The 57,671-nt window shown below is 46.0% G+C and carries 52 protein-coding genes (2 of these 52 cut by a window edge); 25 read left to right on the top strand and 27 right to left on the bottom strand.

Features of this window, described 5'->3' with window-relative positions; genetic code table 11:
- The 3 genes from ACQEXP_RS12755 to lamB all read right to left on the bottom strand — a co-directional run.
- Nucleotides 1-603, bottom strand: partial view of a porin gene (locus ACQEXP_RS12755; protein WP_426970289.1) — the 5' portion only. The gene continues 414 nt to the left of window position 1, outside the view; the window shows 603 of its 1,017 coding nt (coding positions 1-603); it begins with the start codon at nt 601-603; the stop codon falls past the left edge of the window.
- Between the two features lie 429 nt (nt 604-1,032).
- Nucleotides 1,033-1,929 (bottom strand): MalM family protein, encoded by an 897-nt coding sequence (locus ACQEXP_RS12750; RefSeq protein ID WP_426970287.1) that lies wholly within the window; start codon nt 1,927-1,929, stop codon nt 1,033-1,035.
- An 80-nt stretch (nt 1,930-2,009) separates the two neighbouring features.
- Nucleotides 2,010-3,338, bottom strand: a complete 1,329-nt coding sequence (lamB, locus tag ACQEXP_RS12745) for a maltoporin LamB (protein ID WP_426970286.1) — start codon at nt 3,336-3,338, stop codon at nt 2,010-2,012.
- A gap of 443 nt (nt 3,339-3,781) precedes the next feature.
- Between lamB and glgX the strand changes: the two genes are divergently transcribed.
- Entirely contained in the window at nt 3,782-5,734 is a 1,953-nt protein-coding gene (glgX, locus tag ACQEXP_RS12740; RefSeq protein WP_426970322.1) for a glycogen debranching protein GlgX, read from the top strand.
- A 143-nt stretch (nt 5,735-5,877) separates the two neighbouring features.
- Nucleotides 5,878-7,641: a diguanylate cyclase domain-containing protein gene (locus ACQEXP_RS12735; protein WP_426970284.1), complete on the top strand. Its 1,764-nt coding sequence runs from the start codon at nt 5,878-5,880 to the stop codon at nt 7,639-7,641.
- A 42-nt stretch (nt 7,642-7,683) separates the two neighbouring features.
- Here the strand turns inward: ACQEXP_RS12735 and ACQEXP_RS12730 are convergent, their stop codons facing one another.
- Nucleotides 7,684-8,223 carry a helix-turn-helix domain-containing protein gene (locus ACQEXP_RS12730; protein WP_269375791.1) on the bottom strand — a complete coding sequence of 180 codons (540 nt, stop codon included), beginning with the start codon at nt 8,221-8,223 and terminating at the stop codon, nt 7,684-7,686.
- Between the two features lie 78 nt (nt 8,224-8,301).
- Here ACQEXP_RS12730 and ACQEXP_RS12725 point away from each other — a divergent pair, with 78 nt between their 5' ends.
- Complete coding sequence (locus ACQEXP_RS12725; RefSeq protein ID WP_426970320.1) at nt 8,302-9,486, top strand: benzoate/H(+) symporter BenE family transporter; 1,185 nt, start codon at nt 8,302-8,304, stop codon at nt 9,484-9,486.
- Nucleotides 9,487-9,601: 115 nt separating this feature from the next.
- Here ACQEXP_RS12725 and ACQEXP_RS12720 read toward each other — a convergent pair whose 3' ends face one another.
- The 7 genes from ACQEXP_RS12720 to ACQEXP_RS12690 all read right to left on the bottom strand — a co-directional run bounded on the left by ACQEXP_RS12720 (nt 9,602) and on the right by ACQEXP_RS12690 (nt 16,871).
- Nucleotides 9,602-10,669 (bottom strand): YjhT family mutarotase, encoded by a 1,068-nt coding sequence (locus ACQEXP_RS12720; RefSeq protein WP_426970281.1) that lies wholly within the window; start codon nt 10,667-10,669, stop codon nt 9,602-9,604.
- Between the two features lie 15 nt (nt 10,670-10,684).
- Nucleotides 10,685-11,842 carry an N-acetylneuraminate epimerase gene (locus ACQEXP_RS12715; protein WP_426970279.1) on the bottom strand — a complete coding sequence of 386 codons (1,158 nt, stop codon included), beginning with the start codon at nt 11,840-11,842 and terminating at the stop codon, nt 10,685-10,687.
- Between the two features lie 222 nt (nt 11,843-12,064).
- Nucleotides 12,065-12,901 (bottom strand): MurR/RpiR family transcriptional regulator, encoded by an 837-nt coding sequence (locus tag ACQEXP_RS12710; protein ID WP_269375795.1) that lies wholly within the window; start codon nt 12,899-12,901, stop codon nt 12,065-12,067.
- Nucleotides 12,902-13,119: 218 nt separating this feature from the next.
- Nucleotides 13,120-14,010 carry a dihydrodipicolinate synthase family protein gene (locus ACQEXP_RS12705; RefSeq protein ID WP_426970277.1) on the bottom strand — a complete coding sequence of 297 codons (891 nt, stop codon included), beginning with the start codon at nt 14,008-14,010 and terminating at the stop codon, nt 13,120-13,122.
- A gap of 28 nt (nt 14,011-14,038) precedes the next feature.
- Nucleotides 14,039-15,322 (bottom strand): sialic acid TRAP transporter large permease SiaM, encoded by a 1,284-nt coding sequence (gene siaM / locus ACQEXP_RS12700; protein WP_426970275.1) that lies wholly within the window; start codon nt 15,320-15,322, stop codon nt 14,039-14,041.
- A 9-nt stretch (nt 15,323-15,331) separates the two neighbouring features.
- A complete protein-coding gene (locus ACQEXP_RS12695; protein ID WP_419723636.1) occupies nt 15,332-15,841 on the bottom strand; it encodes a TRAP transporter small permease in 510 nt (169 codons plus the stop codon).
- 64 nt (nt 15,842-15,905) lie between these two features.
- The gene (locus ACQEXP_RS12690; RefSeq protein WP_269375799.1) at nt 15,906-16,871 is read right to left on the bottom strand and encodes a sialic acid TRAP transporter substrate-binding protein SiaP; all 966 of its coding nucleotides are present in this window, start codon (nt 16,869-16,871) and stop codon (nt 15,906-15,908) included.
- A gap of 248 nt (nt 16,872-17,119) precedes the next feature.
- Here ACQEXP_RS12690 and ACQEXP_RS12685 point away from each other — a divergent pair, with 248 nt between their 5' ends.
- The 4 genes from ACQEXP_RS12685 (at nt 17,120) to ACQEXP_RS12670 (ending at nt 20,854) form a co-directional block, all read left to right on the top strand.
- The gene (locus ACQEXP_RS12685) at nt 17,120-17,830 is read left to right on the top strand and encodes a putative N-acetylmannosamine-6-phosphate 2-epimerase (protein WP_426970273.1); all 711 of its coding nucleotides are present in this window, start codon (nt 17,120-17,122) and stop codon (nt 17,828-17,830) included.
- Nucleotides 17,818-18,681: an N-acetylmannosamine kinase gene (locus tag ACQEXP_RS12680; protein ID WP_426970271.1), complete on the top strand. Its 864-nt coding sequence runs from the start codon at nt 17,818-17,820 to the stop codon at nt 18,679-18,681. Before ACQEXP_RS12685 ends, ACQEXP_RS12680 begins: the two co-directional genes overlap by 13 nt.
- Before the next feature lie 3 nt (nt 18,682-18,684).
- The gene (gene nagA, locus ACQEXP_RS12675; RefSeq protein ID WP_426970269.1) at nt 18,685-19,821 is read left to right on the top strand and encodes an N-acetylglucosamine-6-phosphate deacetylase; all 1,137 of its coding nucleotides are present in this window, start codon (nt 18,685-18,687) and stop codon (nt 19,819-19,821) included.
- Between the two features lie 166 nt (nt 19,822-19,987).
- Nucleotides 19,988-20,854, top strand: coding sequence for a glycerol kinase (locus tag ACQEXP_RS12670; protein ID WP_426970267.1), 867 nt, complete (start codon nt 19,988-19,990; stop codon nt 20,852-20,854).
- Nucleotides 20,855-20,861: 7 nt separating this feature from the next.
- Here the strand turns inward: ACQEXP_RS12670 and ACQEXP_RS12665 are convergent, their stop codons facing one another.
- Nucleotides 20,862-21,749: a LysR substrate-binding domain-containing protein gene (locus ACQEXP_RS12665; RefSeq protein ID WP_269375804.1), complete on the bottom strand. Its 888-nt coding sequence runs from the start codon at nt 21,747-21,749 to the stop codon at nt 20,862-20,864.
- 149 nt (nt 21,750-21,898) lie between these two features.
- Between ACQEXP_RS12665 and hisC the strand changes: the two genes are divergently transcribed.
- Together hisC and ACQEXP_RS12655 are read left to right on the top strand one after the other, a co-directional pair.
- Nucleotides 21,899-22,990 carry a histidinol-phosphate transaminase gene (hisC, locus tag ACQEXP_RS12660; RefSeq protein ID WP_426970265.1) on the top strand — a complete coding sequence of 364 codons (1,092 nt, stop codon included), beginning with the start codon at nt 21,899-21,901 and terminating at the stop codon, nt 22,988-22,990.
- 14 nt (nt 22,991-23,004) lie between these two features.
- A complete protein-coding gene (locus ACQEXP_RS12655) occupies nt 23,005-23,778 on the top strand; it encodes an ABC transporter substrate-binding protein (protein ID WP_426970264.1) in 774 nt (257 codons plus the stop codon).
- 35 nt (nt 23,779-23,813) lie between these two features.
- Here ACQEXP_RS12655 and ACQEXP_RS12650 read toward each other — a convergent pair whose 3' ends face one another.
- The 6 genes from ACQEXP_RS12650 to ACQEXP_RS12625 form a co-directional block, all read right to left on the bottom strand.
- Complete coding sequence (locus ACQEXP_RS12650; RefSeq protein ID WP_426970262.1) at nt 23,814-24,617, bottom strand: substrate-binding periplasmic protein; 804 nt, start codon at nt 24,615-24,617, stop codon at nt 23,814-23,816.
- Nucleotides 24,618-24,917: 300 nt separating this feature from the next.
- Nucleotides 24,918-25,346 (bottom strand): YccF domain-containing protein, encoded by a 429-nt coding sequence (locus ACQEXP_RS12645; RefSeq protein ID WP_138972674.1) that lies wholly within the window; start codon nt 25,344-25,346, stop codon nt 24,918-24,920.
- Between the two features lie 142 nt (nt 25,347-25,488).
- A complete protein-coding gene (locus tag ACQEXP_RS12640; protein ID WP_269375809.1) occupies nt 25,489-26,217 on the bottom strand; it encodes a sulfite exporter TauE/SafE family protein in 729 nt (242 codons plus the stop codon).
- A gap of 78 nt (nt 26,218-26,295) precedes the next feature.
- Complete coding sequence (locus tag ACQEXP_RS12635) at nt 26,296-27,504, bottom strand: MFS transporter (protein WP_426970260.1); 1,209 nt, start codon at nt 27,502-27,504, stop codon at nt 26,296-26,298.
- Between the two features lie 9 nt (nt 27,505-27,513).
- Nucleotides 27,514-27,693 carry a hypothetical protein gene (locus ACQEXP_RS12630; RefSeq protein ID WP_426970258.1) on the bottom strand — a complete coding sequence of 60 codons (180 nt, stop codon included), beginning with the start codon at nt 27,691-27,693 and terminating at the stop codon, nt 27,514-27,516.
- A 106-nt stretch (nt 27,694-27,799) separates the two neighbouring features.
- Entirely contained in the window at nt 27,800-28,210 is a 411-nt protein-coding gene (locus tag ACQEXP_RS12625; protein ID WP_269375811.1) for a rhodanese-like domain-containing protein, read from the bottom strand.
- A 123-nt stretch (nt 28,211-28,333) separates the two neighbouring features.
- On the opposite strand from ACQEXP_RS12625, the gene ACQEXP_RS12620 reads away from it, so the two are divergent.
- The 4 genes from ACQEXP_RS12620 (at nt 28,334) to ACQEXP_RS12605 (ending at nt 34,084) form a co-directional block, all read left to right on the top strand.
- Nucleotides 28,334-29,272 carry a helix-turn-helix domain-containing protein gene (locus ACQEXP_RS12620; protein ID WP_426970256.1) on the top strand — a complete coding sequence of 313 codons (939 nt, stop codon included), beginning with the start codon at nt 28,334-28,336 and terminating at the stop codon, nt 29,270-29,272.
- A gap of 131 nt (nt 29,273-29,403) precedes the next feature.
- Nucleotides 29,404-30,933, top strand: coding sequence for a nitric oxide reductase transcriptional regulator NorR (norR, locus tag ACQEXP_RS12615; protein WP_426970318.1), 1,530 nt, complete (start codon nt 29,404-29,406; stop codon nt 30,931-30,933).
- 386 nt (nt 30,934-31,319) lie between these two features.
- A complete protein-coding gene (hcp, locus tag ACQEXP_RS12610) occupies nt 31,320-32,981 on the top strand; it encodes a hydroxylamine reductase (protein WP_426970254.1) in 1,662 nt (553 codons plus the stop codon).
- A gap of 68 nt (nt 32,982-33,049) precedes the next feature.
- A complete protein-coding gene (locus tag ACQEXP_RS12605) occupies nt 33,050-34,084 on the top strand; it encodes a 2Fe-2S iron-sulfur cluster-binding protein (RefSeq protein ID WP_426970252.1) in 1,035 nt (344 codons plus the stop codon).
- A 47-nt stretch (nt 34,085-34,131) separates the two neighbouring features.
- Here the strand turns inward: ACQEXP_RS12605 and ACQEXP_RS12600 are convergent, their stop codons facing one another.
- The gene (locus tag ACQEXP_RS12600; protein WP_426970250.1) at nt 34,132-35,043 is read right to left on the bottom strand and encodes an EamA family transporter; all 912 of its coding nucleotides are present in this window, start codon (nt 35,041-35,043) and stop codon (nt 34,132-34,134) included.
- 114 nt (nt 35,044-35,157) lie between these two features.
- On the opposite strand from ACQEXP_RS12600, the gene ACQEXP_RS12595 reads away from it, so the two are divergent.
- The gene (locus ACQEXP_RS12595; protein ID WP_426970248.1) at nt 35,158-36,543 is read left to right on the top strand and encodes a PLP-dependent aminotransferase family protein; all 1,386 of its coding nucleotides are present in this window, start codon (nt 35,158-35,160) and stop codon (nt 36,541-36,543) included.
- Here the strand turns inward: ACQEXP_RS12595 and ACQEXP_RS12590 are convergent.
- The 4 genes from ACQEXP_RS12590 to ACQEXP_RS12575 form a co-directional block, all read right to left on the bottom strand.
- Nucleotides 36,540-37,538, bottom strand: a complete 999-nt coding sequence (locus tag ACQEXP_RS12590; RefSeq protein ID WP_426970246.1) for a succinylglutamate desuccinylase/aspartoacylase family protein — start codon at nt 37,536-37,538, stop codon at nt 36,540-36,542. The two genes, ACQEXP_RS12595 and ACQEXP_RS12590, sit on opposite strands and share 4 nt — an antisense overlap.
- Before the next feature lie 130 nt (nt 37,539-37,668).
- Nucleotides 37,669-38,574: a DMT family transporter gene (locus tag ACQEXP_RS12585; protein WP_426970244.1), complete on the bottom strand. Its 906-nt coding sequence runs from the start codon at nt 38,572-38,574 to the stop codon at nt 37,669-37,671.
- Nucleotides 38,519-39,313 carry a 2OG-Fe dioxygenase family protein gene (locus ACQEXP_RS12580; RefSeq protein WP_426970242.1) on the bottom strand — a complete coding sequence of 265 codons (795 nt, stop codon included), beginning with the start codon at nt 39,311-39,313 and terminating at the stop codon, nt 38,519-38,521. Before ACQEXP_RS12580 ends, ACQEXP_RS12585 begins: the two co-directional genes overlap by 56 nt.
- A gap of 1 nt (nt 39,314) precedes the next feature.
- Complete coding sequence (locus tag ACQEXP_RS12575; RefSeq protein ID WP_426970240.1) at nt 39,315-39,437, bottom strand: hypothetical protein; 123 nt, start codon at nt 39,435-39,437, stop codon at nt 39,315-39,317.
- Nucleotides 39,438-39,536: 99 nt separating this feature from the next.
- Between ACQEXP_RS12575 and ACQEXP_RS12570 the strand changes: the two genes are divergently transcribed.
- A complete protein-coding gene (locus ACQEXP_RS12570) occupies nt 39,537-40,448 on the top strand; it encodes a LysR substrate-binding domain-containing protein (protein WP_426970238.1) in 912 nt (303 codons plus the stop codon).
- Nucleotides 40,449-40,456: 8 nt separating this feature from the next.
- On the opposite strand, the gene ACQEXP_RS12565 is transcribed toward ACQEXP_RS12570, so the two are convergent.
- Together ACQEXP_RS12565 and ACQEXP_RS12560 are read right to left on the bottom strand one after the other, a co-directional pair.
- Entirely contained in the window at nt 40,457-41,386 is a 930-nt protein-coding gene (locus tag ACQEXP_RS12565; protein ID WP_426970236.1) for a Gfo/Idh/MocA family protein, read from the bottom strand.
- An 8-nt stretch (nt 41,387-41,394) separates the two neighbouring features.
- Entirely contained in the window at nt 41,395-42,573 is a 1,179-nt protein-coding gene (locus ACQEXP_RS12560) for an MFS transporter (protein ID WP_426970234.1), read from the bottom strand.
- A gap of 214 nt (nt 42,574-42,787) precedes the next feature.
- Here ACQEXP_RS12560 and ACQEXP_RS12555 point away from each other — a divergent pair, with 214 nt between their 5' ends.
- Complete coding sequence (locus ACQEXP_RS12555) at nt 42,788-43,279, top strand: GNAT family N-acetyltransferase (protein ID WP_426970232.1); 492 nt, start codon at nt 42,788-42,790, stop codon at nt 43,277-43,279.
- Nucleotides 43,280-43,559: 280 nt separating this feature from the next.
- Entirely contained in the window at nt 43,560-44,294 is a 735-nt protein-coding gene (locus ACQEXP_RS12550; protein ID WP_269375824.1) for a flagellar brake protein, read from the top strand.
- A gap of 60 nt (nt 44,295-44,354) precedes the next feature.
- Here the strand turns inward: ACQEXP_RS12550 and gltS are convergent, their stop codons facing one another.
- Nucleotides 44,355-45,581: a sodium/glutamate symporter gene (gene gltS / locus ACQEXP_RS12545; protein WP_269375825.1), complete on the bottom strand. Its 1,227-nt coding sequence runs from the start codon at nt 45,579-45,581 to the stop codon at nt 44,355-44,357.
- Between the two features lie 658 nt (nt 45,582-46,239).
- Here gltS and ACQEXP_RS12540 point away from each other — a divergent pair.
- Together ACQEXP_RS12540 and ACQEXP_RS12535 are read left to right on the top strand one after the other, a co-directional pair.
- Complete coding sequence (locus ACQEXP_RS12540; RefSeq protein ID WP_269375826.1) at nt 46,240-47,160, top strand: DUF368 domain-containing protein; 921 nt, start codon at nt 46,240-46,242, stop codon at nt 47,158-47,160.
- 128 nt (nt 47,161-47,288) lie between these two features.
- Nucleotides 47,289-48,014, top strand: coding sequence for a siderophore ferric iron reductase (locus ACQEXP_RS12535; RefSeq protein WP_426970229.1), 726 nt, complete (start codon nt 47,289-47,291; stop codon nt 48,012-48,014).
- Here the strand turns inward: ACQEXP_RS12535 and ACQEXP_RS12530 are convergent.
- The gene (locus ACQEXP_RS12530; RefSeq protein ID WP_426970227.1) at nt 48,011-49,225 is read right to left on the bottom strand and encodes an MFS transporter; all 1,215 of its coding nucleotides are present in this window, start codon (nt 49,223-49,225) and stop codon (nt 48,011-48,013) included. The genes ACQEXP_RS12535 and ACQEXP_RS12530 overlap by 4 nt on opposite strands.
- Nucleotides 49,226-49,370: 145 nt before the next feature.
- Here ACQEXP_RS12530 and ACQEXP_RS12525 point away from each other — a divergent pair, with 145 nt between their 5' ends.
- The 6 genes from ACQEXP_RS12525 to ACQEXP_RS12500 all read left to right on the top strand — a co-directional run.
- Nucleotides 49,371-50,138, top strand: coding sequence for an ABC transporter ATP-binding protein (locus tag ACQEXP_RS12525; RefSeq protein ID WP_426970225.1), 768 nt, complete (start codon nt 49,371-49,373; stop codon nt 50,136-50,138).
- Between the two features lie 18 nt (nt 50,139-50,156).
- On the top strand, nt 50,157-51,053 hold the full coding sequence (locus ACQEXP_RS12520; RefSeq protein WP_426970223.1) for an ABC transporter substrate-binding protein: 897 nt from the start codon (nt 50,157-50,159) through the stop codon (nt 51,051-51,053).
- Entirely contained in the window at nt 51,053-53,047 is a 1,995-nt protein-coding gene (gene fhuB / locus ACQEXP_RS12515) for a Fe(3+)-hydroxamate ABC transporter permease FhuB (protein ID WP_426970221.1), read from the top strand. Before ACQEXP_RS12520 ends, fhuB begins: the two co-directional genes overlap by 1 nt.
- A 191-nt stretch (nt 53,048-53,238) precedes the next feature.
- The gene (locus ACQEXP_RS12510; RefSeq protein WP_426970219.1) at nt 53,239-55,029 is read left to right on the top strand and encodes an IucA/IucC family protein; all 1,791 of its coding nucleotides are present in this window, start codon (nt 53,239-53,241) and stop codon (nt 55,027-55,029) included.
- The gene (locus tag ACQEXP_RS12505) at nt 55,022-55,939 is read left to right on the top strand and encodes a GNAT family N-acetyltransferase (protein WP_426970217.1); all 918 of its coding nucleotides are present in this window, start codon (nt 55,022-55,024) and stop codon (nt 55,937-55,939) included. Before ACQEXP_RS12510 ends, ACQEXP_RS12505 begins: the two co-directional genes overlap by 8 nt.
- Nucleotides 55,939-57,671 carry the 5' portion of an IucA/IucC family protein gene (locus tag ACQEXP_RS12500; RefSeq protein ID WP_426970215.1) on the top strand. It continues 31 nt past the right edge of the window, so 1,733 of the gene's 1,764 nt are visible here — the first part of the coding sequence; its start codon is at nt 55,939-55,941; its stop codon lies beyond the right edge, outside the window. The genes ACQEXP_RS12505 and ACQEXP_RS12500 overlap by 1 nt, the downstream gene beginning before the upstream one ends.

The raw sequence follows: 57,671 nt of genomic DNA, 5'->3' as shown, positions 1-57,671 counted from the left end.
CATCAGATTGGCCTTAAGAGCCACTTGCACCCTTGCATCCGCATCTGACTCAGTTTCTTTACCCTGCCAGCCTAAACCGAAATCAACGCCACCATCTTCACTGAACATAAGCGATTTTCTGTAGCTGACCATTCGCTCACCACGTCCAGTACCCAGTAGGTTATGGTTTTCATAGAGATAATCATTAGCGAAGGCAATAGGTAAATCAGCAACTCCTGCCACATCATAATAGGGAGCCCACTGAGTCCCGACCACAACGCGACCCGCTTGTTCATGTGTGGCGCCTAGGTAACCGAGGCGTGTTGTAAACGAGTTTTCACCGCCATCGAGATAGTTTAACGCCCACTCTCCTTTTGCATCCACCACGAACCCGTTTCCAAGATCCTGCGTACCGGAAATGTTAATTCGAGGGGAGACTTGATTGACGTCGACGTCCTGATTCGCTGGACGGGTTGAAGTGCCTTTATCGTACTCGCCGATACCGACATCGACATAACCACCGATTGAAATTGTTGAACCTTCGCTGCTGTAAATTTCCGCTGCAAAGACGTGAGTACCACATGCTGTTGCCACGATTGACGCGGCTAATAATTTAATCTTCATCGTTAATGTCCGTATTTGGTTTAACCAGTGTCCGTAATTAGTACTTATCGACTAATAACTTCACGAACATCTAAACCCTAGTACGGAAAATAAAAAATTTAACTGCAACCAAGTACCTAATAACGAATTTATTTTGTCACAACGTCACTTCAAAAAAAGTTAATCACCAGTAAGCATATAAATTATTTAAACTTTCTACTTAGCAATCATCACCCACATTAAATGACGATCAAGATCACATTTTTATAAATTAATGGGAACTTTTCATAAAACCGCCAACTAACACGGCATCGAAAAATGCCCATGAATAGGCAAACGGAAAGCATTTAAGAGAGAAAAGGATAAGAGAAATGAAGTGAGGGGCTGAAACAAAACACCCCGCCAATCATTATTTAACGGGGTGTATAGAATGTGAGAGATTATTCGCTGCTATCTTGCATTAACGGCTTTAATAAAGATTTGCTGAGCACCTTCAACATTGAGAGCCTTTGCTTCTTCGAGTAGCGCAAGTGCTTTATCTAGCATGCCAACTTTAACCGCGTTTTCGATACTAGTCAGATAGAACTGCTGCTGTTCAACCGAAAGCGATAATGAGGCATCACTTGAAGCAACAACCGAGTGAGTCACCGTGCTCTGTTTCTCTTGAGCGGCTAACTCGCCTTTGAACTTCTGTTGGGCAGTATCCGTGCTGGAAACCGTCAGCGGTTCTTCAACAACAACTGCACTGTCAACTTTCGCGACAATACTCAATAGCCCATGCTGAGCATGAGGAATGATAGGGTTTGGAACGTCTGGTGGGTAATTACCACGTGCAATCGCATCAAGCTTAACGGGATGAAGGATTTCCGACTTTCCTTTGGTCAACTCAGGAGTAGTGTAAATTAGTAACTTAACGCGTTGCTGCCCTACTGGCTGGATAGTGATCTCTGTGGTCAGTCTATCGCCTTCTAAACCGTAGGCATGTTTATACTCGAAATCTTCTGTGCTGAATGCTTTTAATACTTGGTTATTTTCATTCAAAAGCAGAGCATTTGGATAGAAAACACTCTTTTTGAAATGGCTAATAATTTCGAGTTCAAGTTCTTTTCCTTGAGTATTAATATCGAAAGCCGCTATTGGACTAACACCCGTAGGAAATTGATAATTCTGGTTCTTTTCATCAATTGAGAAGTTAATTCGCTTGGTTGGCTCAACTTTAACCCATTCAATCTCTGAATAAGATTCAGCGACTTGAGATACATTTTGAGTATCAAATACAACCGTTTCTGTTGCCGTACAGCCTAACAGGGCCATACTAATTGCGCAGCCTAGAACTAAATGCTTCATCTAAACCTCTCCACTGAACGAAAAAAGCCGACTTAAGTAAGCCGGCTATTACTTAGGACTTATAGGACTCGGAAACTATATTACCACCAAGCTTCCATTTGAATACCAACGCTGAACTCAGAATCGTCAGTACCTTTTGCAAAGCTGTCTGCTTCATGATCCATGAAGTAAGAACCGTAAACACGGATTTCAGGACGAGCCCAGAAGCTAGAGCCTGCAGACCATGCTTGAGCAACAGTCAGCTTAGAACCTGATGCATCTTTGGTTGTTCCGCTTTTCTTAGTTTCATCAGCGAAGTAACCTGCTTCAAATACAGTTTTCATGTTTTCATCCCATTTGTACACTGGACGAACAACCGCATTGTAAGCTGTGATATCACCATCGTTAGTATCAGATGCTTGAGCGTACATTACTACGTGACCTAGTTCCCATGACTCACCTAGACCTGTTACACCCCAGTTGATGATACGGAAACCATCAGCATCGTTGTTACCACCTGTGCGGTCATACCAACCACCGCCACCGTAAGTAGCCATTTGCTTACCGTATGATGCTGTACCGTACTGAAGAACCGTTTGGTTGAAACCGTTAGATAAACCTTGACCAATCACCGCAGTTAAAAGAACGCCATCATCAGCTTGAACATTTTGGTTCTTCGCTTCAGAAGCAAAATCGTAAGCAACCGCTAGCTCTAGGTTAGCATTTTCCCACAAGTTGATACCTGCGTAACGAAGGTCCAATGTGTAGCCAGAAACGGTTTCATCTTTCGTCTTAGCAACTGTTTTGTAGTTGTTAGCATCACCCTCAATTGCAAGCTCACAAGCTTTGTCACCTTTACAGTTTGCAAATGCTTTTGAGCCAGCATCAGTAAGTACGCTTTCAAAACCATCATCAACCTTTTGGCTACCATCATCATGCATTAAAGCTACAGATAGTTTACCGCCGCCAACTGACAGATTTTCGATACCGCCACCTGCACCACCAGACGTGTCTAGGAAATAGAAGTCTGTGATATGGATATCTTTACGTTGGTAGTAACGTTGACCAGCCCAAAGCACAGCTTCTTTATCTGACTCGAAAAGACCTTTAGCTTGAACATTCATAACACGTAGAGCGTTAGAATTGCCTTCCCAGTTATTGTTACCAGCCTGACCGTATGCAACCAATGTTTCTAGGTTGAACGTTACGTCGTCTTTGTTGTACAACTCAGCGTTAAGACCAATTTCTGCATATAGGTCGTCTTCATTGCCTAGACGGCCTACTTTATTCTTTTCATAAGTGACATGAGAACCTTCACCGCTCAGACCTACACCACCACGCGCATAACCATGGAAGTCCACGTCGGCTGCGAATGCGCCAGCAGATAAAGTCGTCGCCACTGCAGCAGCAATTAAACTTACTTTTTTCATTATTAACTCCATTTAGGGATTATTATTCTTTGGCTCTCTTCTTGGCTCACTCTGTAAAGGCAGAAACAGATTGTTAGTAAAAGAGAGGTAAGATGGGAGTCAGGCTAGAGCCCTTGTCCCCATTTGTTTCAACTGCGGACAGATTAACTGGGGAGTAGAAATGGCAACTCATCCAGATGAAAAATAGTTAGGGGGGATGAGAAAGGATGAGAAATCATACCGGACAATGTTTTTTAGGCTTCAATCACAAAACTTAGGGTGAGAAATAACTTTCTGACAAAAATATCTCGCGCCAAATGTTAGATAGCTCACTTAACCACGCAAGAACGTCATAAATATGAAATAAAATTACAATTATTATTTTTGTCAGAGGCGCTTGACCAATTCATTGCAAAACTATTTACTAAAGATCAAACAATAAAATATTTTAATAAGTCATGATGATGCAGTGCTCCCGTCCCTATCCTCTAGGTGCCACCCTTAGCACCGAAGGATGTAATTTCTCTATCTTTGCTCCCGATGCGAAATCTATTCAGCTTGCGCTGTTTGACGACAACGGTCAGTTAACCACCTATCCCTTGGACGGAGAGTACGCGGGCATACGATTCACCTTTGTTCCGCACATTAGCAAAGGCCAAAAGTATGCGTATATCGTGCAGCGCAACGGTCAATCCCATCTGATTTCAGATCCTTATGCCAAAGCATTGGAGAAGCCGCTCTACTACCAAGTGCCGTTCTCTAGTGAACAAAGCTTCACCCTAGCAAAATGTCTGGTGACTGACGGACATTTTGACTGGCAAGATGTTGAAGGCCCTCGTAGAGCTCGAGAAGAGATGGTGTTGTTTGAAACACATGTTAAAGGCGTTTCGGAACTGCATCCCGAAGTAGAAGCGGATCATAAAGGTCGCTATCTGGGCTTAGTTAGCGACGCGATGCTTGAATTTTATAGACAGCAGAACATAAACACGCTTCAGCTGCTACCAATAGCCGCATGTATGCATGAGCCACACCTACTAAAAATGGATAAGGTCAATTACTGGGGATATAACCCTTACCTATTCATGGTGCCAGACCCGAGATATGCGGCTCACGATGCTGTCACGGAACTAAAAACGGCTATCCGTGAGTTGCATCGAAACGGTATCGAAGTGATTCTTGATGTGGTCTATAACCACACCGCCGAAGGTGGCGCTGATGGCCCAATCTTTAACTTAAAAGCTTTAGACAAGCGATATTACTTTAAACAGGGCGATCACTACGCTAACTATACCGGCTGTGGTAATACACTCGATTTATCCTATCAGGCAAGTTTGAATCTGGTCATGGATACCCTGCGCTATTGGGTTAGCGAATATAAAATCGACGGATTCCGCTTTGATCTAGCCGCCACACTCGGTCGCAACGGTGAACACTTTAGCCCTGAAGCTGCGTTCTTTAAAGCCGTCGCTCAAGACCCGATCCTGAAAGAAGTAAAACTGATCGCAGAGCCTTGGGATATTGGTCCTAACGGTTATCAAGTAGGAAATTTTCCGTTTGGTTGGAATGAGTGTAATGACCGTTTGCGCGATATCACGCGCAGCTTTTGGCGCGGTGATCAAGGATTTCTAAAGGAGTTTGCCACTCGAATTATGGGGTCGCGAGATCTCTACAGTGCGGCTAACTGGCCATACAAATTAACGGTCAATTACATTACGTATCACGACGGCTTCTGTATGCAAGATCTTGTCTCATACAAGCACAAACACAATGAGGCCAATGGCGAAAACAATCGTGATGGTCACGGTGACAATCGTTCCGACAACTATGGTGTCGAAGGTGCGACTGACAACCTGACCATCATTGAAAAACGTGAGAAACAAAAGCGCAACTTTATGGCAAGCCTACTGTTTGCTTTTGGTATTCCACATATTCTGACTGCCGACGTTCTTTCCCATACTCAAAATGGTAACAACAACGCGTATTGTCAGGATAACGAGTTAAGCTGGATTAACTGGCATACCACCCCAGACAAAGAAAGCTTCAAATCGTGGTTAGCCGATATGGTAAAAGCTCGCCAGCAATATATGGTGCCATTTATTCGTGCTTTCAGTGGTGCAAAACGCAACAACAACCGTATCTTTTGGCGCAGAATTGATGGCAGCTATATGGAACATGATGACTGGAATCGTCTCAGCTCCGTCGCTTTGCACCTAGGCATAGACAAAAATGGTGATGAGCTATTCTACTGTATAAACCAGACAAACGCGCCGGCTAGATTCACCCTGCCAGAAGCTGGAAAGGGTGAATGGCTCATGATCTGTAATACAGACTCACATCAATTGCACCAGACCATAGATCACAAACAAGTTCTGATAGCCCGTGCCTCACTGGCAATTTTCCACTTAAAAACGTCATGAATGTTACAGCGGCATAGTGATATGCCGCTAATTTTCAGAACTTATCCTACAGAAAATCTGGACTTGTGTTGATTGATGTGGATATGAAATCAGTTTACACTATCGGCCATCGTCCGTTCCCCTAAAACATCAGTTGGCAATCCATGGCATTACCCAAGTTGGTAATTCGATCCTTAAGACCGTACATCATTCTATTAGTTATAGGTATGGTCTATGCTGCTTTTCAGCAACTTAAACAGTCGGAACACAATGCTTACCAGCAATCATTTGTGAATATAAAAACCGCCTCCGACTTAGTATCTTCACAACTCGAAGCAGCCTCCAGTAAACTGTTTCTCTTAGCCGATTCGGCTGACGAGAAGGACTTTGTCTCTACAGCGCAACGTATTCTCAAATATACCCCTGCTTACAGCGATATCATTTACAGAAACAAGCAGCACACCAAATATCAATCAATACAGCACAATGCGACTTATTCAGAGCAACACTCGGATATCGTTTGGCAACCGCTGGATGAAATCTCTACAAAATTCACCGTGTCCTCTATCTACCCTAAAGCTTCCAATCAATGGGTATTTGCCGTCAGGTATATGCCGGATGAGTATCGCGAAATTTGGATAGAATTTGACCTCAAATCGGCCACACAAAGTTTGCGTGCTCTGCGGACATTAGACAGTGGGTATGTGTTTGTCGTTGACGCCGTTAGCGGAAGGCTGGTTTTCCACCCAGATCCCAACCGAGTAGGTACGCCCTCGATCAGTTACCTTGCTGGTATTAGTGAGTTGATCAGTAGTGGACTCTATTTCGGCAAGCATGAATACTATTACCAAGGTCAGTATAAGATGTCCGTCTTTAGTGCTGATAATCAGCATAACTGGGTATTTATCGCAGGTACCGATCGAGCCGATATCTTAGCCACTTCTTATCAGTTTTCTCTGTCTGCTATTGTTATTGCTTCACTAATGCTGTTAGCCGTCGCGATTAACTATCTCACGTATCAACTCAACAAAAGTCTTGCACAGTTGAATAACCGAGAGAATTTGGCGGACTTTAAACGCTATTTAAAAGCCGTGCTGGATCGTTTCTGTCACCACAAAGGAATGCAGCTATGTTTTTATGATTCGGATTACGGACACTTCACCACAATAGACTATCATGGCAATACAAAAGTCGTGCTGACTGACTCTACTCTGGCTAAGCGCTTTTCTCCGAGTTCGATGAGTTACACGACAAAGCAATATGTCGATCCACTTGCAAAGAAACTGCACATCACGTCTCGACACTATACGATCCCGTTGTTTGACAAAGACAACCTAATCGCAGTGATGTACATCAATGCCAGTATACCAACCTACCGCACTATACTGACCATGATCAGAGATTACTCAGAAATCGCCTTGTCTAACCTAATGCTTCACAAACAGCTACGAAATAGTGATGTGATGACACACCTAGACAACAAGTTGGCGCTGACGGAGCATATTGAACAAAACATTGAGCGTCATGGTTTGTACCTTGCGATGATTGATATCGACCATTTTAAAACCATCAATGACAACATCGGCCACTTAGGCGGTGACAAAGTCATTTATCATACCGCCGATTTAATGAGACGTTGTTTTCCAAAACCAGGTTCACTCAGCCTGTCTCGATATGGTGGAGAGGAATTCTGTATTTTGTTTCATGCCAATGATGAAAACCACGCCTATGAGCAATGTGAACTGCTACGTCAGATGGTGGAACAGTCACGCGTAGAACTGGATGAGTCTGATATCAACTATACAATTAGCATTGGTATCACCGACAGCCAAATTAGTTCACACAGTACGATAAGCCGAGCCGATAAAGCCTTGTATCAAGCCAAAGGCTTTGGCCGCAATCAAGTGGTCTTGAATACCTTTCAGTAGTGTTAACGGGAAGTGGGTATGCACTTCCCTACACTACATTCATTACCTCGGATAGCAGACAATATTGTGAAAAACCATACTTTCCGAGACAGCTTGATAACCATGAGGCTGATCGCTGTAGAAGCGTAAGCTTTCACCTTCCTTGAGCGAATGCCATTCTTGATCGAAGTAAATCCTCGCTTCACCCTTGATTACATGTACATGCTCAACGACTCCTGCACTGTGGGCATCAGACATCTGTTGATGATGCTGGGACAACGTAATCTCGAATACTTCAAGACCAGTATCTTCTTTGTATGGGAACAACGTTTTTACCTTCATGCGCGGATCTTCAGGGAACACCCTATCCGGTGACTGCAAATTAGGTTCGTTGGCAAAAAAAGCTGAAAAAGAGGTCTCCAAACCACTCGCTATTTTCCAAAGAGTGGCAATCGTAGGGCTTGATTCTTCCCGTTCTATTTGACCTAACATTGCCTTAGACACACCAGTCAGCTTGGCCGTTGCATCTAAGCTCAGCTTTTTCTTTTGTCTTTCCGACTTTAAATGATTGGCAATTTGCGACTTAAAAATCGTCTCTTTCATTAATACAACTCCTATTGTGCGTTATAGCGCACAGTGCTATCTTGGCAGTTGTGCGTTATGACGCACGGATAGCTTACCATAGAGTGTGGAGTAACAATGAATCAAAAATCATCGGTTTTAAGCCACATTACCGCTGGCTTTACAGCGGTATTGGTCGGATACACCAGCTCGGTGGTAATTATCATCCAAGCTGCCACGGCTTCGGGAGCAAGCGCCAGTCAAATTGAAAGCTGGTTATTGGCACTTGGAATCACAATGGGAGTCACATCCATCGGTTACTCTTGGTATTACAAAATGCCAATCTTAATGGCTTGGTCGACACCAGGAGCGGCGATATTGGTCAGTTCTGCGTCGCAATATTCGTTACCGGTGCTAGTTGCGGCCTTTGCTGTCACCGGACTGCTGATATTTGTAACTGGTTTAATTTCGCCCCTTTCCAAAGCACTGCAACGTATTCCTTCTCCACTCGCAACCGCAATGTTAGCGGCGATCTTACTGCCTTTCTGCGTGAAAGCTTTCGAGCCTGTCATGACCATGCCTATCATCTTTGGAGCAATGTTTTCGGCTTATCTTGTCAGCAAACGTTTTGTGCCTAAGTACACCATGCTTATCTTACTGCTCATCGGTCTATTCTTCGCGTTTCAGTCAGACGAAGCAGCCTTGAGTACATCGGCCTTGACACTAGCGAAGCCAAATTGGGTCACGCCACAATTCGACCTATCGGCCATACTGAACATTTCAATTCCTTTGTACATAGTCACCATGCTCTCGCAAAATTTGCCGGGTATCGCCATGATGAGAAGTTATCAGTATCAAGCGCCGGTCAAACCCATACTGCTCGGTAGTGGGATAATCAATATCCTATCGGCTCCATTTGGTGGATTCAGTCTTAATCTCGCAGCTATTTCAGCCGCACTCTGTATGACTGAAGACGTCGATAGAGATAAAAACGTGCGCTATAAGGCGGTCTTGTGGGCTGGAGGTTTCTATTTGGTCGCTGGGATACTCGCCTCCTCCGTTGTCGCACTATTCGTCTCACTGCCTTTACAGATTACACATATGCTTGCGGGTTTCGCCCTACTCGGCACACTACTGATGTGTTTGCAAACCGCGTTTCAGAGTGACGATCTACGTGAACCAGCCCTATTTACCTTCCTAGTTACTCTTTCAGGAGTAAGTCTACTTGGTATTAGCTCGACGCTTTGGGGGCTGTTAGTTGGTGGGTTATATGTGTTTATAATGGGGAAACGAAAGTCTGGTTGACGCTCTGAGCAACATAGTGAGCCATTAACTAACTGATTAATATCAACAAAGCGTGTTGGTATTGAAGAAGGGCAGCCGTACTTTATACCTGCCCTCAATTTTCAATAAAGTCTCACTACTGCCAGCTCAACGCATAGCAACGAGTTTGCGCCTCTCCCAACTTACTTTCACCACCTAGGAGATAGAACGTATCACCACTGGAGACAGAGACGCCATAAGCAACACCTTGGGACAAGGCTCTTTCGCTGTGCCAATTGATACCGTCAAAACGCCAGATACTATTGCTGTAGTGCTTCGTTAACCCTTTATGCGTATACCATTGGTGGTTGTTGAAGTTATTCTGGCTACCAACAAAATACGCCCCACCCACCGCAAAGATCTGACCCTGCATTTGGCCACAAAAATGCCCTGCTAATCCTTCATGCTGGCTTTGAATATCAAATATCGAGGCACATAACTTACTGCTAATATGACTCGATGAGTGAAGCTGGAACTGTTTCGTTTGCAGACTGCGAAGTCCAGGCTTTATTTCTCCCTCAATCAAGGTAACGGTACTTCCTTGCTGCACGATCCCTGCACCACAATTGGCAGCAAATGGGTTCTTATCTAATATCGCCCACGTTTCAAGAGTTAGGTCAAAAGACCAAATATCCCCATTCCAGCCATAGCCAAAAACCGGGCGAGACATGAACTCATTCAACACACTCTGATGTTTTTCGGGTTGTGACTTTTGATCAATCGATGATAACTTGGCGACAAACGAGTCAAACGTTTCTTTGCAGTAACCACCGAAGAAAACCAGTTCGCCCGTCGACAAGGTACAAGCAGATGCCCCAAGCAAACCAACCGGTATTTGCGTGTTTAATTTAGTCCAAAGGTTTGTCTTAGCATCGAAACGATAGGCGTCGTCGAGCACAACAGGCGATTGCTCATGTTCGCGCTGACCCGCTCCAGAGAATACATACAGATTGTCGTTACTCACTACATAGCAAGCGTCATTACGTTCAGTCCCGACAAAGTCTGCGGCTCTCTGCCAACCTTGTTCTGGCTGCGCCAAATCGTAGTAGAAAAAGTGTTTTCCTGCGCTGCCTAAGCCGATATAAAGACGCTGACCTAACATGCCACCTACGCCATTTTTTACCCCGATAGGTAAGGGTGGAAATGATTCAATGAGTAACGACATCTTCATCCTCCTAAATTAATCAGCGACATCAACGCTAGAACCGTTCCACGCCAGTAGATAGACTTTTTTGCTGGCACTGCGATCACTCGTCTCTCCACCAGCAATCAATACCCCATCCTTGGCTGAGAAAGACGCCCCGTAGGCGATACCTTGAGGAAGCCCATTAACTTCTTGCCATAGACCATCCTTATGGACATACATCTCTGGGTTAAATGCTTTGCCAAAACCGTTATGAGCAAACATATTTCCATTTTCAAACGCTGCTTTTGCCCCGTGGAAGTTGGCTCCGCCAGCCACAATAATGACACCATTACTTTGTCCCGCAAACGCACCGGCAACCCCCTCCTGCACCTCACTTGATTTAGGCGCAGGAAGCTCGTGCATACTTTGCCATGGTTGCGTTTGGGTAAACTGATACTGCTTCACTTCAGCGGTTCTTAGCCCAGGTTTTATTTCCCCGCTAATCAAGGTCGCTTTGGAACCATCCGCGACTAACGCTGTGCCACAGTTTGGCAAGTATGGCGATGTTCCCAACTCACTCCACTTACCCGTTTCCGGTTTGAAGCTAATAACTTGTCTATTCCATCGATAATCGAGTGGTTTCATTCCCATATAGTCGTCGACGATCTTTTGCCATTTCTCAGGCTCGGCCTCTTTATCCGTCGTCATAACATCGTGAAGATAGCGATCGAAATACTCTTTGTTGTAACCGCCGAAGAAGAGTACCTGTTTTCCATCTGGGGAGTACGATGCTGCCCCTAAAAGCCCAACAGGTGCAGATGTATTTGCCTGTGACCATTGATCTTTGGCAACGTTATAGCGGTACACCGTCTCAAACAAAATCGGCGCAGCGTCCGACGATTTCACTTTTCCAGAACCACCAAACACATAGATTTCGTTGCCAATCACGGAAGCCGTCGCACCACTTCTTGCCGGACCGTTAAAATTGGCCTTCTTCTGCCAGCCTTGATCGAGGTTGTTTAAGTCCAACATATAAAAGTCTTGTCCTGCTGAACCCAACCCAATGAACACCTTGTCACCAACTTGAGCGCCAATGCCGCTTTTTATCCCGACGGGTAAATCGGGCCATTGATTGGCTGCGTGGGTATTGGCGCTAAGAAACACAGAAGCAACAAGCAAAGGTGTGTGAAAGAGATGATTTCTAATATTCATTATTGTTATTTCCTTATCGATGGTCGCCGAACTGACTGCGTCAGCGAGTGACAAATTAGCCAAGCCCCTGGCCAACATTGGTTATATATCGAACACATTATTGATCAATGAAAAAATATTTCTTTGATCAACTTAACAATAAAAAATATTTTCACCAATAGATAAAATAAAAGCCCACAAAATAGTGAGCTTTAAAATTAGTTGTTTAATATCATAGAGATATTAACTATTCATCAACGGAAGAACCACTTCAGCCGTTTCCAGTACAGACTCAGTATATTCGGGATAGCTATCAATCAAAGTATTAATCAGCGCATCAACTAGCAACAAAGCGCCAACTTTTGAAGCAAACGCCCCTCCAGTGAGTGGGCCTTCTGGTCGTGCTGCTACAAGCAACTCATCAGATATTGCCGACAACGGGCTATGGCTGATATTCGTTAAAGAGACAACAGGAACATTGCGACGATGTGCCTGACTGGCGGCATGGATCACTTCTTTGGTTGAACCAGAGCTTGATACCGAGAACCACAAATCGCCCGCACTGCTGCGACCTGCACTCATCGCCGCTAAATGCGTATCTTCATACATGATGGCTTTCTTACCAATACGGACCAATCGATACGCTAGGTAACGCCCCACTATGCTCGATGCACCCACACCAACACAGCCAATAAACTGAGCGTTATGGACCAGTTCGCAGATACGACTCAATGATTTGCGATCAATCAGCTTGGCAGTATCTTGCAAACTATCAACGGCACTTTGAGCCGAAATATCACAGATATCCCCCTCCATTTGAGGCTGATTTTGGCTTGCGGTCTGACTGAGGTCGACAGCAAGCGCCATTCTGAAATCAGAATAACCCTTATATCCCATATCACGACACAGACGTACAACCGTCGCTTCGCTTGTTTGGGTATTGCGAGCAAGTTCCGTTATGGTCTGAAACTGTACATCATGTGCATTTTCAAGTACGTAGTCCGCAACCAGTCTCAGTTTTTTACTCAAAGGCTCAATATTCGAACGTAATCGAACCATTAGATTTTTAGGCGAATTCACTGCGGCCTCTTCAGATTTATTTGGCTAAGATAAAAGTATCAAACTCAGTGCCTCTTGAACACTAACAATCACGCTATCAGCAAATAAGTAAATTGAAATCAAACATTTCAGCCACCTAAGTTCTGATCTCACTCGCTTTATTGTTCCTAGGTGGGAGGAATCGCAGCTTACGCCGCCCCCCTCCCAAACTCACTGGTTACGTCCTCACGCCCCTCAGCTCAGATAAAATCAGCGTCGCGCATTTTAGCCAGTACATCTGCTTTCTGATTTGCAGTTAAAGCACGGATAGGCTGACGCGGGTCACCAGCATCAATACCATGCAATTGCATCGCCACTTTTCCCGCAGCAACACCACCGTATTCAACCAGAATACGAATGATGGCAATGACCTTGTCCATGAGTTTCGCGACTTGATCGTGTTTCCCTTGATTGAACGCTTCAATGATTTCTAGATAGAGCGGTGCAGCGTAGTTATAGGTGCTGCCCACGGCGCCGACTGCGCCAACCGCCAAACCCGCAGGCAAGAACTCATCGACACCGAATGGGATGTCAAACTTTCCACCAGAAACACGGACACAACGTTGATACTCGTAAAGGTCGACATTGTTAAACTTGGCACCAGATAAATTTGGGATCCTTTGTTCACCTTTAATCAGGAACTGCTCAAGATCCAGATTTACCCCTGACATACCCGAGTGGTAGTAATAAAAGCCCTTTGAAGGTGCCGCCGCCGCTATCTGAGCACAATACTCGACCAAATCATCGACGCTACCAGGTTTAAAGAAACAAGGTCCAATCGCCGAGGTCGCCAAAATATCCAGTGTTTCAGCATGCTCTGTTAAGTGAATGGAATCAACGATACTTAAAGCGCCGGTGTGCAGAATAAGGTCAAGTTTGCCATCTGCTGCTTTAACCCAACGTTCAGCGATCGCTTTCCGTTCTTCAACTGAACAGTGTATACCTTCGCCGGTAGTACCACATACATAAGCGCCTTTCACACCCTGCTCGATCAGTAACTGAGCAATTTGATCAATCGCGGCAAAGTTCACCTTGTTATCCGCTGTGAATGGGGTATGCGGAGCAGCAATAAGGCCAGTTAGTTTATTCATCTTAATTACCTTTAATTCAAAGTTGTCATTACTGTCCGTAGCCAAGCATCAGCTGTGGAAGTAGAAGAGTAAATTGCGGGAATACAGCAACCAGCGCCAACACGATAAAGAGAGGAACCAGCAACGGAAGAACACCACGGGTCAAAACATGGAATGGAATATCACCAACTCTTGAAACCACGTATAGCGCCATTCCCATCGGTGGCGTCAAAATGCCAATCATGAGGTTTAGAATCGCCATCACACCGAAGTGAACGGGGTCAATACCAACCGCTGCCGCGACAGGTACGAGGAACGGAACCAATAGCAACAAGAGCGCAAGGGATTCTATAAAGGTGCCGAGGAACAACAGCAATAAGTTGATAAGAAGCAGTAGTACCAACGGATTATCACTGATGGTCAAAAAGTAATCTGCCAACATTTGCGGTAGTTGTTCACGTGCAACAATCCATCCAAAGACAGTGACACCCATCACCATCAAAGCGACAACAGCGGTTGTATTTACCGTCTCTTTTAGAATCTCTACAAAACCACTCAAAGTAAGCTGCTTGTAAACAACCGTACCGAGAAACAGTGCATATAAGGAGGAAACGACCGCTGCTTCAGTGGGAGTGAATTTGCCAGAGAAGATGCCACCAATAATGATCACTGGCGTCAGCAATGACAAAAATGCTTCTTTAAACGAGGTCAACTGCTCACGACGTGTGGCACGAGGCAGCGTCATATAGCCACGCTTCTTACAGATGAAGTAACTCATCGTCATTAGCGCAATACAACATAATAGACCGGGAATAGCACCTGCGAGGAATAAAGCGCCGATGGACGTATTGGATACCACTCCGTATATCACCAAAGGGACAGAAGGGGGAACTAATGGACCAATGATACAAGAAGCCGCCGTTAGACCACCGGCAAAGTCATCGTGATATTTTGCATCACGCATGGATTTGATTTCTAACTGCCCTAGGCCACCAGCATCTGCCAACGCTGACCCTGACATACCCGAGAACAACAAGCTTGCCATGATATTTACGTGACCAAGGCTACCTGTTATATGACCGACCATGGATTTAGCAAAATTGAAAATTCGCTCAGTAATGCCGGCACTGTTCATTAAGTGCCCTGTTAAAACGAAGAAAGGCACCGCCAATAAAGTGAAGTTATCGATCCCACCCAGCATCTGCTGAGCCGCGAAGTTGATCCCAGTGCTGTTGGTCAACACCAAAAACACTAAAGCAACAAAAATGAGAGAAAAACCCACTGGCATGCCTGCAAACAGCAGCCCTAACCAGCCAAAAATTGAACCTGCCATATGGAATCCCTACCTTTCAGCAATTTGTGAATCTGTTGAAGACACGGATTGACTGCCACAGAACAGTTGCTTGCCAATACCGACCATTTTTTCGAGCTGTCTGAACACCATAAATACGCCACCTAGTGGCAAGCTATAGTTCATCCAACTACTCGATACTCCGAGTGTGATCAACTCAAAGAAAGCCGTGCGCTGAACATGCTGATAACCCAATACAATAATGGCAAAAATAGACACCAGAACCGCGAGTTCCAGCGACAACACTAAACACAAGCGAGCCTTTTCTGGCAGTTTGTCTGAGAAGAAAGTAATGTTGACATGCGTGCTGCGTTTAATGGCTATCGCACAACCGATCAGCGACATGTACATAAACAGAACTCGGGCGAGTTCCTCACTCCAGAGCGAAGGATCATTCAACAACCAACGAGTCCCTATCTGCCAAGTCAGTACCACTAACAGGGCAGCCATCAACGGCACAGTTATGATCTCTTCAATATTGTTAATTATCTTACGTAACATCTTGAGCTCCATGGCTGGCCTAGCTGGCCAGCCCGAACAGATGAGAATAGCTCACGCTACTCTCTTACATAGCCGCGAGTTTCTTAACGATAGGCTGACCAACCTTATCTTCAAACTCAGCATAAAGTGGCTGCATCGCTTCACGGAAAGGCGCTAAATCGGGATATGTCACGTTCACCCCTTGCTCTTCAAAGAATGAAACCAGTTCCTCTTCTTGCTTCTTAACTGAAGCCGTATGCGCTTCACCAGCTTTCATCACCGCGTCTTCGACAATTTTCTTCTCTTTGTCAGACAGTTTTTGCCAAGTGGATTCAGAGATGATCACCATCTGGTCATTGACAATATGATTGGTCATCGCAAGGTTGCCCTGAACCTCGTAGAACTTCATCGTTTTGATCGTTGGTAGTGGGTTTTCCTGACCGTCTACCGCATTCGTTTGAAGGGCTAAATAAACTTCCGAAAACGCCATTGGTGTTGGCGATGCCCCAGACAACTTAGCGTAGTTTAGATTTGGCTTAGCATTAGGTACGCGTAATTTCAGACCTTTGAAGTCTTCAATTGAGTTAAGAGGACGGTTAGAAGTAGTTTCGCGAGTGCCGTTGTACCAAGTATCGAGAGCGCGCCAGTTGAACTTGGACAGCATCTCTTCACGGATTCCAATACCAAAATCCGAATCGAACATACGGCGTAAGTGTTCGAAATCACGGGCAACATAAGGCAGTGTCACGGCTTCAGCACGTGGAATCCAAAGACCCATGCGGCCAAACTCAGCGTAAGTAATGTCCAAATCACCCATGCTTAACTGCTGTAGCATCGCGCGGTCATCACCAAGCTGTGCACTCGGATAAAGAGCGAGTTTCAGTTCGCCTTTACTCATCTCCTCCATGGTGTCCGCTAAGAGTTTAGCTGAAGCGTACTCCACAGAACCGACTGAGGCTTGCATCCCCATTTTCAGTGTTGTAGCGGCTTGTAGACTAGTGGCACAGCTTAGGGTCAGCAGAGCGAGAGTAATCTTATTGATGGCTTTCATATTGTTCCCTTTTTATACGATTTATACCTGGTTTCACCATTTTCAAAAAAAACTTTTATTTTGTTTGAAAAAAATCTTCGTTATGGATTATTATTGCCATGAAGATTATTTTCAAATCAACTTTTTACAAAATGTGATCGCGGACAAAAATTCGCCAGACATATCAATTGGCACACTGATTGGACGAATTGTGACGGTTTCTTTCTCCTTCACTCCGCACTAGCATTACTCAAGTTACGAGGCCCGTTGTGAACACAAAAAGTATAAGTATCAATGAATTAAAGCAGTCTCTGCTCGGTCAAACCGTAGTATCGATACAACCAGTGGTAGGCAGTCCTTTAGAAAACACCGATTTTATCGTCGCCATGGCGGTTGCAGCTGAACAAGCCGGGGCTAAAGCATTTCGTATCGAGGGTGTAAAAAATGTCAAAGCAGTCTCAGCAGCCGTCAGTGTACCAATTATTGGAATAGTGAAACGTGACTTGCAGGACAGTCCTGTCCGCATCACACCTTTTGCCAGTGACGTTGATGATTTAGCTAACGCTGGGGCAACGATTATCGCATTCGACGCCACGGATCGACCACGTCCTGAGAGCAGAGAACATATCGCTCAAGCCATCAAAAATTCAGGTTGTATCGCTATGGCTGACAGTTCTTGTTTTGAAGATGGTGTCTGGGCTCATGCGCAAGGAGTGGAAATAATCGGTTCAACATTATCAGGTTATGTTGGAGAGACTGAACCGACAGAACCAGATTTGCAGTTAGTCAAACAGTTTTCACAAGCTGGATTCTTTACAATGGCAGAAGGACGTTACAACACACCCGAGTTAGCGGCTAAAGCCATTGAGTGTGGCGCAACGGCGGTGACGGTCGGTTCAGCGATCACTCGTCTTGAAATCGTCACTCAATGGTTTAACTCAGCCACTCAGGCAGCAGGAGCAAAGGAATGCGCACATTAGCAATCGACATCGGAGGGACAAAAATCGCCTTAGGGCTGGTTGAACAAGGTGTGTTAATTGAGCGCAGACAAATCTCGACCCCCGTTGTCAACGATGTCGATATCTTTGCCCACACTCTACTCACGAGCAGCAGTGATTGGCTAAAAGAGTGCGACAATATCGGAATTTCAACCACAGGTTTAGTGACTGAGCAGGGAATAAGTGCCATTAATCCAGATACCCTCGCCTTTCCCGCTCCTTTTCCTTTAGTTCAGGCGATAGAAAAACACGTCAAACTACCTGTTCAAATGCTGAATGACGCACAGGCCGCCGCGTGGTTCGAATATACTCAGTTGGATGATCAAGTAAAAAACATGGCGTTCATTACTGTATCAACCGGTGTGGGTGGTGGGATTATTATCGATGGGAAACTGCATCAAGGTCAGTCCGGACTCGCTGGGCATATAGGACATATGTCAGTATCTCTAACCGGCCCTAAATGTGGCTGTGGTCAAATGGGATGTGTCGAAGCTATCGCGTCCGGAACCGCTATCCAAAGAGCGAGTGAACAACGCTTTTCCTCACCACTATCAAACATTGAACTGTTCGAACAAGCGCAGACCAATACCGACGCCGAAGCGATCATTGACCAAAGCGCACAAGCCATTGCGATACTATGCTGTAACTTAAAAGCATGTTTGGATCTCGATGTCATTGTCTTGGGGGGCGGCATCGGGCTGGCAAAAAACTATATTGCTCGTGTCGATCAAGCGATAAAACGTCGTCCAGCGGTATTTCAAGTACCTGTTGTGGCAGCCAAAGGCGATTATGACGCCTGCTTACTTGGTGCTGCATTTCAGTTTGGAGAGTAAATCATGACGCTTAAAGCGATATCTGCACCACGAATTTTCGATGGAAATCACTACCACTATAATTGCGCCTTAGTCTGGGAGGGAAACCAGATAGCCTCGATTCTCCCTGTTGGTGAATTGCCTAACGAAATAGAGCATCAACATTTCCCGACGGGTTTAATCGCCCCCGGATTTATCGATATACAAGTCAATGGTGGTGGCGATGTGATGTTCAACAATGACATCACGACACTAGGAATGGCAACCATATGTCAGGCCCATAGAAAACATGGTACTGCCTATTTACTGCCAACACTCATTAGCTCGACACCTGAAAATATTCAACATGCCCTCAACGCCACACAACAGGCGATAGAAGAATCGGTTGCAGGTGTACTGGGTGTTCATTTAGAGGGACCGTGGTTAAACGCAGAGAAGAAAGGGGCGCACGATGCCAACTTGTTTTACTCACCAACAGTAGAGCAGCTCGAATCATTCCAATGGCCTAAACAAGGCAAGGTTCTGGTCACCGCCGCGATAGAAAATATCGACCGCTCGGCACTGCTGTGGATGAAAGAGCATCAAGTTATTCTGTCATGTGGTCACAGCAACGCCAAAGCGGATCAACTGCCAGATGAGAAACGCTTGCTTATCGATGGCTTTACCCATCTGTTTAATGCGATGTCTCCCCTAGAAGGTCGCGAACCTGGCGTGGTTGGTACAGCACTCTACTCAGATCACAGCTGGTGCTCGATCATTACTGACGGGATCCATGTTCATCCCCAAAACGTAATGCTTGCCCACAAGGCGAAACCACAAGGGAAACTGCTGATCGTCACGGACGCAATGGCGACAGTGGGTAGCAAAACCAATCAGTTTGTTCTCGATGGAGAAACGATCAAGGTAGTTAATAATAAACTGGTTAACAGTCGCGGCAGTTTGGCGGGTGCCCATATTGGTATGGATCAATCGGTGGCGAATGTCATCCGATGGGGAATCAGCGAAGAAGAAGCGTTAAAAATGGCCGCAACCTACCCAGCGCAAGCACTTCATTGCGACGATCTTGGAATGCTCCAGCCCCATTTCCGTGCGGCCGCAACCGTACTCGATGATGACTACCAAAGCCAAGCCGTCATGGTTGACGGGGTACTCTATCAATAGTGGGTCAGGAGGGGCTCTCCTCCTTGACTCTGTTCAACTCCCATCAGGCTCTAACGAGCACGTTTTAGCACACGACATTGTCGACAGCAGGTCTATTATTTTCCTATATCTTCTTGATTAAACGGGGCTTTGATTTAACAATAGCATCAATGATAAGGAGAATAGAATGTCAGACAAAATCTCTACCACCGCCTTGGCAAAACAACGTGAAATGGATGCTAAACAACTGTTTAGCGACCTTAAAGTTGCAGGGTATATCAATCGCTCAGATGATGGCTGGGTTCTGACAGAGCTTGGGATTAAATTTGGTGGTGAGTACATTGATCATACTAAATTTGGCCAGTTTATTGTTTGGCCAGAAAACCTCCTTATCGATTCCACCGCCACCAGCGGTAAAACCATGAGCGCCACCCAAATTGGTCAACGCTTTTCTCTCAGTGCAAAAAAGGTCAATCAGTTACTCCAGGAATTGGGTTGGATAGCCAAAGGCGACGATGGCTGGCATGTCACTGCGTCTGGTCTCACTGTAGGCGGTTATCAGCGCGAAGACAAAGAGCGTGAGCAACACTTTGTCGTTTGGCATGACTCGATTGTTCGCAATAAACGTTTGAGACAGTCAGTTGTTGAGTTCTCAGGGCAAGATGCCCAAGCGCACGCGACGGACAAGTCGTTATCGAGTTTCAGGCAAAAGTTCGAAGCTAAGCATCGCACGCTAGACGGGCACTATGTACGCTCTAAAGCAGAACTGATCATCGATAATTGGCTTTACATGAATGGTGTCGTCCATGCCTATGACCGTCAGTTACCGATTGAACAAGATGTACTGAGTGATTTTTATCTGCCAACCGGAAAAGTCTATCTTCAATATTGGGGTGACGACAACGCGACAACTCCAGAAAAACAGCAGCATAAAATTAGAGCCATCTATGAGGAACATCATTTTGCACTAATAGAGGTGTTCCCTGATGAGATAGACAAGCTGGACGAAGTGCTGCCAGCTAAACTAAAACCTTTTGGTATCAAGGCATACTAATCGTCGCTCACTGCGCCAGCCAATCAACCAGATGCCTGATGCGTGTACTCTCTTCATGCTTGGGCAGCAACAGATAGTATCCGCTGCCAGATTTGACGCTTTTCTCGAACGGCTGTATCAAGCGTTTTGCTCTCAAATCTTGCTCTGCCAATTTAATATCGCCAATCGCAATACCAAACCCTTGCAGTGCCGCGTTGACGGCCTGATCAAGCGTCGCAAAGGTCTGGTTGCCCTTGCCTTTGATCCTATTGTGCTCTAGCGTGTCCAGCCACATTAACCAATCTGATTGCTCTTGGTTGGCATGTAACCAAGTAAACTGACCCAGTGCATCCTCTGTCGAAACCGATTCATTGGCTTGATTCCCCACCACTGTTTGCCATAGCTGCGGTGAGCACATGGGAGCTAACGCCTCTTCAAATAATAGAACCTGCTCAAACGCCTTACTTCTGGTCGGCTTGCCGTAACGAATGATCAAATCAAATCGGTCAAAACTCGGAACAACATTGTGTTCAGTGGTCGAGGTCAGTTCAACATTAATGTCTGGATACTGCTGCTGAAAATGCGCGATGCGGGTAAGTAGCCATGATGTAATGCAGCTCGGGGCGTTGATTTTGATCCGATTAGCGCTGTCTGCTACCTCACGTATCGAAGTCTGTAAACGCCGAATGATCTCTTCAGCCAAAGGGACGAACTTATCGCCTTCCGCTGTGAGAGCCAAACCTCGTGCCTGCCGATAAAACAGAGTGACCCCCATGATGCTTTCCAGTGACTGAATCTGACGACTGATCGCACCTTGGGTCATATTTAGCGACTCAGCGGCATGAGTAAAATTGAGATAGTATGCCGTTGCAAGAAAAGCTTGCAGGTTTTTGGTTGAAGGTAGCCGAGTGTTCACATTGTTCATCCATGATTTTTTTGCATAGCAAGTATGCCTTTATTTCGATTCTAGCGTCATTCTTTTTTGATTAGATTATTAATCAAACGGAAGATATGTCGATTTATATCCTCATATCGTGACTAACCATTCAATGCTAGGTATAAAAAATGATGTCACTTGCGGAAAAACTGGCACCAGAGAACATAAAAAAGTTAATACCTTATCAGTCTGCTCGTCGAATTGGTGGCAGCGGTAGACTGTGGCTCAACGCGAATGAACTAGAGCAACCATTACTATTCAATCCCCATCAATCGGCTCTTAATCGTTACCCCGACTTTTTACCTCAAGATATCGCAGCAGCCTATCAGGCATACTGTCACACCAGTCAACCCACGATAGCGGTGCGTGGTGCAGATGAAGCGATAGACTTGATCATTAGAACGTTCTGCCAACCTGGTCAGGACAGTATCGTAACCTGTAGTCCAACCTACGCCATGTACCAGTTCTGCGCAGAATCATTCTCAGTCGCTGTGATTGATTGCCCGTTACGAGCGCACGATTTTTCCCTCGATGTCGATCATATCGTTGCTGCTTCCCAGCAGGCAAAAGTGATTTTTCTTTGTTCACCCAATAACCCAACCGGTCAGTTACTGGGCAGAGAGAAGATTGTTGCGATTCTTGAACAGACTGCCGACCACTCACTAGTTGTGGTCGATGAAGCCTACATAGAGTTCGAACTGGCAGAAAGTGTCGTTGATCTGATCGACCAATATCCGCATCTGATCGTAATTCGAACCCTTTCTAAAGCCTTCGGTCTTGCCGCAGTGCGTTGTGGATTTATCATCGCCTCGCCAAGCGTCATGGAGTTTGTTGCTCGACTCGTTCCCCCATATCCGATGCCAGATAGCTCCTCGGAAATCGTATTGCATGCATTAAGCTCCGAAGGTCTTGAGAAAGTGGAAGCGCACACACAAGCATTGGTCAAAACCAAACAACAATTTGTAGATGCCATCAAGCATCTTGAATGGATAGATACGGTTTACCCATCATCGACTAACTTCGTTCTGATTCGAACTCAGCCTGAGATAAAGCTGTTTGAATACTTAGTGCAGCAAGGTGTTGTCACCCGTAATCAAGCTCACGAACCCGCGCTAAAACACTGTGTACGAATCACCATAGGCAGCGCACAGACTATGCAAGAAGTTAGTGAAATTATTTGCAACTTTTCAGACGTCCTGACACCATCCACCGAAAGATAATAAGGATATTTATCATGAACAAAATGCTTTGTGCTATCGCTTGCGCAGCAACCTTAATCGCAACACCTATTGTTGCTAAAGAAGTGCGTCTTGCTTCTGACTTTACTTACCCACCATTCAACTACAAGGACACGAATGGTCAACCTGTCGGTTTTGATATCGAAATTGCGGATGCGCTATGTTCGGAGGCAAAACTTGAGTGTACTTGGGTTTCACAAGGTTGGGACTCGCTTATCCCTAGCCTACTTGCGCGCAAATCAGATGTGATCATGGCGTCAATGCGCATTACAGAAGAACGCAAACAGCGAGTTTTGTTTACCAATAAGTACTACCAAACTCCAGCACGTTTTGTCGCTAAATCCGGTAGTGGCTTGGCTCTGACCAAATCAGACTTAAAAGATAAAGTCATCGGGGTACAAAGTGGCACGATTCACGATCGATACGTAACCGATAAGTTCGGTGACGTCGCTGAAATCAAGCGCTATTCAGGTCAAGATGAAGTCTACATCGACCTGAAAAATGGTCGACTTGATCTCACTTTTGGCAACTCGGATCAATTGGCACTGGCATTTTTGGACAAGGAGATTGGTCAAGGCTTTGAATTCATCGGCAAACCAGTTACTGACAAAGCCTACATAGGCGAAGGAACCGCGCTCGCGCTTCGTCTTCAAGACCAAGAACTGGCAGAAAAATTCAACAAAGCTATCGACACGATTCGCAGCAACGGCACCTACGACAAGATCGCAGCCAAATACTTTTCGTTCGATATCTATGGTGAAGAGCTATAAGTCGAGTAAACAAAAAGAGGCCATTTGGCCTCTTTTTACTGTTTAGACTTTGCGTTTCGATACTTAACCATCACTTCGCTATCAGGTTGGTAGTGCGCGATCAACTGATCAAGCACACCCTCATTCTTCAACTGCGCAAAACTCTCACGCAAGGCATCGACCACCAGAGGTGAGGTGTTGTTTCCCGTCACCAACCATAAGTCCTTGCAAAGCTTGTCGACCCGAATAACCTCAATAAATTCGTTTGGATTAAAACCATACTGTTCCATACGGTAGTAATAGCTCGACGTCACCAATGGCGCGAAATCGACACGATGAGCACGCAGCAGCTTAATGGCAACCTTGCCATAATTGACAGGAATAATATTGCCAAACCCTTCATCTTTTATCACTTCTTCGAATGAGCTACCTACCTGCGCGGCAAAACTATGATTTCTCAGGTCCGTCAGGGAAGCAGGAACAACAGATGGACCTTCGATATGACGATAAACTGCAACTTCATAGGGAGACACTGCCCCTATCCATTGAAACTGTTCTTCCCGATTGGGTGTGCGCGAAAGAGAGAAAAACAACACATTGTCACTCTCTTGAGTTGTGCGAATAGCTCGCTTCCACGGAACAAAATGGACGTCACCGATTTCCATCTCGACACTTTTTGATGCGTGTTCAACTAAAGCTTCGACAAATTTGACCACATATCCCTCTGGCTTGTTCTCGACTTGTACTTGCAGCGGAGGAAACTCCTGAGTATAGAGATCCAATTTGATGGGATCAGCAAATGAACCAGTGCTTATTACTGTACTAAATAAGGCAAGAGATGAATAAAATGTGTGGGTCAATCGCGGCAACATATCCAGTATTATTCTTCCGTGAGCTGGTCAGCAAACGCGGCTACTATAACCAACTCATTCGTCAAATCAATCTGTTATTTGCATATTTTCTGGTCGACACGGAAAAATATCCACATTTCAAAATTGTTCACAAAACAACCTAAGCAATCATTTGCTTAGCTCATCTCCCGTACTGAGTGAGCAAAATTCAAGCAACTTCTGGTTCGGCTTTTCGCTTAATAATCGCCAAAAACAGAAAAGATCCCATTAGGGATCTTTTCTTCAATGACGCTATGAATAGGCTAATTGTTACTTAGAATATCTTGCTAACGCAGCCTGTTCTTTCGGCACAACTGTTTTACCAATTGGCGCGAGAGAAATGTACGCCAACTTTAAGTGTTGGAGCGCGAAAGGAATACCAATGATGGTAATAAAACAGGCAACTGCAGACATAATATGTCCTATCGCCAACCAAATACCGGCGAAAACAAACCAGATGATATTACCCACCAGTCCCAACGGGCTGGTACCTATATCGGTCTCATTAGTTAGCTCATCACGAGCGATAGCTTCTTGCCCAAACGGGAAGAAAGAGAAGTTGCCCATAACGAAACACGCTCGTCCCCAAGGGATGCCAATAATACTGATAAACGCCAGCAATCCAAAAAACCACCACATTAAACCCATGACGATACCACCGCACAGGAACCAAATTATGTTTCCAAGTGTTCTTAACACTGACTCTCTCCTTTGTGAAAAACCTTAGCCACTGAACAATCATCGTACTTCAGTACTAGGAAGGGTGTATAAAATGGGTTTGAACATGCCTTCCTTATTAGCGACCAGTATCAGGATCCTTCCTTAACCTAACATGAACAGTTTAAGACAAACCCTGCCAGACTGCGGTTGCGCCGCTGATACTACACAACAATAGCGCACCAAAACGGATTTTCTCTTTTGGCAATGAGTGAGTCGTCAACTGAGCGAGCTTGTAACCGATCCAAGCCGCAGGGATGAGTGGTACGCTGATCCATAGATGATGGAGTGTTAAAAACCCTGCCGGCATTTGAATAAGCAATGAGATAAACGAACTAAAGACAAAAAACGCAGAAAGATTGCCTCGTAGTTGATTCGCTTCCTGATGCTGCAGCAATAATGCCATTGGAGGGCCACCTATCGCTGAACTTGTGCCAAAAAAACCGGAGAAAAAGCCAGCGACGCCCATCCGCATTGGCGTCGGCTCGATACGGAATGGGAGTAGGCTCACCACCACAGCGAACAGCACCAATAACCCGAGCCAGAGTGTCATCACATCAGTAGACACCATGACTAACAATACACCACCAGCAATAGAGCCTGGAACTCGCCCTATCAACGCCATTTTTAGACCACCAATCTCGACACTCGCACGATGTTTAAGTGCATTGAGTATTGATATAAACAGTGCCACCAAACAGATAGGCGCGGGGACATAATCCGGTGAAACTAAAATCAACAGTGGCGCAGCGACAATGGCTAAACCAAATCCTATCGCCGTTTGGACAAACGACCCCAAAAAGATAAGAAAAGCAGCAATCAATGCCTCTGACGAGACCCATTCAGCGAACATATAAATAAGAAAGATGAGAATTAGAATGAGTCCATCATAATCGAAGTTTGATTAAAACGGACTCACTATTTTCATTTATTACGCAACTGCATAACGTTGTACTGGTTTATCATTAATTGGCAGATGAATCAGCGCCGCAGCAAAAGCCAATACCACAGTCGACCACCAGATTGGCTCATAGGATCCGTAGTAATCGTAAATACGGCCACCAGCCCAAGCCCCCAAAAAACTACCTACTTGGTGAGTAAAAAATACCAAACCGTACAGGGTGGAGAGATATTTGGCTCCAAAGATTTGACGCACTAACCCCGACGTCAAAGGCACGGTTCCCAACCAACAAAAGCCAATTGCCCCACCAAATATAGCGGCAGTATGTTCAGTAACGGGCAGGGTTACAAACGCCCCGATCACCAAGGTACGCATGATATACAGTGCAGCCATTACATGACGCTTATTGAATCGGTCACCCATCACTCCCCAAAAATAGGAGCCAAAGATGTTGAATATACCCACGTACGCCAAAGCCATTGCTGCAGCGGAAGCAGGTAATTGCTTGTCAGCGAGATAGCTTGGCAGGTGAGTGGCGATAAACATAACGTGAAAACCACAAACAAAGAAGCCAAGGTGGATCAACCAATACCCCTTGTGAGAAAACGCCTCTTGCAATGCTTGTTTTAGCGTCTGGTTCTCTTCAACACTGCCAACAGACGTAGCTTGCTTCGGCGTACTGTTTTTCATAAACAGTGCAAACGCGATCATAGTGCTACACAAAAGAGCGAAAGCTTGAAGCGCACCTTGCCAACCAAAATCCGTTAGTAAAGCTTGTGCGCCTGGAATCATGGCAAACATACCAAATGAACCCGCCGCCGTAGTCAGACCAAACGCTTTAGCGGCATGTTCAGCAGGCACGACTTTAGCGACAGCACCCAAAACAATCACATAACTGGTTGCGCTTAAACCTAAGCCCACCAGTACCCCGAGAGAGAGGTAGAGCAAGCTAGGTTCCATAGCGATAGAGGTCAGGTATAAACCTAAGCCGTAGGCGAACGCTCCAAGGATAATGATGCGCTTGGCACCATATCGATCTGATGCCATGCCAACAAACGGTTGAAACACACCAAATAGTAAGTTTTGCAACGCAATGGCAAAACTAAAAAATTCGCGTCCGGTCTGAAAATGTTCAGAAATTGGCATCATAAAGATACCGAAAGATTGTCTAATCCCTAGACAGATAATCAGAATGGCAATACCTAGCCAAACCATGACAGGAAATCGAAAAATACTCATCGCAGTACCTTAGTGATGATGATCATGAGAATGGCTGGCTTGATCGCCTAACGTCTGATGGCAACTACTATCAACGGCTTGTTGCGCCAAGAGATCCAACAAAGTTGGAGAGTGGTGAACAACAATCAGGGACAGTATTAGCAACAAGCTCATTCTCACAAGCTGAGCGAAAAGTGATTGAGAAAACATGATTCAAATTCTCAGCGTGGATTTAACAAAGAGCGCGAAGTGTAGGGATCGACGCGCAATGACTCAAATGACATTTGGTCAATTACACTATGCACTGGATGCATGTTTACTGCTGCTCAACCAAGCAGGGAACAAGTTCAAACCCTTCATCTAGCCAGCCCGTAACACCACCAATCATTTTCTTGACCGGCCGTCCTAACTTAGCCAATCGTATCGCTGCTTTTTCCGTCCCATTGCAGTGTGGTCCTGCACAATAGACAACAAACAACGTCTCTGATGGAAACTCAGCTAAGCGCTTCTCATTGAGCCTTGGATGTGGAATGTTGATCGCCCCGTCCACATGACCTTGTTCAAACAGCACTTCCGCTCTGACATCGACTAAGACAAAATCCTGTAATCCATTGGTCAACGCGTGGTGCACATCCCAGCAATCTGTTTCAAACTTTAATAGTTGCTCAAAATGAGCCAGCGCCTCTTGGCTGTTCGCCGCCGCCACTCTTGATACTGCACTCGACATATTACGTACTCCTTGTGTGATTGATGACAACACTATCTTGCCGTCAAATCGTAGCAGGTGACATTGGCGTAAAAGACAGTTATCGTTAATTTTCAGCCAAGCTGGTTATCTCAAGGAATGAAGATGAAAAAAGTCGCGATCCTCGCCCATACACATGTCACTCTGTTCGAAATGTCATGTGCGATAGAATTGTTTGCTCTACCAAGACCTGAGTTCGAAAACTGGTACCAAACTGACGTTGTCAATTTGCAAGACAGCGACATTCAGACCACTGGAAACTTGCTGCTTCGCGCTCAATACGTTGAATCTCTGCAATCCTACGACACGCTGATCATTCCTGGATGGCCCACTTGGGATTACCCGATTCCTGATAGAATCAAACAACAAATCACCTTATTTACACAAGAAGGTAAGCAAGTACTCACACTATGTTCTGGCTCATTCTTACTAGCACGACTAGGTTTGCTTGATGGAAAAACAGCAACCACACATTGGATGTACGAGCAGAAATTTCGCCAGCAATTCCCTCTTGTCCACTATCAGCCAGATGTGCTTTACGTCTTTGACGACAACATTGGATGTTCTGCGGGAAGTGCGGCAGCACTCGACCTTGGCCTCGCTGTAATTCGTAGCGACTACGGCTATAACATTGCCAATCAAGTGGCAAAGCGACTGGTGATCTCGGCTCACCGTTTAGGTGGACAAGCACAGTTCGTCGAAACCCCTATGTTAGAAATACCCAATCAGTTTTCAGCGGCAATCGACTGGGCCAATAGTCAGCTTGATAAAAGCATCACGGTTGACACCCTAGCTGACAAAGCCAATATGTCACGACGCACTTTTGACCGTAAGTTTCGCGCCAGCTTCAACCTATCTCCTAAAGAGTGGCTAACTCAACAACGTATCGAGAGAGCAAAAGGACTATTGGAGGGAGAAGCACATTCCATCGAGCGACTCGCGAACATGTCTGGATTTGAAAATGCGACGACCTTACGCCATCACTTTCGTCGTCTTGTCGGAGTGTCACCACAACAGTATCGAGCACAGTTCAATGGCAAGTAGTAGCCACTAAGTCCTCTGTCGCGTGTTCAATTGATGTAAATCAACTCAAAGGCACTTAACGCAAACCTATCGATGTTAAAATGACATCTTGTTGCTAGGATGGCCGTTTCGCTAATCCAACAGGGAACATGATGAAAGCCAACCTGAATAAAGTGCTGCTCGATATCGCACTCAATCTAAGCTCCAACCAGCATAGTGAAGCTCAATATCAGATGCTGATTGACGGTATAGACAAAGTCTTTCCCTGTGATGCCAGTGCCCTATTCGTACTGGATGAAGATGGATTTCTTACCCCTGTGGCAGTGAAAGGCATTTCGACCACTATTTTGGCCCGTCGATTCTTCCCGCGCACTCATCCACGGCTCGAAGTGATCATGCAGAGTAAACAACCCGTTAGATTTGGCGCAGAGTGTGAGCTGCCAGATCCATTCAGCGGGATCCTAGTCAGTGAAGAAGCAGAGCTAGATGTGCATGACTGCATGGGCTGCAGTCTCTATGTGGAAGGTCAATTAGTTGGAGTACTCACATTAGACTCACTGACTGTTGGTGCTTTTGATGCCATCGATCCTGTGACTATCGAGACCTTTGCTGCACTAGCAGCAGCAACCCTGCGCAATATTGCTCAAGTTAAGGCTCTCAAAGCACAAAATAAAAAACATAAATCCGTTACTCAGACTCTCATCCAACAAGCCCGTTCGCAAAAAGGGGAGATGGTTGGTCTTAGTCCCCAGATTCAGCAACTTCGCACCAATATTGCGACAGTTGCTCAGTCTGATTATGCGGTGCTCATTACCGGTGAAACAGGTGTCGGTAAAGAACTGGTCGCGCATAGTGTTCATGCTCAAAGTCATAGAGCGGATAAGCCAATGATCTACGTAAACTGCGCTGCGTTACCAGAAAGCCTAGCTGAAAGTGAGTTATTTGGTCATGTCAAAGGGGCGTTCACCGGAGCCAATAGTTCTCGAGCAGGTAAGTTTGAACTTGCAGACGGCGGTACGATATTCCTTGATGAGTTGGGTGAGTTGCCACTGATGCTGCAAGCGAAACTTTTAAGGGTGATACAGCAAGGGGAATTGCAAAGAGTCGGTAGCGATCAACACCTGCTGGTCAACGTCAGAATCATTGCAGCGACCAATCGCTCTCTTGAGCAAGAGGTGGCGAACGGCCAGTTCCGAGCAGACCTGTACCACCGACTCAACGTCTTCCCTATCTCTGTGCCCGCGCTAAGAAATCGAGAAGGAGATATTCCTGTTTTAGCCGGTTATTTGCTGGAGAAAGTTCGTAGCCAGTTTAATATCCCCAATTTGCATCTTCATCCCAAAAGCCTATCCTGGCTCGAAAAACAGAGTTGGCCAGGTAATGTTCGCGAGCTTGAACATACTTTAACCAGAGCCGCTTTAAGAGCGATTCAACAGCAGCAACAGATGATTCGTATCAGCCATTTTGATGCAGGGATTGGCTCGACAGATGAGAGTTTTTCGCAAGATATTCTCCCCAACGAAAGCCAACCGATGAGAAGTCTGGTTGAGGCCTATCAAAAGCGCCTCATCGTGCACGCTCTCAACAAATCGAATGGGACTTGGTCTCAAGCGGCTGAGTTTCTCCAGATGGATCGTGGAAACCTCTACCGTATGGGTAAAAAACTGGGTGTTGAAGCTTAACTTGTCACAGTGGGCGCTCAGCCCACTTAATCACACCAACACTAAGTGATGTAAAAATAACATCAGGATTCACTGCACACATTTGATAGACTCTAAACACCCACGCATTCTCTACCACCTTGAAGAACCAAGCTTTTTTTGTCTATTTCATCACCAAGCCTTAACCGACTAGAGACCAATTTCCATCCGTTGCCTGACGATCACAAGCATTGGGCCATGTAATAAACACATCAAACACGTTGTCTATTTTACATCAAACAACTCACACAAAATTATTATACTCTTTATTAATCAATAACTTATAAGTTGGCATGAGACGTGCTCTATAGGGAAAACAAAACCAACAGCCAATCTGGCTTAATAATGATTAATACTGGAGACGTGCAATGTTCTGTATTCAATGTGAACAGACGATTCAAACCCCTACTGTAAAAGGCTGCTCATTCGCACAAGGTATGTGTGGCAAAACATCTGAAGTATCGGATCTACAAGACGTATTGGTTTACACCCTACAGGGCGTCTCTTACTGGGCACAACAAGCTCTAAAATTTGATATTGTGGACGATGCGGTAAACCAGTGGGCACCCAAAGCCTTCTTCTCGACTCTGACCAACGTCAACTTTGATCCTCAACGTATCCTTGAGCTTTCAGCTCAGGCAGCGATCTACAAAGCGCGCTTAAAAGAACAGACTCTAGCCGCAGCAAAGCTGAGCGACGTTGAGCTAGATGCAGCCCCGACGGTTGCGGATTTCGAACTGCCTGCGACTGCAGAAGAAATTTTGGCGTTTGCTCCTCAAGTAGCGGTAAACCGCGGCTATCAGCAAATCAGCGAAGATGTGATTGGGTTACGACTACTCTGTCTATACGGCCTAAAAGGTGCGGCGGCATACATGGAGCACGCACGTGTTCTTGAACAGACAAACAATGACATCTATGCAGAATACCACCAGATCATGGCATGGCTCGGAACCGATCCAGAGGATCTCAATGCGTTACTTGAGTGTTCGATGCAAATTGGTCTGATGAACTACAAAGTCATGGAGATGCTTGATGCAGGTGAAACCGCGACTTTTGGTCACCCAACCCCAACGGCGGTAAACGTTAAAACGGTGAAAGGCAAAGCCATCCTAGTTTCTGGGCACGATCTGCATGACTTAGAAAAAATCCTGCAACAGACCGAAGGCAAGGGCATCAATGTCTACACTAACGGTGAAATGCTGCCAGCACACGGCTACCCAGAGCTGAACAAATACCCTCACCTCGTTGGTAACTACGGTAGCGCTTGGCAAAACCAGCAAAAAGAGTTCGCTAACTTCCCTGGCGCGATTGTGATGACTTCAAACTGTCTGTTGAATCCAAACGTTGGTCAATATGCCGATCGTCTGTTTACACGCAGCATTGTTGGCTGGCCGGGCGTGGCTCATATCGAAGGTGATGATTTCAGTCAAGTCATCGACTGTGCATTGGCGCAGGAAGGATTCAAACACGATGAAATCGAGCAAATGATCACCGTTGGCTTCGGTCGCAATGCTCTAATGGAAGCGGCACCTGCGGTCGTTGAGCAAGTCAAAGCAGGTAACATTAAACACTTCTTCCTCGTTGGTGGCTGTGACGGTGACAAAGCTGAACGCAGCTACTACACAGACTTTACAGCGAAAGCTCCTGAAGACAGCGTAATTCTAACTCTTGCTTGTGGTAAGTTCCGTTTCAACAAGAACCAGTTTGGTGACATCAATGGTATCCCTCGCCTGCTTGATGTTGGCCAGTGTAACGACGCCTACTCAGCCATTCAGCTTGCGCTAGCGCTATCTAAAGAGTTTGACTGTGGTATTAACGAGTTGCCGCTAACGCTGGTACTGTCTTGGTTTGAACAAAAAGCGATTGTTATTTTGCTCACGCTATTTGCACTCGGCGTTAAAGGCATCTACACAGGCCCAACCGCACCTGCCTTCCTGACAGACAACCTACTGGCTATTATTCAGGAGAAATTTGACATGCGCAGTATCGGTAATGTCGAAGAAGATCTAAAAACCATCTTAGCCGCGTAATCTTTTCCCCGCCCGTACCCAGTGCATAGACCAGCTATGTACTGGGTGTTTTCCTAAGAGAAACCAATATGTTTATTGAATGGCAAAATAATCAGCCAGCCACCATGCGTTGCAGTGACAAATGGCTTGAGACCGAAGATACAGTCAGCATCGAGCTGCAATCCGCTGACGGCTGTCACCTCCATTTCAGTGGTTTCAAACCAGGTCAGTTCGTGTCATTGGGCTTTGATCTAAATGGCAAGCGTGAATACCGCGCCTATTCAATCGCTTCCATGCCTGGAGAAGAGAGCCTAAAGCTCACCGTGAAACGCGTTGATGGAGGCCTAGTTTCTAACCATATCATCGACCAGTTTTCGATTGGCGACACTGTCAGTGTCCTCGCTCCGACTGGCCCCTTCAATAGTGTGGATTGTCCGCCAAAACAACGCGTGCTCTTGCTCAGTGCGGGTTGTGGTATCACACCGGTTATGTCGATGGCAAAAACTTGGCTACGTGACCAAGACGACATAGATGTGGTTTTTGTTCATATGGCAAAAAGTGCCACTCAGACTATCTATTTCGATGAACTAGAGTCGATGGCCGCTATCCACGACAATTTCACCCTGAAACTGCTACTCAAAGACAACACAGGAACACAACATCCACAAGGTCGATTGGATAAGCAATGGCTGAGCACTTTATGTCCAGATATTGACCAGCGTACTGTCTATCTTTGTGGTCCGACTCAGTTTATGCGAGACATGGAACAGCACTGCTTAGCATTGGGAGTCAGCGAGGACCAATTCCATCAGGAGAGCTTTACTCCGATTGAATCCAAACAACCAGCAGAAACAGGTGGCGTGGTTCAATTTGAAGTCCCTACATTCGGTGTATCAACAGAGATTGAGCAAGGAACGACACTAGCCGATGCACTCGAACAACAAGGGGTACCTATCATCATCGCCTGTCGAAGTGGTATGTGCGGCTCGTGCAAATGTAAAGTCACCAAAGGTCAAGTGACCCGCACGAGCACGGAAACACTAAGCGAAGAAGACTTAGCTAACGGCTATACGCTGGCGTGTTCTAGCCAAGTTCAAACTGACGTCGAAGTTGAACTCGTCTAGACTAAACCGATGCAGTACTGGTCAGCAAAGCTAACCAGTACTGTTCTTTATCGCGCAGTTTTTGCCATGCTGGCCCGCTTCAACAACTGAGTTCTATCCTGATGATTTGTCGCTGGTTTAACGATTAAACCAATCCCAACCAAAAACAGTCCCGATGCGATAACCTGAGCACTAGATAGCTGTTCGTCATACATGAAATAGCCGCTAATTAGCGCAAATACTGGCACCATTAGAGTAAGAGGTGCAGCAGTACTTAATGGATACTTTATAAGGGTGCGGTTCCATACCCAATAACCAAATAATGTCGTTGGATAAGCCTGAAACAGTACCGCAACGGTTGTGTTCCAATCCCAGTTTTCTACGGCGGACCACAGTATCTGTTCCCCGTGTAAAGCGACCGCAAACATCACCAACGGGATTGGCGCAAATAGCATCCCCCAAACATTGAAAGCAAAGGCTTGAGTGGTTTTCGAGGCTTTGACAATCACCCCCATTAGCGTCCAGCTGCATGCTGCAATCATAATCAGTATCACGCCTGCTAAGGTCACATTGCCGGTGGTCGACAGGACCAGCACACACAAGGCAGTAATCGCCATTAACGCACCAACGATTTTCCTCCGCGAAGCCTGTTCTTTAAATACCCAAACACCGACCACCATGCCAATAATGACATTGGTGGAAAGCAATACAGAGGAGATCCCTGATGATAACCCAGCCGTGATCGACCACGATGCCATCCCCCAGATTCCGACTCCAAACACTAAGCCGTAACTGATCAAATAGCGCCAAGCGACGTTTGGTCTTGCAATAAAGAAAATAGCCGGCGTCACCGCCAATGCAAAGCGCGCTGCTGTTGCAAGTAGCGGATGCACGTTAGTCACACCCATTTTGATCATTGAGAAATTGAATCCCCAGATAGCCATTACCGCAATAGCCAGTAGCAAATCATTTCTTTTCATATTCACCTCCTCTATGTTTTGACCCAGTATCCCTTGAGCGCGAAATCATATACAGATACAATTTTCAAAACAAAAACCAGTACAGTTAGACAACCATGTGGTGAGTAGGGACAGATGAGCATCTACAAAGAGTTAGCCAATCAGTTTGTTGAAGAGATTGAAGCAGGACGACGTCCGGAAGGTGCGCGTATGCCTTCATTAAGGCAACTTGCTAAGCAACAATCGGTGAGCATGTCTACTGTCGTCAGTTGCTATCAAGAGCTGGAGTCTCAGGGCTGGATATTGTCTCGCCCCCAAGCAGGCTACTTTGTAGCGCCACGTAAACCACGCCACTCAACTCCGCAGTGGGCGCAGTTTGTCAGTAAGGTTTCCAACGTCACGACCAGCTACCCTTCCCCCCCCTCTATTCAGGGGCCATTGGGCGTCTCGACTACCGTCAACGATCGCAATTCAGTCACCGAGTTAGAACGTAGCTTTCGCCGTTCGTTAAAACGTTTGGGCGATCGTCTCAACCACTATCCAGATACTCAAGGGGAGCCCTTGCTTCGTCAGGCTCTCTCAACACACTTCGCCAAAACAAACATTCATTTCAGTGCGGATCAGTTAGTCATCACTGCTGGTTGTATGTCTGCAATTAAAGCCGCACTGGAATCATGCAGCAATGAAGGCGATACCATCGCCATTAGTTCACCCTGCTTCAATGGCATTCTGGAACTGCTCGGCCAAATGTCACGCAAGATTGTCGAAATCCCCTCTCTTGATGATGGTATCGATCTCAGTCAGTTAGAAATGCACCTCAAAGAAAAGCGGGTCAATGCTGCCATTTTCTGTACCTCGCATATGAATCCACAAGGGATCAATATGTCTGCCAATCAAAAGCAGGTACTGGCAAACCTCGCTAACCAATATCGGGTACCGATTATTGAAGATGATGTCTATCTTGAGCTCTCTTACCATGACCATACGCCGCTGCCAGCCAAGTATTATGATAAAGGTGGTTATGTATTGTGGTGTGGATCTGTGTCGAAAAGTCTGTCACCAAGTTACCGCTTGGGGTGGTGCTTGCCAGGGAGATATCTTGATATTTATAAGGAGAAATTTGCTGCCGCCAGCTACGGTGTCGCCCTCCCCACCCAACTAGCCGTGGCTGATTTTATCGATTCGGGTCAATACGCTAAACATGTGCGTCATCGACGTGCAAAGCTGCTCGAATTAAGACGCCAATATCTCGATTACCTAGCCGAGCATCTGCCAAACCGCGTCAAGATCAGCAATCCTCAAGGAGGAATGGTTCTCTGGCTGCAAGTGCCAAATTTAAACAGCCATTCTTTTGCAAACGCAGTAAAACAGCATCAACTTGACATCAGATTAGGGCACCTATTCAGTACCCTAGACCTTTACAGTGACTGTTTGAGGATAAATATCGGTTATCCGTTGCAAGGTGAAGCCAAGCGACAACTTGATCTCTTGCTGACATTAGTTAACCAACACACAACTTAGTGGATCAATCGAACGACCAGAGAACCCGGCGCACGCACAGATTCCACGTTATGGCTGATGACCACGCCCGCTGTTGGTGAGTAGTAGGTCTGTATTTCATCCCCAAAACTGTTGTATTGAGTCGCGAGTTTCTGACCGAGTGTGACCGCTTCCAGCAGTTCAACATGGCAAATTACAAATCCCCCTTGTTCTGCTCTGACACTGGTAATCGCATTCCCTTCCACGCACTCACTGTTGGCGTCTTCAACATCACCAGCAAGCAATTGGTAACAACGTAAAACATTGAGTACTCCTGTAGTGGCACGTTCTACCATCTCGAGATCAGTGTAACGACCCACTCCCACTTCAATGGTAATGGATGGAATATCAGCGCGATTGTAAACCGTTTCCAATATACCAGGATCGCCCGGATCGTTGAGAATCACATCAGGGTTGATGAGTCGCGCCATTCGAATAGCATCTTCTATACGGTAATCGGCAAAAGCATAAAGAGGATAAGCACTGCCACTGGTTTGAGAATGGAGATCAATGGCGAGATCCGCATTGGGTTTTAGTAAGTTTTCCCACAGGCTGTGCGCATAACGGCTAGCATCATCACCATGAGGATTACCAGGAAAAACTCGGTTGAGGTTGGCTGATGAGCTGTCTGGCGCAGCAGAATGAAAATCGCGGCTATGACGAGCAATACCCGATAAATTAACCGCAGGTACAATCGTCACGCACCCCGAAAGTTCTTGTCCCTCCAGTTCGCGAGCTAACTTCTGCGCAGTCAATATACCGTTTTGTTCATCGCCATGAACGCCTGCCGTGATCATGATACGTTTACCCGGCTTCGTCCCTTTAAAGACGCGCACAGGCAGGGTTTGTGGATGACCAATCGCATCCGTTGCAACCGCAAACCAGAACTTATGTTCTCCTGGTTCAAGCGCATTGACATCCAAAGCCTGAATCGTTGGATACATAGGCACAATACATTCGTTCAGGGGTTTGGTCATTTTCATCCTCAGCGAAGAAAGGCGTACATCCACTGCACGCCTTATGTTTGTTATTGGAGACTACTTTAATATGGAACCATGCAATAGAGTAGTCATCAACGCTGAATTTTTGTTCCTGAATATTAGAGAACTAGCTTTCTTTGGTCGACGTCACGATGACACTGAATAAGATCAGTAACCCACCAGCCACTTGCAAAGTGGTTAAAGACTCTTGCAACCACACCATGGCGAAAATCGCACCAAATAATGGCTCGCTTCCCATCAGTAGCGAGACTCGCGTTGGTGAAGTTCGACGTACAGCATAGTTCTGCACATAAAACGCAAACAGAGTACAGAATAAGACAAGGTATGCCACTGTCATCCAAAATTCTAGACTGGTCGGAATCACAAACTCAGAGGCTGGTAAATACGTCACCGCGCAGGCGATAGCCACACAAGCAACAACCAAAGATTGAAGGGAGGTTAAGGTGCTGGTGGTGATCTCTTTACCTTCAGTAAAACGCTTGGTCAATGTCACCATCAAGGCACGCAATAGGGCGGCAGCCAGAATAAAGTAATCGCCACTGTTTAGCGATAATTCTATACCTTGATTACTGGTCAATAGCAGCACACCTACAACGCTACAGAGTGTCAGTAGCCATAAAGTATTGCTAACTCTTTTCTTATTAATGACCAGTTCCGCAAATGCCGTCAATATCACCGACAAACTGATCAAAAACGCCGCATTGGATGCTGAGGTTTGTGAAACCCCAAACACTTCACAGAAAAAAATCGCCGACAGGATAAGACCGGTGGGGAGGGCGATCTTCCAGTCTTTATTCAACCCTCGGCGAAAGTCTCGAATCACTACAGGTAGCATACATAAAAAAGTGATCGAAAAACGGATAGAAATGAATACCAAAACACTGGTATACACTAGAGCACTTTTCGTCAGACCATAACTGGTTCCCCAGAATATGGCGACAAGAAGCAACATCAATTCAGTTAACGGTAGCCTGAAAGTTCCTTTTTTCAGTTGATCCGTTGTGGCTGTCATATTTATTCTCCATCTTGGTAAAAGTCACTACGAGTACATCCCGGTACGCGCATCTTTCTCGACATAATGAGGTAATGGGTGACACCTCATGCATGGTATGTCTATCGTCAGCCAACACCATATCTAAGGGATTATCTAAGGCGAGGCACTCCAACAGGTTGTGTTTGCTATCTGTAACTGTCGTATCTCCACCGGCAACATTGTTTCTTTTTAACAGCATGGACGCGATGTAACTTACTCCGTTGCGATGAAGTCCCTCTGGCGTAGATAACCCCTGCTTCACTCCGTCAGCCACTATTCGCTGAGGATGTACTCCGATCACCCAATCCGTTGGTTTACTCTCTACTAAATCAAAAATAACGCTCAGCAATAGTAAGAGTTTGTTTAGGACTGGTGACCGAACAAATGTTTGTGTCAACGGGGCAAAAGATCGCTCGATCCCTCCGCTGATCGAGTTGAAACACTTAGGCTGGTAGAAGGGTTGATGCGGCAGTAGCGTAAGCTCCTCAAGCGTCGCGCGCTTTGTAAACTGACCGTATCGACGATGACGATACATGGCGCCTTCTGAGATATACCTATCCAGCTCTAGATTGTTCCAACATTTCTTAAAACGGATGACCTCATCAACATTCGTTTCCAGCATATGAGTCATTTGACGACCGCTAATAAAAACGTAGTGGTGATGCTCGAGCAATCCGGCAATCGCCATCAAGTGGCGTTCAAACAGATCTGCATCCATCTCACACCCCACCGATTTGATTCTCGGTAGAGGCTTGATGCCCTGGCAACCCTAGCCTTACCCGCATCAGGCGATACAAAACGCCTGAAAAATTGATCGCTGAGTAAGTCGTTAACTTGTCCACAATGTCGCTCCATAAGTAGGATTTCATTGTTGACTACACTAGTATCCATAAGTAACTTAAGTGAAACAATATGGCTGTATTGCAAAGGATTTTTGCACCATGGACACAAATAAGCTTATTCCACTTCTCTCGGAAATGGCCATCTTCGTTAACGTAGTGGAGTCTGGCAGCTTTTCCAAAACGGCGAAGAAACTGGGCGTCTCCCCTTCTTCGGTCAGCCGTTCGATTACACGCCTTGAGAACACTCTGGAAGAAAAGTTACTGGAACGGACAACACGTCAGATGCGTCTGAGCGCAACGGGACAAGAAGTGTATAGTCTTTGCGCCGATATGATGTATTCGGCCAAAATGGCCGTGTCTGCAGCGCAAACGGACAAATCAGAAGTCTCTGGCGTACTGAGAATTGCCGCCCCCAAAGCGCTTTCTCGTCAGATTTTGATGCCAATGGTTCTCGACTTTATTGAGGCGTATCCCAAGGTCAGTTTACAGCTCAAAGTGGCCGATCATTATATCGACCCCATTGGCGATGAAGTCGATGTCATCATCCATATTACGGATAAACCCAACATAGGGCTGGTAGCGCGAACTCTGACTCAGTGCCGTCTAGTACTCTGTGCAAGCCCGGCTTATTTGGAAAAAAATGGCACCCCTGAGCATCCGGAAGATATACACGCTCATAACTGTCTGTGCTTGGGGGAAAACCCTCGTGACCGAGTATGGGATTTCACCCAAGGTGAACAAAAGTATTCGATCAACGCGAGAGGCTCGTTCGCGGTAAACCACAGTGAAATTCGTCGAGAGGCGGTATTGAGGGGAATTGGGATCTCGGTGTTTCCCGAATTTGCGATTCAAGAATACCTCGACTCAGGTCAAGTTGTTGAACTGCTCGAAGAGTGGCATATCGGCGGCAATTATCAGGGACAAGTTATCGCACAATATGCCCAATCCAAGTTCATTCCTAAGCAGATCAAAGCGTTTGTCGACTATCTTCAAACGAGATTTAACCAATAACCATCAAGTTAGTTACTTTCTTGGCTTAGTTGTTCGACTAACTGTTCGGCCAACTGATGAGTGGCGATGTTACGCGCAATGACCTCACTTGCTATTTTTCCGCTGGATGCAACATTCAGCCAGTCGGATATCATCGCCTCAAAACCTTTACTTGCAAGCATTGGGGTCCAGTCTTTGAGTGCAACCACTGACTCTTGTGATTTTTCCCATACTCGGCCAGAGGTAAAGGAATCAAACTCCAGCGCCTTGTTGGTATAAGTGGCGGAAACTCGCTCCTTGGTTACTCCAAACTGGCGGTTCATTGAAGCGTGAAGCAAGGTTTCACCCACCTGCCACTGAACATCAAGCCGAGCGAGCTTGTCACCTTCAAATTGGCGCGTTACATAGACCTGATCTAACGTCGACTGAGCATTGAGATTGATGCTATCCAGAGGATGGATGAAGTCATCGAAAACAAATGTACGAATATCACCAGTAAGGTTGTAGCGGTGTTTTTCCCATCTCAACGATGTTAATTCCCCCGTTTGCCCCTGACTCAGCTGCGGAATGTACTGGTTATAAAGCGGAATATGTCGACGGTTAAAGCCGACATAGAGTGGCTGATTGCAACGCTCGGCCACATCATAGAGAAACTCTACATCGTGTGCTGTATCTGCGAGTGGTTTATCAACAAACGTTGCTATCCCCTGCTCAAGAAAAAACTGAGCAATGTCGCGGTGCGCACTTGTCGCAGCATGAATCATTACCGCGTCAGGCTTTAACGCCATTACATCGCGATAATTCTGACATAGGTGATTAACTCGATACTTGTGACCCAAAGCTTTCAGCGTATCGCTGTTGCGAGTACAAAAAATGAGCTCCACATCTGCCAGTTGAGTGATAACAGGTAAGTACGCTTTCTGAGCAATATCACCCAGTCCCACAATCGCTACTTTCATATCGCTCTTTAACTCCAATTCAAAATACGGACTTCGTTGCCCTCTTGCGGCAACTTAGGAATGTTGAGCGACAGTATAAAGGAAACTAAAGCCATTACCGCACCAATGTAAAAGACGGCTGCGGGTGACACGAGCCAGATAAAACCGAAGGTGACTGGAATGAACACAGCGGCGATGTGATTGATGGTGAATGAAACCCCAGCGGTCGATGCCATATCCGCCGGATCGGCGATTTTCTGGAAATAGGTTTTAATTGCGAGTGCCAGTGCAAAGAAAAGGTGATCCACCACGTACAAAGCGGCGGCCCACTCTGCGCTTTCCACTAACGCATAACCAACAAACACACAGATCAAGCCTGTGTATTCAAACATCAGTGCTTTACGCTCGCCCACCTGACCGATAAATTTACCAATCCGTTTGGCAAACAAGAAGTTAAACAAGTAGTTAATCAGGAATAACATGGTTACGTCTGCCGCTGAATAACCAAACTTCTCTACCATCAAAAAGCCAGCGAACACAGTGAAGATCTGGCGGCGAGCACCGCTCATAAAGGTCAGGGCATAGTAGAGCCAGTATCGCTTACGCAGTACTAACTTTTTATTTTGCTGTACATGCGTCTCAAACTGAGGGAAAGCAAATGCCATCCACATCACCAGTAAGAAACCCGCCCCACCAAAAGTGAGATAGACCCATTGAAAGTCCATCACAAAAACTTCTAGACAAATCCATAACGCGCCGTAAGTCACTAATGAAGCCAGTGCACCGATAGAGATAAATTTACCAAGCATCTCTGGTGCCTCATCTTTACTCAGCCATTGCAAAGAGAGGGATTGCTTGAGTGTCTCAAAATAGTGGAAACCCGTAGACATCAGCAACGTGGTCATCAACAGACCAAAAACCGAAGGGAAAAATCCGGTGATTGCGGTACCGATAGTCAAGGCGCCAAGTGACAGCAACATAAAACGTTGCTCTCGAATAAACAGCAACACAAAGACTGCGGTGAAGGCTAGAAAACCGGGGATCTCTCGAACACTCTGTAAAAGGCCAATATCTGAACCGTCAAAATTCGCCCTTTCAATAACAAAGTTGTTCAGCAAGGCCATCCAGCTAGAAAAAGCAATGGGGACAACAATCGAGATAAGTAGCAGGAAGTTTTGCGGTGTTTTCCAACTCGCAGATTGATTCATGACGGGTTCCTCAAGTAAACAAGTTGTTACATTAGATCGCTTGCAGAGAAGAAACAATCAGATTTGCAAATTTTACTTTAGGGCTCAAAACCCGTCTCTAAGTACTGTTCAGCTTCAATCGTCTGCCATAACCAAAATGTTAAAACAAAGCTTTATCGCGAATCTAAATCCCGTTATGGTGAACGGATGTTTAACCAGTCGAAGAGACAATAATATGGAAATAACAATTCGTCCGGCACAAATCAGTGATGCGGCAGCATTATGTGAAATTTACTCACAGCCTAAAGCACAACGCGAGACTCTCCAACTGCCACTGCCTTCACTCACCACATGGACGAAGCGACTGGAAAATATCCCTCAAGGTGTATACAGCTTTGTTGCTGAAGTGGATGGAAAAGTTGTCGGTAACATCGGTTTCGAACACTCTCAACGCCCACGTACCATGCACTGTGGCAGCTTTGGATTAGGTGTTCATGATGATTATCATGGTCTAGGCATTGGCAGTAAGCTGATCGAGACAGTGTTGGATCTTGCGGATAACTGGCTGCAAATCAAACGCGTTCAGATCGAAGTAAACAGTGATAATGAAGCCGCGATCGCCTGCTATAAGAAGTTTGGTTTTGAAATCGAGGGGCAAGCCAAATGGGGCTCCTTTCGCGATGGTGAACTAATCGACACCTACTATATGGCACGAATTAAAGCGTAAATACACTTTAGGCTTACCCTTAGGGGTAAGCCTTATCGTGACCAGCCCACTTAATCCATGCAAAAACTGTGAGTTTTATTCATCCTACTTGCACTTTTGGCTGGATGAATCTCTCAAAAATGATAGGCACGTCTAATTTATTGTCCGATTTGATGTTTGAACAATTAGCAAACCACACATAGAATTGAGTCTATTCGACCGTATAACGTTCACAGGTCGGATGACAAAAAAAAGACCCACACGTAAAAAGAATAATGATTGTGGGAACAATGGAGGCTAGATGAATAACTCAGCGGTGGCGCATAAGGAGCATACAGTTCGCTCCTCAAACGATAAAAATATTTCTATTTTAAATAGTACTGATGCGCTAGCCATGATTGAACATGGTGGTGAGTTGACGATCGGAATTTCAACGCCTGTTGGTACAAGCTTTCGTTGTAAAACCTCTTTTATTGGCACGCATTCCAACAACATTGTGTTAGCAGAACTGCCAAAGATTTCTGATGATGACTTAGAGTATTTCTTTCAAGAAGGTTTCTGGGCAACGGTACGTGCGATCTCACCTCGCGGTGAAGGGGCTATCGTGCATTTCCGTGGACAACTGCAACATGTGCTGACGGCTCCAGTTCCAATGGTCGCCTTGTCTGTACCTAAAACGATGCAAGTGACACAGTTACGCAAAGAGCCTCGTTTCGAAGTGAATCTTTCAGCACGTGTCGAAGCTGACACCCACAGGCTAGAGTGCGAGATTCGAGACTTGTCGAAAGGCGGTTGTCGCTTTATCACGGCGCCGTTAAGTCGACCTTTTCAAGTTGGTGAAGAGATTGCTCTTCATGTTCAGCTAAATACGCCAAAAGGCCCACGCTTTGAACCCCTATTTGGCAAGGTGTGTAACCTCCAACGTTCACTCCATTACGCACGCTATGGTGTCGCATTCACTGACGATGGGAAGAACAATGCCAAGATCCTCCTAGGCCACTTAAAGTTCAATGGCACCAAGCTAACCTTGCGCTAATCTCACATATAAAAAAACGCCCTGCTCAATTAGCAGGGCGTTTTTTATTTACCGATTTGTTTAGCCGATAAACGAGATGTAGCCTTGTAGAATGATTAAGTTCACTATGTCGATAAAGAACGCTCCAACAATTGGAACCACCATAAAGGCCTGTGGTGATGGACCGTATTTATTGACCAAAGACCCCATATTCATTACCGCTGTTGGTGTCGCCCCAAGACCAAAACCACAATGTCCACCAGCCATGACTGCCGCATCATAGTTAGAGCCCATCACTTTAAAGGTCACAAAATAAGAGAAAACCCCTAGCACCACAGACTGCACAGCGAGAATGACTAAAAATGGAATCGCAAGGTCAAAAATATTCCATAGTTTCAGACTCATCAGCGCCATTGCCAAAAACAGTGACAGTGAAACCGTACCCAAAATATCAACGGTTTCGGCATCAATCTTATGGGTTTTGCTCACTTCCAATACATTGGTAATAAACACGCCAATAAACAACGCATAAACAAAGTCAGGTATCATCAGCCAACTGATGTTGAAACTCGCAACCCACTGCTCCAAATACTTGGCACCGGTGACACAAATTAGCAGAATAAAGAGAATCTCGATGACCTTTTTGGCCGTCACTTTATCTTCTTCATATTCGTTGTATGTCACGAGTTCGGGAAAGCGGGCGTGAGTCTGTGTGCCTGAACCATACTCTGATTCAAAGCCATTTTTATTGATCAGCTTCTGCGCAACAGGGCTACCAATGATACCGCCAATAATCAAACCAAAGGTGGCAGAAGCCATCGCGATTTCGAGAGTATTAGTCAGGCCGTAGTTATCGGAAAACGTTTGTGACCAAGCGGCACCTGTGCCGTGTCCGCCAGACAGAGTAATCGAGCCAGCAATGAGACCCATCAAAGGATCTAGACCTAGCGCGGTCGCCATCGAGACACCAACGCCGTTCTGAATGATGATATAAAACGATGCGACTGCAAGGAAGATAAATACCTTCGCTCCACCTTTCATCAACTGAGTGTAATTGGCAGCGAGGCCAACGGTGCTAAAGAACATTAGCATAAAGACTTTCTGCAACGGCAGAGAGAACTCGAGATTAATGCCATTGAAGTGCATTATTGTGATGATAACTGCGACGATAAGACCACCAACAATCGGCTCAGGGATATTAAACTTCTTCAAGATTGGAAGTTTGGAATTTACAAAGTGCCCTAGGAATAAAACGCTGATTGCGATTAAGAAAGATTCTAGCGGTCCAACTGAAATTATCTGATTCATATAACCTCTTTTTAGTTATTCACTCATCTTCCTTAACGAGTACAGAGCCCTATTTGACTCTGAGGAGCAATTGCTCAATGGTTCAACTTTTCTATTGAAATTTGTCCTTATTCAAACAGCCTCAAGATGCTCGATTCAACAGTTAACCCAACGAAAACGACGCGGGTTTTGAAAATGAAAGCGCACATTATTAATAATATTGCCCCCACTTGTCGAGTGCAGACGCAAAATTCACACTTTGTGACTATGTAAACTTAGGTAAAAACAGGAATAAAAATAATACTTTATGTAGGAAACAACTGGCGAGACAGGCAAAAAAATAGCCAACCGCAAGAGTGCGATTGGCTTATATATAGTGTGAACAAAATTCATTCACTAACAACGTCAGTTGGCTAGGTGACCCTCGGCTTAAGAAGGGTCACTCTCATTAATGCACTTAACGTGCCAACTTTAAAAGTACGTTGTTTTTTGTTCTAATGCACACTTTTTGCCCAAATAACCATTTCAAAATGCAAAATGAAAATTGCATTTTGCAATAATTTGCAAATGCATATTAAACTACACTCCTATCAATACTTAGCCCAAGTATGATTTTTCATACTTTTTTCAGCTCTTAGCCGATATACTCTCTGCACCAAAATTTAGTTAACCTTCAATAATGAACTATCTAACGACTTTTCTAAAAGGCATCGCGATGGGCGCGGCTGATGTTGTACCTGGCGTCTCGGGCGGTACGATTGCGTTTATCACTGGCATCTACGACACCTTGCTTGAGAGCATTCGACGCATTAACCCATCGGCAATCGGGATTTGGAAGCGAGATGGATTCAAAGCGGCTTTCCAACATATTAACGGTCTATTCCTTATCTCACTGTTTGGTGGGGTACTGACCAGTATTGCAACATTGGCAAAACTTATTTCTTGGCTGTTGGTGACTCATCCAATTCCTTTGTGGTCATTCTTTTTTGGTCTGATTCTGGTTTCTGTGTTCCACATGCTCAAGCAAATCGAACAACGTAGCCTAAGCCGCTTAGTCTTCCTCGCGTTAGGGGTAGCATTCGCCTACAGCATTACGGTGTTAAATCCACTTCAGTTAGAGCCGACCAGTATCAACGTCCTATTCGCAGGCGGTATTGCTATTTGTGCGATGATCCTACCGGGTATTTCTGGCAGCTTTATCCTGCTACTGATCGGGATGTATACCCCGGTACTCGGTGCGGTAAAATCCTTTGATCTGCCAATCCTACTGCTGTTTTTGTCTGGCTGTGTGATTGGCCTTCTGAGCTTTTCCCACGTTCTTTCTTGGCTGCTAAAGCGCTTCCGCGACCTCACATTGGTGTTCTTGACTGGCCTCATGCTCGGTACATTGCCAAAGATCTGGCCATGGAAAGAGACCATCAGCTGGCGTGTTAATTCCAAAGGAGAGCAGGTTCCTTTGATTCAGCACAATCTCTCTCCGTCAGATTTTGAAGCTCTCACCTCCCAACCTGCGCAACTTGGTATCGCGATAGTTCTAATGCTATGTGCGATCGGCCTAGTTCTCGGACTAGAAAAATTTGCCGAGAACCGCGATCTGTAATCGCATTTAAGGCGGCTTGATACAAAGCCGCTTTTTCCCAGACTAAATCTTAATGAGAATTGATTGCAATTAGGTGTGTAAATCTTTATCCTGTCGCTTTGTTAATCAGCACAGATAAGTACCACCTAATGAGTGATTATGCGTTCTTTGAACGTCTGTTCGAGCATTCCAGACAGGTCACGCCGTATCTTGACGGACAAATAGCCCCTTTGCTCACGAGTGACCCTTCTCTCATTCATATTGCTCGCCCTAGTTCACCGTCGATTCGAGAACTCTACTTAAGCCTCGAGAAAGAGTATCCCGAAGCGGGATCGGCCTACTGGTTAACACGAACTTGGACACTGCTCTGCTGGCAACCCATTTATGTCGCGTTTATCTCAATCTACGCCTGTCGTGGCTTACCTAACCTCACTTCAATGGCTCAAAAACTTCAACCCACTTTTGTGAGTGGTTATCAGTTTGAATCATTAGATTACCGAGAAGGTAATGAATCAGAGCTTATTACGCATGCGGGCAAACAACTGATTGAGCTGTTCAACTATTTCCGTGATGAAATGAGCCTATGGACACGGATTAGACCCGGATTTACTCGCCATCTGTTTGCCGATGGCGTGCTTGGATGCATCGTTAAACTTCATCAATCTGCCCCAGCGTTGGGTGAAGAGTACCTAATGCAGCAAGCTAGACTTTGGTTACAAGCTTGTGAACTGCCTGAAAAACTGCTTTGCTCACTCCGATACCTACCGCAATCTCGCGAACTGAAACTGACCAGAACTAGCTGCTGCCTAGTGTATAAATGCCGTGGACGCCAACTGTGCAGCGACTGCCCTAGGCATCCAGACAACAAACGCTAATACGCTTTTAGCTCTTCAGTCCGTCGCTTGCCCGCAAAGAAGTAAGCAAGGATGCCGATCGCGATAGCGAACATGACGCAAAGATATATTGGATAATTGGCGGATATCGTTGCACTAAACGCAAGCAACGAGGCAACCCCATATCCGATGGTATGAAACATCGAAATGTACCCAGCGACAGCGCCAGGCGAATCCTGCTGTTGTTCGGTCGCAGAGCAGGTGTAGGCAGGGACAAGCAACGCCGCGCCGCAAGCCACTATCGTCATCGCTATCCCAAATATCCATATGTTCTCAGTGAGAAATAGCATGAATCCGAACGCTAAACACAGAGAACCCATTCGATACATAGCTAGCGGTGACAGTTTTTTCTTCTTAATCACAAGCAACTGAGTAGCAAACGTGCAGGCGGCGCTAACAGTCAGTAAAAACCCGATTGCGTCACTGACTTGCGCCGTTGTCCACGACGTGATTGTGCTGATCAAAGGCGAAAAACTATATTGTAATAACGCAATGGCAGCACACAGCAGTAACCCACTGATTAAAAAAGGCAGTAGTTTCTTTTCAGGAAACCAAGGTAAGGGCTGTTTCTCATTAGAGCCTGAGCTCGGCTCGATCTTGGGTGCAGGAAGATAGAGGGCGGCCAGCAGAGCGAAGCAAGGCAAAGCGACCATCACCATTAACGGTGCATAAGGCGACATCTTCAAGGCCAATATTGAGATAAGTGGCCCGATTAACCTTCCAGTACTTAATCCAATGCTTACTGAGGTGATCGCCTGTAAACGGTTATTTTCACCACACAAGATAATCGCCCAATGTTGACTGGCAGGCACCATACCCGACACCGTACAACCGTAGATAATCCGCGCGAGCAAAAGCCCCGCTAAATACACGCTAAGCCAAGTCTCTTGTCCCTTACTCAAGAAGGCGAACAGAGTCAGGAGTAAAAAGCTGATCGCCATCCCCGCAAGGGCCTTTATCACCACTGTCTTGGGGCCATATCTATCGCTATATCTACCCCAATAGGGAGCCGATGGGAGAAACAGCAGACTGCCAACCGCAATGAGTATCGACCATGTCGACAAACTAAACGCAGATTGCTCAACCAGAAAAGGCAATGACACCAACAGGCCATTCTGCCCTATTCCCATTAATGCGGCCGCTAAGCCAACAACACCCAACTGGGCGGTTTTATTTTGTGTAACTGACAACATATTGAAGGCACTGTGTACGTAATCAAGCTCATAACGGAGTCATAAAGACCGTCACAAACCAAATGATTATGAAATTAATTATCATTTATATTTCGATATGTTAACATTACTGACTCGGAATCAATAACACAACTTGATATTTACTATGTACCGACTTGTCGATGCGTCGTTTGAAATCGACGGCAAGACTATACTTTCCTCAACAAACCTCGATTTCGAGCAAGGAAAAATAACCACCTTACTCGGTCATAACGGTTGTGGGAAATCGACCCTGATGAAGTTACTAAGCCGACAATACAGTGCGAGTAGCGGTAAAGTTTTGTTCCAAAATTCGCCTGTGGTTTCATTCAGTCATCTGGAGTTTGCTCATCAAGTCGCGTATCTGCCACAACATCCTCCGCTCACCGATGGAGTGACCATTCGCGAACTTGTCTGCTTTGGCCGCTACCCTTGGAAAGGGGCTTTTGGTCGCTATAACCAACAAGATCACGCTATCGTCGATTCGGCAATGGAACAAGTGGGGTTGACCTCACTCGCTGAACGCTATGTCGCTACCTTATCCGGTGGTGAGCGACAGCGAGCATGGGTCGCCATGCTACTTGCTCAGCAAAGCCAATGTATCTTACTTGACGAACCCACTTCCGCTTTGGATGTCGCCCACCAGCACGAGTTGCTCGCTTTAATTCGTCAACTCAACCTGTCATTGGGAATAACGGTAATCATGGTGTTGCATGACGTAAACATGGCCGCCAAATTCAGCGACCGCTTGATCGCTCTCCACTCAGGCAAAGTGATTGCGTCGGGCGCCCCAAAAGATTTGATGACACCAGAGACTCTCATGCAGATATACGGTATGGAGCTCGCCCTTTTCCCCCACCCCGAAACGGGTCAGCCCATCAGTTATATCCCCTAAACCACAAAGGAATGAATAGTGAAAAAATTTTTCTTAATCTTGTTTGCTGCCATCGCCTCAAGTCAAAGTCACGCGATAGACATTACTCATGAGATGGGAGTGAGCTCATTTGACCAACCACCAAAGAAAGTGGTGGCGTTAGATTGGGCTTTAACGGAAACCGTTTTGAGTTTAGGTGTCGAACTCGATGGCGTAGCAAATCCTCAAGGCTATCAGCAATGGGTAGAAGAGCCTCACTTAAATACGTCAGCGACGGACGTCGGCTCACGCAGAGAGCCTAACCTCGAACTGCTCAGTGAGCTCAAACCAGACGTGATACTTATCAGTAAACATATGGCTGCGGCGTATCAACCGCTCAGTCAGATTGCACCTGTGTTAGTGTTTACCATCTACAACGAGGACAAACAGCCTCTTAGATCAGCGGAATCCATCACCCGTTCTTTAGGACAACTGTTAGACAAGCAGCAACAAGCGGAGCGTGTTATTAATCAGACGCGCCAACGACTGACAGACAACGGACTTAAGATTCAAGCGGCAGGCTTAGCCGATAAACCGGTTATCTTTGCACGCTTTATCAACGACAAAACTCTACGTATTCACAGCCAAGGTTCACTAGCGCAAGACACAATTGCAGCAATGGGACTGCGTAATAACTGGCAAGAAACAACCAATATGTGGGGGTTCACAACCACTGGGACTGAAAAGCTAGCCGAGCATCAAAATACCCATCTGTTTCTCTTTGGTCCTCTGAAAGAGAAGGAACGCAAACACCTTGCTCAATCACCACTTTGGCAGGCAATGGCATTTACTCGTACTGATTCAGTCTACGAACTTCCTGCTATTTGGACTTTTGGTGGTCTTATCGCCGCCCAACGATTCAGTGACCACATTACCCAACAACTTGTTAATCCTTAATGCACGCGACCAAGATTCTACAAACCAGAGAATACCCAAATAGCGGTTATTTACTCCTAACTGTCGCCTGCATGGTGGTGATTGGCGGTCTGCTACAGATTACGGCGCCATACTCACAGGGGATTGGCTTACTGTGGCAAACCGTGTTCCATTTTGATGCGACAAACTATCAGCACATTATTACCCATTACACCTATCTACCAAGGTTATCTGTCGCTGTAATGTGTGGGTTTGCCTTAGCGGTTGCTGGATGCGTTATGCAGTTTGTCCTGCGAAATCCTATCGCCTCGCCCACGACACTCGGTGTTGCATCAGGGGCAGAGTTTGGCATGGTGATGGGGCTACTTTTGCTACCTGCCACGACCTGGATTCCTACTTTCGTCCCTGCGTTTATTGGTGGCTGTTTAGCGACAGGACTGGTGTTTACTCTTAGCTCCAGCAGAGGTTTTTCTCCTTTGCATATGGTATTAGCGGGGTTGGTCGTCAGCCTATTTCTTGGCTCAGTCAACACCATGCTGCTGTTATTGCATGAACAACGCCTCACGACCATTTTTGTTTGGGGGGCGGGCGTGCTCAACCAAAATGACTGGACGAGCGCGCAACTTTTGCTGCCGCTTATCGCGTTACCCACGCTACTCTTGTTAGTCCTGCAACGGCCACTATCGGTTTTGCAGTTCGGTGACAATATCGCGACGTCGTTAGGCGTGAATATCAAACAAATTAAGCTTGCCTGCCTATCACTGGCTATTTTTATCACTGCGGCGGTCGTTAGTGAGGTTGGTCTGATCGGGTTTGTCGGCATCGTGGCACCCGCAATAGCCAGAATGTTAGGCGCTCGTTCGTTGATGAAACAGATCCTAGTCAGTGGAATCGTCGGCAGTACACTCCTACTTATCGTCGATCTCGTCGTTCAGCCCTTCTCTGGTGTTGGCGGTGAGTTGCTACCTACCGGAGCCATGACCGCTCTAATCGGCGCGCCGTTTTTGCTATGGTTATTACAGCGAACCAAATTGCAGTCAGACCTTAAAGCGAGAAACGAATCTTTAAGCCAGTACAAATCTGTCGATCCAACTAAGATTGTCACCTTACTGCTAGGCATTTTATTCGCCACCACCATCATTGCTCTTACTGTTGGGAGAACTCCCATCGGTTGGAACGCAACATTGACCCAGTCCCTATTTGAGCTCAGGTTTCCTAGGGTTATGGTTGCACTTCTCGCTGGGATTGGGCTCGCGTTTGCAGGCACCATCATCCAACGGTTATCAAACAATCCAATGGCGAGTCCCGAAGTGCTCGGTATAAGCTCTGGAGCGGCTTTAGCCTTAGTACTCGGCACGCTAAGCGGTATAGCGATAGAGCGAGACCAACAAATGCTACTCGGCACGCTAGGCGCTGCGTCGGTCACAGGTCTGGTATGGCTAATGGGGAGAAAACACCACTTCGCGCCAACTCACACTTTACTGACTGGTATCGCATTGAGTGCAGGACTCGATGCTCTGCTGAGAGTCGCAATGAGTTCTGGACACGACAACGCAGCCGCATTGCTCACTTGGTTATCGGGTTCGACCTATCTGGTCAGTCGTGACGATATGTGGTTGCTGATGGCTGGTGTGTTATTGGTGGGAGCAATAGCTATCTCGCTTCAGCGTTGGATCACATTGATCACTCTCGGTGAAGTCACGGCCAACAGCATCGGCCTAAACGCAACCATGGTCAGACTTGTACTGCTTATTGTTGTTGCAGCACTTACCACCCTCTGCACTATCGTTATTGGCCCACTAAGTTTTATTGGTTTACTTGCGCCGCACATGGCACGGTCACTACACCAATACCGCGCTCTACCGCAAATGATCACTGCAGCGCTGTTGGGGGCGACTATCATGGTCAGCGCAGATTGGATAGGCCGCACCTTATGGTTCCCGTGGCAGTTCCCCGCTGGGTTACTTGCGTCATTAATTGGTGGGGGGTACTTCCTCTATTTGATGAGGAAATAACGCGTAGCTGCGCGATACCGATAGTATGGCGGTCTAGCCATAGACCTCCATACTATATAATTATTGATAAAACCAACACTTACCCGCCTTGTTACTAAATTCGATAATTTATTAAAAAATAGTTGATCATGAGAATGATAATAATTAGCATTCGCATGGTCAGTTTAATTAATAATAATTCGAGAAAGAAAATGAATCCCAGCGCTCCGCTCAACCGCGAGATTTCAAATCAACAGGTCACCAACAATGACCCCGCCTTAGCGTGTTTTCTCAATTCGCTTGCCCGAGAAAGCCAAGCCGTTCACATCGATTCACATGAGAACAGCATCACCTACCATCTAACACTGTCTTGTGACCGCTCTATTCATATTCCACTTAGCTATTATTCACCGCTAGGTAGTCACGAATACCAATTGCCAGCACTGCTGGTTAACGGTGACTCTCTGACCGCATTATCCGTCAATGAGCTTATCGATTTAATTGTTGGCGAACCAGCCATTGTCGGATTGATTAGTGACGAGCAAAAACAGACCTTTGTCACTCGAGTAATGGAGAGTCAACGTAATACGAGACAAGGCGTACAACATTCACCATACCAAGCGAGACTCTTCAGCGGCGCTCTTGATTTTAAGACCGCAGAACAGGGACTGCTGATTGGGCACTCCTTCCACCCTGCGCCTAAGAGTCGCGAACAGTTTAGCTTGGAAGATGCCAAGGTTTATTCCCCTGAGCTTGGGGGGCATTTCCAGCTTTACTGGCTCAGCGTAGACAAAGAACTCATAGTTCAAGGCAGTTCTGCCAATATGTCATGCCAGCAACGTATGTCTGAATTAGTCGCCCATGACCCCAAACTTAAGCAGGCACTCGCTGATGCAGAACACCAAGGCAAGTGTCTGCTCCCTGTTCACCCTTGGCAGTGGAGTGTGATGACCAACAATCCTTCCATTACTCACTATATGGACAAAGGACAAATCGATAATCTCGGTCAATTCGGCGTGAACTGGTACCCGACCTCATCAACCCGTTCCCTATATGCACCATCTCTACCTTATATGCTGAAGTTCTCACTGAGTGTAAAGCTGACCAACTCAATTCGTAACCTATCACTCAAAGAAGTGATTCGTGGGACACGCTTAAACGACCTCTTCCAACAAGACATACTTGATCAGCAACTGGGTAAAGGCTTTGGTTTCCAGCTGATGCAAGAGCCAGCTTATATTGGCCTAAAAGATATTGACGGCCATACCATTGACGAGAGTCTTGTGGCATTTAGAGACAACCCGCTGGAACACAAACCGCAGCAGGAAGCGGTGGTACTCGCCACGTTAACTCAGCAGAATCCTTATGGTGGTGAAAGCCTTGTGGCCGCCCGAATTCGTCACCACGCTCACCAAGGCAATCTTTCGCAGCAACAAGCGGCAAAACAGTGGTTTGAAGCCTATTGTACCCATTGCGTGATTTCTCTCTTCCACCTTCAAGCCAACTTCGGCATCGTGTTCTTAGCCCACCAGCAGAATATCGTGATGCAATTGGAACAAGGCTTCCCTGTCGGTATGTACTATCGCGACTGTCAGGGAACTGGTTACACAGATCTCGCCTTACAGCGCTTCGGTGATCTATTAGGTGATGAAGACGAGACGTTAGAGAACTACTGGAATCAAGATAAGGTCGAACGTTACTTTGCGTATTACCTAATCATCAATTCAACGTTCAACGTTATCTCCGCTATTTGCGCCAACCTTGACCTTGAAGAGTCACAGTTAGTAGAGATCTTGTATCAAAAACTCAAAGCACTACTCCACACTGACGTCAATGATGACCGCTGCTTGCGCTATGTTTTAGAAAGTAAGACGTTGTGCTGTAAAGGTAACTTTTTCTGTTACTTGCAAAACTTCAACGAGAACTCTATCCCCGATCCTGCAGTGATTTACTTCGATCTTCCCAATCCTCTTGCTTGCGTTAAGGAAACTGCACATGTCTGATTTTAAAACGGTTATCTATCAAGATAATCCAACACCGAGTGTGCGTGTAACTCTCCAAGCCAGCGACCTGGATCAGGCTACGCTGTTCGAGACCTTCGTTAATGAACTCGATCAACTGTTTAGTCTCAACAAAGAGCTTGAGTCGCTGACACTAATGATTGATGACCTACAGGTTAAGCAGCAAGTCACTCAAGAGCTCCCTTTAAGCGATGGAGAGCTACACCGAAAGAGTTTTTATCAGTTACCACTGTTTTGGCATAGGCACAAAACTTCAACTCATTTCCCAAAGCGTTTAGTTCAGTCGAACGACCAATACCGACATCACCCTTTAAGGCCGTCAAAGCCAGAAGGTTGCGTCTATCAGAGACATGACAAGGACGCAGACTTGCAAGTCAGCTTCCGTGTCGTCGATATCGACAAGGATCTGGCCCGATTTACTCGCTGGATGAACGACCCGCGTGTCGCCCATTTCTGGGAACAAGCATGGAGTGAGGAAAAACTGGCTGAATTCCTTCATCAGCGTATGGCTGACCCACATATTATTCCACTGATTGGCGAGTTCAATGGCCAACCTTTTGGCTACGTTGAAGTCTATTGGGTCGCCGAAGACAGACTGAGCCCTTACTACGACGTACAAGACTATGACCGTGGTATTCATCTTCTAGTCGGTGAGCAAGACTTTCGTGGACCTCTGCACTTCAATACGTGGATGAAAGCGATTAGCCACTATCTTTTCCTTGATGATGTGCGCACTCAACGACTGGTTCTCGAACCAAGATCGGATAACCAGCGACTATTCAATCGAATTTTGCCTTTCGGCTATGAAAAGTGTTTTGAGTTCAACTTCCCTCATAAACGCTCTGCGTTACTGATGTTGACCCGTGACCGTTTCTTCTCGGAGCAGTGGTAATGGAACAGATAGCACTACATAAATACTGGCCTTTGGCTAATCAGAAACTCGTCGCCAAGATCATCAGTGAGTTTGCGTATGAACAGGCATTTCGTTTCGACAAAGATGATTCGGGCTATTCTCTTTCGCTGAGTCATGGTGTTAGCTACCGATTCCAAGGCTCTGAAAACATTTGGGGACAGGTCGTCATCGAGCCCAAAACGCTTTCCCGTCAACCAGAAAATTCCATTTCCGCAGCTCTGTTGATGCGCGATTTACAGACTCTTCTCAATATGTCGGACGATGCGTTTGCAGAGCACCTAGAAGATCTGAATGCGACCTTATTAGGCGACTGTAAATTGATGCTCAAAAAAGAAGGGATGTCCGCTCTCGATTTGGCATTAATGCCATGTGAACAACAACAAACCTACTTTGACGGACATCCTAAGTTTGCTTTCAACAAAGGGCGACGCGGCTGGGGAAGCGATGACCTCAAACGCTACGCTCCCGAGTCCCAAAGAGTTTTCCAACTCGGTTGGATTGCTGTCGAACACTCAATACTGCAACTCGCAACGAACGATAGAGTCAGTTGGCAAGATCTGCTCAATGACTCAATCAGCGAATCGGAACGAAGAGCGATGGACAGTATCGTCACATCCTATGGCGTAGACATTGCAGATTATCATTATTTGCCCGTTCACCCGTGGCAATGGAACCAGAAGTTATCGCTGCTCTTTGTTCGTGAACTGAGTGAGAAAAAGCTGATCTACATCGGTGAGTTTGGTGATCAGTTCCTACCACAACTCTCTCTGCGCACATTGAGTAACGTCACTCGACCGAATAGCTACGATATCAAATTGCCGCTCACCATCATGAACACCTCCTGCTACAGGGGAATTCCTGGTCGCTATATTCTTGCTGGCCCAATCGCATCGGATTGGATTGAATCTGTATTTCGCCAAGACGAGGTGTTAATCAAGACTCAAGCCGAGGTTCTTCAGGAGCCCGCGGCTGCCTTCGCCGCTCAAGCCGATTACCACGCCTTAAAGCATGCACCTTATCGCTACCATGAACTGCTTGGGGTTATCTGGCGTGAATCCGCGGCATCGAAGCTAAAACAGGGCGAGCAGGCGATCTTAATGGCAGCGCTGATGGAAAGTGACAGTCAGGGCAACTCACTCATCAGTGAGTACATAGAGCGCTCAGGCGTCTCAGTTCAGACATGGCTAACACATTTATTTGATGCGGTTGTCATACCTTACTACCACCTGCTGTGTGTCTACGGAGTATCACTGATCGCTCACGGGCAAAACGTCACCTTAGTATTAGAAAACGATCTGCCAAAACGAATTTTACTCAAAGACTTCCAAGGTGACATGCGTCTTGTCTCAAGCGACTACCCAGAGCAGTCAACGCTTGACCCAAAGGTAAAAGAGGTCACCGCGCGACTCGACGAATCGTTGATCATTCATGATCTACAAACGGGTCACTTCGTAACGACGCTACGTTTTATCTCCCCTTTAGTCGCCAAACTCGGTTTTTCTGAGCGTCAGTTTTACGCGCTGTTAGGCCAACGAATCCAAGCCTACATGGCACAACATCCTGACTATCAGCACCGATTCGCCAAGTTCGATCTATTCAAACCACGCATATTGCGTATCGGACTTAACTTAGCCAAGTTCCGCCACAGTACAGATTCCAGCTCCTCAAGAATGCTACCCGATATGGATGACATGCTTGATAACCCGCTGGT

Origin of the sequence: Vibrio sp. TRT 1302 (assembly GCF_050113875.1) — a bacterium.
In the GTDB taxonomy this organism is placed as follows: domain Bacteria; phylum Pseudomonadota; class Gammaproteobacteria; order Enterobacterales; family Vibrionaceae; genus Vibrio.
Note: the sequence above shows the minus strand (reverse complement) of the source record. Positions and strands in the feature narration are given on the sequence as shown.

Bases quoted from the DNA above. Each gene is read 5' to 3' on its own strand.
- siaM (WP_426970275.1), bottom strand. From the start codon at position 15,322: ATGGCAGGTTCAATTTTTGGCTGGTTAGGGCTGCTGTTTGCAGGCATG.
- ACQEXP_RS12590 (WP_426970246.1), bottom strand. From the start codon at position 37,538: ATGACCAAACCCCTGAACGAATGTATTGTGCCTATGTATCCAACGATT.
- ACQEXP_RS12695 (WP_419723636.1), bottom strand. From the start codon at position 15,841: ATGTTACGTAAGATAATTAACAATATTGAAGAGATCATAACTGTGCCG.
- ACQEXP_RS12750 (WP_426970287.1), bottom strand. From the start codon at position 1,929: ATGAAGCATTTAGTTCTAGGCTGCGCAATTAGTATGGCCCTGTTAGGC.
- ACQEXP_RS12720 (WP_426970281.1), bottom strand. From the start codon at position 10,669: ATGTCGTTACTCATTGAATCATTTCCACCCTTACCTATCGGGGTAAAA.
- ACQEXP_RS12510 (WP_426970219.1), top strand. From the start codon at position 53,239: ATGAATCCCAGCGCTCCGCTCAACCGCGAGATTTCAAATCAACAGGTC.
- ACQEXP_RS12635 (WP_426970260.1), bottom strand. From the start codon at position 27,504: ATGAGTATTTTTCGATTTCCTGTCATGGTTTGGCTAGGTATTGCCATT.
- lamB (WP_426970286.1), bottom strand. From the start codon at position 3,338: ATGAAAAAAGTAAGTTTAATTGCTGCTGCAGTGGCGACGACTTTATCT.
- ACQEXP_RS12585 (WP_426970244.1), bottom strand. From the start codon at position 38,574: ATGACAGCCACAACGGATCAACTGAAAAAAGGAACTTTCAGGCTACCG.
- ACQEXP_RS12715 (WP_426970279.1), bottom strand. From the start codon at position 11,842: ATGAATATTAGAAATCATCTCTTTCACACACCTTTGCTTGTTGCTTCT.
- ACQEXP_RS12625 (WP_269375811.1), bottom strand. From the start codon at position 28,210: ATGTCGAGTGCAGTATCAAGAGTGGCGGCGGCGAACAGCCAAGAGGCG.
- ACQEXP_RS12580 (WP_426970242.1), bottom strand. From the start codon at position 39,313: ATGGATGCAGATCTGTTTGAACGCCACTTGATGGCGATTGCCGGATTG.
- ACQEXP_RS12730 (WP_269375791.1), bottom strand. From the start codon at position 8,223: ATGAAAGAGACGATTTTTAAGTCGCAAATTGCCAATCATTTAAAGTCG.
- ACQEXP_RS12605 (WP_426970252.1), top strand. From the start codon at position 33,050: ATGTTTATTGAATGGCAAAATAATCAGCCAGCCACCATGCGTTGCAGT.
- ACQEXP_RS12530 (WP_426970227.1), bottom strand. From the start codon at position 49,225: ATGTTGTCAGTTACACAAAATAAAACCGCCCAGTTGGGTGTTGTTGGC.
- ACQEXP_RS12550 (WP_269375824.1), top strand. From the start codon at position 43,560: ATGAATAACTCAGCGGTGGCGCATAAGGAGCATACAGTTCGCTCCTCA.
- ACQEXP_RS12595 (WP_426970248.1), top strand. From the start codon at position 35,158: ATGAGCATCTACAAAGAGTTAGCCAATCAGTTTGTTGAAGAGATTGAA.
- ACQEXP_RS12655 (WP_426970264.1), top strand. From the start codon at position 23,005: ATGAACAAAATGCTTTGTGCTATCGCTTGCGCAGCAACCTTAATCGCA.
- ACQEXP_RS12525 (WP_426970225.1), top strand. From the start codon at position 49,371: ATGTACCGACTTGTCGATGCGTCGTTTGAAATCGACGGCAAGACTATA.
- ACQEXP_RS12620 (WP_426970256.1), top strand. From the start codon at position 28,334: ATGAAAAAAGTCGCGATCCTCGCCCATACACATGTCACTCTGTTCGAA.
- norR (WP_426970318.1), top strand. From the start codon at position 29,404: ATGAAAGCCAACCTGAATAAAGTGCTGCTCGATATCGCACTCAATCTA.
- nagA (WP_426970269.1), top strand. From the start codon at position 18,685: ATGACGCTTAAAGCGATATCTGCACCACGAATTTTCGATGGAAATCAC.
- fhuB (WP_426970221.1), top strand. From the start codon at position 51,053: ATGCACGCGACCAAGATTCTACAAACCAGAGAATACCCAAATAGCGGT.
- ACQEXP_RS12630 (WP_426970258.1), bottom strand. From the start codon at position 27,693: ATGTTTTCTCAATCACTTTTCGCTCAGCTTGTGAGAATGAGCTTGTTG.
- ACQEXP_RS12735 (WP_426970284.1), top strand. From the start codon at position 5,878: ATGGCATTACCCAAGTTGGTAATTCGATCCTTAAGACCGTACATCATT.
- hcp (WP_426970254.1), top strand. From the start codon at position 31,320: ATGTTCTGTATTCAATGTGAACAGACGATTCAAACCCCTACTGTAAAA.
- ACQEXP_RS12690 (WP_269375799.1), bottom strand. From the start codon at position 16,871: ATGAAAGCCATCAATAAGATTACTCTCGCTCTGCTGACCCTAAGCTGT.
- ACQEXP_RS12670 (WP_426970267.1), top strand. From the start codon at position 19,988: ATGTCAGACAAAATCTCTACCACCGCCTTGGCAAAACAACGTGAAATG.
- ACQEXP_RS12555 (WP_426970232.1), top strand. From the start codon at position 42,788: ATGGAAATAACAATTCGTCCGGCACAAATCAGTGATGCGGCAGCATTA.
- ACQEXP_RS12505 (WP_426970217.1), top strand. From the start codon at position 55,022: ATGTCTGATTTTAAAACGGTTATCTATCAAGATAATCCAACACCGAGT.
- ACQEXP_RS12680 (WP_426970271.1), top strand. From the start codon at position 17,818: ATGCGCACATTAGCAATCGACATCGGAGGGACAAAAATCGCCTTAGGG.
- gltS (WP_269375825.1), bottom strand. From the start codon at position 45,581: ATGAATCAGATAATTTCAGTTGGACCGCTAGAATCTTTCTTAATCGCA.
- glgX (WP_426970322.1), top strand. From the start codon at position 3,782: ATGCAGTGCTCCCGTCCCTATCCTCTAGGTGCCACCCTTAGCACCGAA.
- ACQEXP_RS12705 (WP_426970277.1), bottom strand. From the start codon at position 14,010: ATGAATAAACTAACTGGCCTTATTGCTGCTCCGCATACCCCATTCACA.
- ACQEXP_RS12640 (WP_269375809.1), bottom strand. From the start codon at position 26,217: ATGTTCGCTGAATGGGTCTCGTCAGAGGCATTGATTGCTGCTTTTCTT.
- ACQEXP_RS12560 (WP_426970234.1), bottom strand. From the start codon at position 42,573: ATGAATCAATCTGCGAGTTGGAAAACACCGCAAAACTTCCTGCTACTT.
- hisC (WP_426970265.1), top strand. From the start codon at position 21,899: ATGATGTCACTTGCGGAAAAACTGGCACCAGAGAACATAAAAAAGTTA.
- ACQEXP_RS12570 (WP_426970238.1), top strand. From the start codon at position 39,537: ATGGACACAAATAAGCTTATTCCACTTCTCTCGGAAATGGCCATCTTC.
- ACQEXP_RS12600 (WP_426970250.1), bottom strand. From the start codon at position 35,043: ATGAAAAGAAATGATTTGCTACTGGCTATTGCGGTAATGGCTATCTGG.
- ACQEXP_RS12565 (WP_426970236.1), bottom strand. From the start codon at position 41,386: ATGAAAGTAGCGATTGTGGGACTGGGTGATATTGCTCAGAAAGCGTAC.
- ACQEXP_RS12540 (WP_269375826.1), top strand. From the start codon at position 46,240: ATGAACTATCTAACGACTTTTCTAAAAGGCATCGCGATGGGCGCGGCT.
- ACQEXP_RS12535 (WP_426970229.1), top strand. From the start codon at position 47,289: ATGAGTGATTATGCGTTCTTTGAACGTCTGTTCGAGCATTCCAGACAG.